Below are 57,671 nucleotides of genomic sequence, written 5' to 3'. Positions count from 1 at the left end.
TAAATTACCTGTTGTTAATAAGTCGCTAGAAGAACTGAGAGAAAGTGAATTTATTCCATTTGTAAAAGCAGTAAAAGCAAGAGTGGACTTTGTCATGATGGCCCACTTAAAAGTCGACGCAATTGATCCAGAAAATATTTGTACATTTTCAAAAAAAGCATATGAACTAATCCGTGAGGAACTGCGCTTTAAAAAAGTTATCATAACTGATGATATGGAAATGAAGGCCATTTCAGATGAAATTACAATCGGCGAAGCAGCTCTTAAAGCTCTAACAGCTGGAGCAGATGTAGTGGAATATCGTTCTTTTGAAGCTTGTCGCGAAGCCTATACATATGTGAAGCAAGCTCTTGAAGCTGGTGATATTGATAAAGTTGATATCTCTCAAAAATATGAACGTGTCTTAGAGCTTAAGAAAAAATACCTATCAAATTACTCACCTACTTATATTCCAGATGTTGCTGGTAAGGTTGGTACTCGTGAGAATTTATCTATTGTTGAGCAGGTTAATCAAGGTTAGCACATAGGGCCAATATTGCCTCTAACTGCTTGAAATCAATTATTTTTGATATTCTTATGTTATGACTAAAGGTCTCATAACTTCCTTATTGTTTTATATGTTTACGTTGCTCGTTGCATTCGATGCAAATGCGCAGAGCTACGGAAATTATTCAAAGCGCGATCATGCAAATTTACTTGATGTCTCTTGTAAAAAAGGAAATCAATCGAGTTGTTTTGAGCAAGGACTTCTTTACCAAACATTTACTGATAAAAGCTTTAAGCAAGATGGAATTAACTATCCTGCCGAAGGTAAGAAGCTAATTATTAGTGCCTGTCAAAATGGTGAGCAGAACGCTTGTGATTATCGAAAAGGTGCGGAGTTATTTGAAAGTTCACAGCTTCTAATGTGGGCCGGAATTATTCTTATTGGTATTGCTGTTTATATTGTCACGCAGATGATGTTTCAAGATAATGAATCTTTCCAAGCTGCGCAAAAATTAGAAGAAGGTGGTTCTAAGAAAGCTGAGAATGTAAAAAAGCACGGCTTTATTCTTCAATATTCGAGACCATTTTTTAAACGCTATATTTCACCAATTGTTTCTTCTATGAAAAATAAGAAGAAGATTAAAGAGAAGTATAAAAGAAAGCTAGCAAGTGCTGGTTTAACTGAAGATATGACTCCTGAGGATTTCTTCGCATTTAAGTTATTTCTTATTATTGGTTTCCCAATTATGTTCTTAGCTGTCAGAGAATTTACTGAAGCAGACTGGAAACTTTCTCTTATTCCTGTAATGGCAATTGTTGGATTCTTATATCCGGACATTTGGATTAAAGGAAAAATTGAACAACGCCAAAAAGATATTATCAACGGAATGCCTTTTTCAGTTGATATGCTAGCACTATCTGTTGAAGCGGGACTAGACTTTATTGCTGCGATGACTAAGGTTGTAGATAAAGCTAAACCTGGTCCACTTACACAAGAATTTGAAATTCTTCTTAAAGAAATTAAAATTGGAGCCAGTCGTGCGGAAGCTCTAAGAAATATGGCATGGCGAGTGGACTTAATTCAGATTTCGTCATTTTGTGCAACTCTAATTGCTGCAGACTCTGTTGGTGCTTCAATTGGACCAATTCTAAAAGCACTCTCAATTGAGATTAGACAAAAGAAATCAGCGCAGATTGAAAAAGAAGGTGCAACTGCTGCAACAAAGATTCTTTTTCCAATGATGGCCTTTATTGTACCTTCAGTTCTTCTTATGATCTTTGCTCCACTCGTTGTTGAGCTAGTTGGAGGGAATTAATGAAGATTTCTTGTAATGGTATTGAAATATGTAAGCAGGCCATTGTTGCAGATTCTTTTTATAAGAAACTAAAGGGGCTGATGTTTTCTCAGAGCATGGATGGCTTTGATGGCATGATTTTTTATGGAACAAATGCAATTCATACCTGTTTTATGAATTATAAAATCGATGTTGTCTTCTTTAATAGTAAGAATGAAATTAAGAAAATATACCGTGGACTTAAACCATGGAGACATACGCAAATTGTTTTTAGTGCAAGTCGTGTACTAGAGTTGGCAGATGGACAATTGCCTCAAGAGATTAAGGAAGGGGATACTCTAGAGTTATGTATAAATTAGTTGTTGTTGCAGGTAAACTGCGTGGACAGGAATATATTTTAGAGGAAGGGGAAAATACCCTAGGGCGCTCAGAGGATTGTAGCGTTCACTTTCCTGTAAATGGTGTTTCAAAGAAGCACTTATCCGTTACTGTTACTCAAGATGTAGCTTTTGTTAAAGATCTTGGAAGTTCAAATGGTACATTTGTTAATGGTAAAGCAGTCAAAAGGGCCACTGTTAAAAATGGAGACAAGATAGCTCTTCCTGATTCAATTCTTCAAGTCGTTTTTGTAAAAGAGAAAAAGAAGATTATTAAAAAAAGAATTGAAACTGTTGAAGAAGATGATGAACCAACATATATCACTGGTGGTGAAATGCCAGAGAATATCTTTGGAAAGATCATCTGGCTTTTTAAATATCGATTAATGCCACTAATTCATGGAATTAATGAAGAATATGAATGGCGTGTTCTTACTGGTATCTTACTTTCTATCTTCGTTGTTGTGACGGTAACTCTAACTATTTTTCCAGTAATGAAAACGTCTCAGAGTCTACTTCTTTTAGAAGTTGCTAAGCGTGGTGCACATTATGCGGATGAAATTAAAAGACAAAATAGAGGTGCATTAGCTAGAAAAGATCTTGATCGTGTTGATACAAAGTTTATGGAACAAGGAAATAACGGTGTTGTTTCTTATGATCTATTTGATATTGACGGACGAATTGTTAGACCGCTAACAAAGCTAAATATGTACATTGATGATCCTTTCTCTGTTCAAGTAAGAGAGTGGGCCGAAAAGACAATGAAGAACTCTAGTGACCTTCCTATGGTAAGTCGATTGTCAAACGGTGAAATTGGAATCGGTCAAAAGATTAAGGCAACAAATGTTAAGACAGGTAACCTTGATGTTGTTGGTGTAATCGCCATTCGTTTTAAACCAGCATCAATTGCGGATGAGGCATCTAAAAGTAGGGTTGCTTACCTAGAGGCACTAATTACGTCATTTATTGCTTCAATCATCTTCTTTGCCATTGTTTATTATATGACGATTAGACATCTAGATGAAATGAAGTTTCAGATTGAAGAGGCCTTAAGAGGAAATCGAAAAAGTGTTGATAGTGAATATTTATGGTCTGAGATTGATCCATTACGTTCATCTATAAATTCCATGATTCAAAGAATTAGAGAGCTGCAGAAAACTGACGATGATATGAGTTTTGATGAAATGGAAAGTGATGAGTCCTATGTTTCAAGCTTATATGAATTTATGCAAGGGGCACAGGGAGCTGTCCTTGTTCTAGATTCACAAAAGAATCTTTCTCATATTAATACGCTAGCAGAAGATATCACGGCGATTAGAGGTAGCTCTTCTGAAGGGATGAGCCTCTTAGATGTGGCACGTGAAAAGGGATTCGCAGCGACAATAATTGAGTTATGTGATGCCTCTGCGGATAATGGAGGAACGTCTCAGAAAGGTGAATATGAGCTTTCTGGGCATTTCTATAATATTTTTGTTACGAGTTTAATAGGGCGAGATAATTTTGCAAAGGCGTTCTATGTTACACTAATTAAAGAGGACTAAGTATAAATGGTTGCCGCAATTAGAATGACAAAGAATTTATCTTCCCCAGAATCATCTGGGCAGTACCATCGTATTATTTGTATGACTGGTAAGAATAAAGGTATTTGTTATTACTTAAACGGTAATCGAGTAGTTCTTGGTCGTCTAAGTTCTAATGATATTCAAATTCTTGATACTCAAGCTTCAAGAGAACACATTGAATTAACTCGTGTTAATAATGAATATACTCTTACCGATCTTAAGTCTCAAAATGGTGTCATGGTAAATGACTTGAAAGTGACTCAACATAAACTTAAGTCTGGTGATAAGATTATTGTTGGCTCTACAGTTTTTAAGTACTCATTCATCGAAGTAAAAGAGGAGAAGGCCCTCGTGGAATATGAGGACCCTGAAGAAGACGAAGATGATGAAGATGAGGAAGAAGAGGAAGAGGTAAAGAAGAAAGCCAAAGCTAAGAAAAAGAAAGGTCCTGCAACACCTGAGGAAAAGAGAAAGAAACTTATCTATATTGCAGTAGCAGTTATGGGCCTGTTCTTTTTTATGGATGGTGGTGATACAAAAACAAAGAAGGCAACAGTAAAAAAAGAAGGAAGTTCAATTATTGATTCCTCAAATAGTAATACTGGCCGTAAATATGTTGAAGATCTTGAAACTCGTGAGAAAGTTGAAGCTTATATTCACCGTGGTAGACGAGAAGCACGTGAAGGAAACTACTTTAGAGCAATGCAGGAATTTAATCTAGCTCTAACACTTGATCCAAATGATGGTAACGCTGCTTATCACTTAAATATTGCAAAACAGAGACTTGATGAAAAAATTAAAGATATGTTCAATCAAGCAACAAAGAATAAAGATTCTTTAAAATATAATAGAGCTTTAGGTACATATTGCTCAATTTATAAACTTTTAATTGAATACAAGACAGATGAGCGCTTTATCGAAGCTAAAAAGAACGTTGAAGATATGGCCGAAAAATTAGGGATGAAAAAGAGTGATAATTACTGTTTCTAAAAATGGAACAATTCTTAATCGTATTGAGATTAATGATCAGGTGATCATGGGGCAGAGCTCTAGCTTTCTTATTGGTCGATCTGATGAAGCTCATGTTCACTTAGATGATCCACAAATTTCAAGGCGATTAGCAAGCCTTAATTTTAATGGTGTCAGTTGGACTTTAAATAAGTTATCAACATATGACACTGTTCTTGTTAATAACGCTCCAATGTTTTTAGAGGAAATACCAGTATCGAGTGGCTATTACCTCGTTTGTAATGAATTTAAAGTTCTTTTTGAAAGTCTAGAAGTTGAAAGTCCAGTTGGTGATGATCCTGTTGAAGAAATCGTTAACGTTGAGCCAGAGTTACCTGAAGATGATTTTGAAGCCGCTGAACAAGATGATATTGAAGAAGAAACATCTATCATAGATGGTGGATCTGAATTTGAAGAAGAAACTCAAGCTTTTGATGCACCTACTGAAGAGGAATCATCTGATAACGAGAATGAGTTTAATGCTGAAGAACCTCTTGATTCTCAAGAAGGTGGTTTTGAAGAATTTGGACAGCAGGAAGAAGGATTCTCAGAAGGCTTCGATGAAAACTATGAAGAAAATTATGATGATGGTTATGATGACAACTATGGTGATGAATCTTACGACATTGATACACTAGACGATGATATTGGGGATAAAACTCAAGTATTCTCTGGCTTTGCAAATTTTGTTCTAGAGTTATTTGGTGAAGATGTTCCTTATGATCATTTTAATTTAGACCTGCCTGAAACATATATTGGTCGTGATCCAAGTAAATGTCAGATTGTCTTATCTGATCCTGAAGTCTCCTCAGTACATGCGGTAATTAAAAAGAATAAGATCACTTGTGTATTAGAAGATTTACAATCGGCCAATGGCACGATTTTAAATGGTAAGCGAATAAACCAAAAAGAGATCACAAATGGTGATGAATTTATTATTGGCTCAACTACTTTTACAGTTAAGATCGCTAGTGACTTTATAAAGAGTCAGCAAGATATGCTGATGCCTGTAGAAGATAACCAGGTAATTGAAGTCGAGGAAATTGTTGAAGTTTCTGATGATGACGAAGATTTTGATGGCCTTGAATTATCTGATGCTCCTTCAGCTAGTGAAGAAAAATCTATTATTAAGAGAATTCTTAATGACCCTGAAAAGCGTAAGAAAGTCCTAATCTATACTGTTGTATTATTGGGTCTTTATATGTTTTTATTTCCAGATAGTGGCGAGAAACCAAAACCAACGGCTAAAGATAAGCAGGCCAAGGAACAAAAAAAGAAACAGGTTGTTACCTCGGTTGATAAAAAGCTAACAAAAGAGCAACAAGAAAAAGCAGAAGCTTTATATCAGTTAGCAACACGATATGCTAATGAGGGTAATGTTGCGGAAGCAATTACTGAGTTTGAAAGGTTATTTATGATCACAAAAGATTATAAACAAGCCCAAACTTTCTATCAGTTGGCTAAGGATAAATATGCTGAGCTCGAAAAAGCAGAGCTTGAAAGACGTGCAGAAGAAAAGAGAAAATTAATTCAGGCAAAAGTTAAGACGCTTCTTGATAAAGCTACAGAAGCGGTAAAAGAGCGTAATGTCACTTTGTCTCGTGGACTATTTCAACAGATTAAAGAACTTGATCCTAATAATTATGATGTTGCTAACCTTGAGTTAGAACTGGATTCCTATATTAAGGAAAAAAATCGAAAAGAACTTGAAGAAGCGCAGAAGAAAGCTGAACGCCAGCGTATGGTAGATGCTCTTAAACCAGGTGAAACTTTATTTCTTCAAGAAGAATGGTATAAGGCAATTGGAGCTTTAGAGTTATTCATTAGTGAAAAATCAATGGATGAAGATCTAATGAAGAAAGCAATTGATATGCTTAAAAAGTCACGTCAGAATCTTAAGAATATAACTGGCCCACTTTTGGGTAAGGCCCGTTCACTTAAAGAAGCAGAAGATCTTAAGGCATCTTATGAAGTTTTTAAGGAAGTCTTACGCTATAATCCTAATGAATTAGATGCGCAAAGTGAACTCGATGATATCAATGATACGTTAACGAGAAGAGCCCGTAAGGTATATCGTCAAGGTTTAATCTCTGAATCGTTAGGTTCATTTGAGGATGCCCGAGAAAAGTTTCAAGAGGTGCAACAAATCTCACCTATGGATAATGAATATTATATTAAAGCGAGTGAAAGGCTAAAAAATCTATGAGAGAAATTCAAAGCTTCTTTGCTAGAACACATCAAGGGCCATATCTTAATCTAAATGAGGATAATACCTTTATTAATCTTAAACAGAAAATTTTTGGTATATTTGATGGATTTGGAGGTTCTGGAATTTCTGATAGAAATCTAGAAAGTGCTAAGCAGTCAATTGATCTTTATTTCTCAAAGTTGTCTGGAGATCCAAATGCTACAATGCCTTACTTTTATTCACCTCAGTATGTACTAGAAACTAATGCTCTAGTGAATGCGATGTTTATTGCCCATAAAAACTTACTAAATATCAACAAGAGTAAACCTCTTAATGATAAAGGTGGGGTTTCTGCTGCTTTAACGATGCTTTCTGAAAATATTTTATCAATCGTTTCATGTGGTAATTGCCTGGTTCTTATGTACCGAGATGGGGATTTATCTCTAATTAATACACCTGATTGTGTTAAACAGATTTCAATTTCTGATAACTCGCACCAAAAAAGTACATTTCCTCTCGTTGCTTTGGGCCTTTATGAAGACTTATCCCCTAAAATTTGGGAGTTAAACGTAGAACCAAATGATCGTATTATTGTCTTAAGTGATGGTGTCTACGGAAGTTTAAGCCTTCATGATATTAAAAGAATTATTCAAGAATCAACTCAAGATGAAGTTATTCAGATTGATAATCTTTTTGACGGTGCAAATCGTCGAGGTAATCTAGATAATCAGTCAGCTATTATCTATTCAATCGTATAGAAACATACCGTAATCATTAAAACTGTCTCTTGCTTAGCTGGATTTTTTGCGTAACAATATATTGAGGTTTTATATGAGTAAAAAGGTATTAGTTGCTGACGACAGTCAGACAATCCAAAAAGTAATTAGTATTACATTCGCAAATCAAGATTTTGAAATTGTTTCAGCTCTTGATGAGTCTGAATTATTTTCTAAAAATGACGATTTTGATCTAATCTTATTAGACTTTGGTCTTTCAGATGATGGATATAAATTAGGTGAAGAAACGCGTAAGAAGTTCCCTACAACTCCAGTTCTGGCGATGCTAGGAACATTTGATATCGTTGATGAAAATAAGCTACGTAGTAGCGGATATTCTGACAAAGTTGTTAAGCCATTTGAAACAGAGAAATTTATTTCACTTTGTAATGAATTGATTGAAAGTGAAGTTTCAACAACAGATACGACACAAGATTTTTCAGATGATAATCAAGATGAGCTTGAAGATGATAATTTCTCTGGTTGGGATGTTGATAGCTCAATTGCCCAAACTGAAGAAGATAAGACTCAAGAATTTGATTTGAGTCAACACGATTCATTCACTGATGACGATGATTCAGATAATAATCTTGAGTCAGAATTGGATGGTTGGGGATTTGATCCTACTAATTTAAAGGGAAGTGATGTAACAAAAGAATTTGATACTCTACCTCCTGTTATAGAAAATTTACCTCCAAAAGAAGAGCAACCTAGCTCGACAATACTCGATGTTAGTAACTACTTTGGAAATCTTGATGAAGAGCTGGGTGATGACTTTGAGCTTCCTAGTCAAGAAGAAGAAATAGAAGAAAATTTTGAGGACTCAGAAAGTGAAGAAGTAGAGCCTGTGTTTACTGAATCAGAGCAAAGTGGTTTTGAATCTGACTTTTCAGATGACTTTGAAGAGATTTCTGATGAGAACTTATGGGACGCTGATGAGGAGTCTAGTGAAATGTTCTCTTCTCCAGAAGAAGATGAGCATGAGATAAATCTTTCTTCAGTAACTCAAATGAATGATGACTTTTCATTTGGTACATCAACGACAGCATCGATTAATACTGCAACTTCTACAGCTCCAGCTACTACGGCCCCGGCTGTAAATATTGAAGAGCTTAAGGCCGAACTAAAGAATGAAGTTGCACCAATTATTGAAAAATTTGCACGCGAGTACTGTGAGCAAAATATTGAAAAGATTATTTGGGAAATCGTTCCTGATCTGGCCGAGAACTTAATTAAGAAAGAGCTTAAAAATATCAGTAAGCAAGTTCTAACATCAATTTCAGAATAATTATTTAATAACGAGAGAGCCTGTATAGGCTTTCTCTATTTTATCCTGAGTCTCAATAAGGGCCTCTCCAAAGTTTCCAATTCCTCTGAAAATACCTTTTATAATAGAATCTTCGTCGATGATTTCGACTTCTTTATTTAGGTGATAACATCTGTCATTCCACTGTTTTATAATTTCTTCTTCTGTAAGACGATTGCCTAGTAAGTAGTTGTAAATATCTAGCGGAATACTTTCAAAATCATTCTCACTTAATTTCGTACCTTCTTTAAGCACACCATATGTCTCATGTGGAACACCTCCATAGTTAATACCTATTCCGACGATATAGTTATCATCATCTTTATTAACTAAGATCCCCATAATTTTTTGACTATTCTCATTAAAGATATCGTTGGGCCACTTAAGGAGGAGTTTGTGCTCTTTAAAATAATTACTAAGTATAACTGCTACTTCTAAAGCCAGTAGAGTTGGTTTTTGGCCTGCCTCTAATTTACAAGAGAAACAAAGACTATCTTGTAAATCTTCCCACTTATTATGTCTTCGGCCCCTTGCCTCAGTTTGTACAGTTGCACTAATAAGTAATTGGTCATAATTACGTGCCTCTTCAATGGCAATTGTTTGAGTCGATGGAATTTCTTTAAAATGTAGGTGTTTCATAGATTTTCTCATTATGTTATTATCGAACAATACTAATAAATTCAGAGGTATTCAATATGTCACTTATCGAACGTTCTACTCCAAGAGAAGTTAAATTTTCTATTAATATCAACCCGTATGCAGCAGGATCAGTTCTTGCAGAATTTGGTAATACAAAGGTTCATATCACTGCTTCGATAGAATCAAGCGTTCCTGGTTGGATGAAAGGTAGTGGAAAAGGTTGGGTGACAGCAGAATATTCAATGCTTCCAAGCTCTACTCACACAAGATCAAGAAGAGAGCGTTCAAAAATTGGTGGCCGTACTCAAGAAATTCAGCGCTTAATTGGCCGAAGCTTAAGAGCAATTATCGATCTTAAAAAATTAGGTGAGCGTATGATTACTCTTGATTGTGACGTTATGGTTGCAGACGGTGGAACAAGAACGACTTCAATCTCTGGGAGTTTTATTGCACTTGAACTTGCTATTCAAAGTTTAATCGCAAGTGGTGAGCTTTCTGAGAACCCAATTATAGAGCCTCTTGCAGCAATTAGTTGTGGAATTAACGGCGAAGGTAAAATCATTGCTGACTTAAATTATGAAGAGGATTCGAGCTGCGATACAGATATGAATATTGTTATGACTGAGTCTGGAAAATTTATTGAAGTACAAGGAACTGCTGAAGGGCAAGCATTCTCAAGAGAGCAAATGGATGCGCTAATGGATTGTGCTGCTGAATCTCTTAAGGTTGTTTTCTCAAAACAAAAAGAAGCACTAGGAAAGTAATGAAAAAATTTATTCTAGCTACTGGAAATGCTCATAAAGCCGAAGAATTTGCAGTTTTATTCAAAGAGACGAATATTTCAATTAATGCAGCTTCTGCAAAATTAGATGTTGTAGAAGATGGAAATACTTTTCAAGAGAATGCTCTTAAGAAAGCTCAAGCTTATTTTGAAGAGTTTAAAACTCCTGTCGTCGCAGATGATTCAGGAATTACTGTTGAAGCACTTCCTCAAGAGTTAGGAATATACTCTGCGCGTTTTGGTGGTGAAGGTTTAACAGATCGCCAAAGGGCCGAGCTATTATTAGATAAGTTAAATGGTGAGCAGAATCGAAATGCTTACTTTACTTGTGTCTTATGCTTTTATTTATCACCAGAGGAAATATATTTTTTTGAGGGTAGAATGGAAGGTGAGATTTCAGATAGTTACATTGGTGAAGGAGGCTTTGGTTACGATCCTGTATTTTGCCCAAAAGCCTTTCCAGATCAGACTGTAGCGCAATTAGAAGAGTGGAAAAACGAGAACTCCCATAGGGCCAAGGCCGTTGGTTCCGCTATAAAGTTTTTTCAAGAACTTTAAAAAGGTTTAATTTCTGGGTTGCCAAAAAGGTTCAGATCACTTATAAATAGCCTACCCAAAATTTCAATGTCGGAGTATAGCGCAGTTTGGTAGCGCACTTGCTTTGGGAGCAAGGGGTCGCAGGTTCAAATCCTGCTACTCCGACCATTTTTAAAATCCCTTTCTATTTTCTTTTATCTTTCGGTGACTCAAGCACTACGTATGTTGATATTGAATTTACCTGTGGAAGTGTTCCAAGAACTTCTGTGTGAAATGTTTTATATGAAACAAGATCAGTCGTTTCAATTCTTAGAATGTATTCAAAGCTTCCCGTAACGTTGTGACACTCGATTACTTCGGGTGATTCAGCAATCGCCATTTCAAAATCTTTTTGTGACTTCTTTGTGTGAACAGATAATCCAACTGTAATATAAGCAGTAAATCTTGTTCCTAATTTTGCTCGATTGATTCGCGCGCGGTAGCCAGTGATGACCTTAGATTTCTCTAACTCTTGTACTCTTCTAAGACATGCAGAAGGTGAAAGTCCTACGATGGAGGCTAAATCAGAATTACTGATTCTTCCGTCATTTTCTAATTCTTGCAATATTCTTTCGTCAATAGTGTCTATTTTCTTCATATGTTGCAAATTATCTCTCAAATGTATGATTCTTTGCAATAAATTTATTCTTAAAATCGAGTAAACTGTGCCACATGAGCACGACAAATCTATACGCACTTTTAGCTTTTGCCTTTGTTTCCGCCATAACGCCGGGACCAAATAATATTCTTCTAATGGCCTCTGGCGCCAATCATGGTTTTAAGAGAACCGTCCCTCATATGCTTGGGGTTTACTTTGGTTTTATCTTCATGATTGCGGTAATTGGTTTTGGAGTTTCGGATATTTTTAAAACTTATCCAGGCATTCAAAAAATTATGCAGATGGCATGTGGTACTTATTTAGCATTACTTGCATTTAAAATTGCATTTAGTACTTTTGCAAAGGAAGAAGCACAGATTAAAAAACCAATGTCGTTCATTGAAGCGGCGATGTTTCAGTGGATTAATCCAAAGGCTTGGACAATGGCACTTTCAGCTGTTGCCATTTATACAAATGGTAATACATTAGGTGTTGTTGCAGTTATTCTTGCTTATAGTCTTGTTGATATTCCGGCAATTTCTGTTTGGGTCTTTGCAGGTTTAAAGCTTAAGTCTTTTCTTGAGAAAGGGTATCGCCTTGCCATTTTTAATATTATTTTGGCCGTGCTACTTTTTGGTTCTTTATTTCCAGTTTTAGTTTTGAAGTAATATAGAAAAGTAGAGGAAGTTCTTCCTCTACTTTTTATTTTGTTATTTTATTTGGGTTATCATCTGCTTTCGTAAAATTCTCACCAAGTTTTTTAGGCTGAACTTTTTGAATTGGAAGCTCTGCGTGTGCAATCTCTGTATTAAAATCGACCGGTAGTTCGATCATTGTCTTTCCTGTTAGGATGACCTTAGAAACTTTCTTAACGAAGAAATCAAATATTTCTGAATCAATTTTTTTCCCAACAGTTCGTTTCATAATTTCTAGAGCATCTTCTATTGGAAGTGCCTGTGAATAAGATCGTTTCGTCGTGATGGCATCAAAGAAATCGGCGATAGAAACGACTTTTGAGAAGATATGATGATCTTCTCCCTTGATTCCTTTTGGGTAACCAGAGCCATCAATATTCTCATGATGTTCAATAATTACTTTTTCAATAGACTCTTTTTTAAGTCCAGGAAACTCAGGGTTTGCCTCTCTAAATAGTTCAACACCAAGCTCAGGATGCTTTTTTATTTGTGCAAATTCTTCATCAGTAAGATTGCCTGTTTTATTTAATATTTCTGTCGAAATTTTTGTTTTGCCTAGATCATGTAAAAGGCCACCAAGTCCAATTGCAACAAGATCAGCTTCACTTGCCTTAGGTTTTAATTGTTTATAAATTAAAACACTGTACATACTTACATTAATAGAATGGTCGTAAGTGTAAAAATCATGGAATGATAAATCACCAATTAGTTTTTTTAGGCTATTAATATCATAGTCTTTGATAACATCGACCATTGCCTTCATTGAATCATGACAACCATCGAGTGCTTCACCAAGAATTTCTGTATTGAATTCTTTCCCTGGATTGAAAATATCATCAAGGTGCTTCACCGCTGAATCTTTGATAACGGAAACCTTATCAATCGATTCTATGTTCTCATCTTCTGCTAGAGACTGAAGGTAGAGCCCACGCTCAGATTCAAGAACATGTATCCTTTGATACTTTTTAAAACCTTCTACATCATCATCGGTGAGAACTTCTCCAGGTCGCACTATTTTAACATAGTGATCCTTGCCTTTGATCGTAGAAGAGTTGATGTAGATATTGTATAGAAGCGGCTTTTCTCGAACAACGAGGTGAAAGTCGATCGTAAAATAAACTGTTTTTGAGTTGCTATCCATTGCACTTTTATCGGCATAATCTCCGTTCAGATAAAGTCCTAGTACGAAATACGTACAAGTAAAAATATTGTGTTAGTTCTTGTTAGGATTTGCTTTGTCTAAGTTATTGAAATTGCATTTCTTATTTAGCGGAACTGAAATTTTAAAAGTGTACGATTAGGTGCTTGAAATGGTACATTAAGGCCTACACAACACACATTATAGAGATAAATTGACGGAGTGAATCAAAGTGCAACTGAAAAGACTAATTATCCAGGGCTTTAAATCCTTTAAAGATCGTACAATTATTAACTTTGACGATGGTATTACAGGGATCGTTGGGCCAAACGGATGTGGTAAATCGAATATTGTTGACGCCTTATTTTGGATTATGGGTGAGCAATCAGCTAAACACCTAAGAGGGAATTCAATGAAGGACCTTATTTTTGCTGGTTCTTCAAAATATAATCCTGCTGCATGGGCCGAGGCAACACTTGTCCTTGAGAATACTCATGGAAAGCATATCCACATCGGTGGGAAAGTTGCAAATCCTTCAGAGATTCAATTAACAAGAAAGCTTTATAGAAACGGTGATACTGAATATCGTATCAACGGTGAGCCGGCTCGCTTGAAAGATATCCAAGAAGTATTTATGGATACAGGTGCTGGTGCAAAGTCATACTCAATTATTGCCCAAGGGGAAATCAATAGACTTGTACAAGCAAAACCTGTTGAGCGTCGTACAATGATTGAAGAGGTTGCCGGTATTACGAAATTTAAAGTTCGTAAGAAAGAATCAATGAGAAAAATTGAGGCAACTGAGCAAAACCTTAACCGTCTAAACGATCTAACAATTGAAATTGAAAAGAACTTAAAGTCTCTTCAAAAACAAGCTGAAAAAGCTGAAAGAGCGCGTACGCTTAAGGATAAAATTAAACGTACTGAAATCTCTGTTGTTGCACATAAAGTATTCGAAGATCTTCGTGAGCTTCGCGATGGAGGTAATGAGCTTCTTGAGAAGAAAGCAAATCTTGAAGCTTGGAGCATGAAAAAAGATTCTCTTGAGATCTCTCTTGAAGAAGAGCGTTTTGAAAGAGAAGAAAAGACTGCAAGAATTGATGAGTCTCAAAAAGAAAGAAATGAAGTTTCAAATAAATTAGCTGCTGCTGAAGAAAGACTGAATGCACTTTGTAAGTCTTTAACTGATAAAGAAGAGCAACTAGAGCAAAGACAAAAAGAGATTGATGAACTAGCTCAAGAGATCGAAGAAAGACTTCTTAAAAAAGAAGAAATTGAAACTGAAATCAACGATGTTATCACTTCTTCAAAAGAAGATTACGATTATGAAGCAGCAAGCGAGAAGCTTGAAACTTTAAAGTCTGAGCTAGAAGATAGACAAGCGCAAATTAGTGAGCTTGAAGAAGAGCTATCAATTAAGAAAGAAGAGCTTGTTAAAATGGATCAACAAGCTTTCCAAAATAATTCAAAACTTGAAGAATATGCTGCAACTCTTCAAGACCTTGCGACTGAAATTGAAGCAATTGAAAAACAATACTCAGGTGTTTCAAGTGAACTTGCAAAGGAAAGAGATGATGTTATGGCCGCTAAGAATTTAGTGGAAGAGTTAACTGAATCAGAAGTTACACTTAAGGAAACGGTAAACGAGCTGACGCAAAAAGATCGTGATCTTGAAACAGAACTTAAGAATTTAACAAAAGAACAAATTACTAAGCAATCAAGACTATCTTCATTAAAAGAAATTCGCTCTTCACTTGAAGGAGCTAAAGAGGGTGTTTCTAAATTTTTAAGTGAAGTAGATTCTGATAAATATACTGTACTTGGTAATATTATTAAATGTGACGATAAGTACACTAAGGCCGTAACAGCACTTCTTGGAGAGTTCTTAGAGTCTCTAGTTACTTCTGAGAGTGATCTTTCACTTCTTAAAAATTGGGTAACTGAAAATGATGAGAATGCACTTGAGATCTTACTTGCAGATAAGTCTGCAGATGTAATTTCTGCTGAGGCACGTGAAAGAATTCAAGTAAAGCTTGGGGTAGAATTAACGACTCTAAGTGATATCATTGAACTTCCAGAAGAATATAAAGCTAAACTAACTCCATATTTATCAAGTCTATTTATTGTTGAAAGCCTTGATCTTGATAAAGTTGTTTCACTAGAGAGTTCAATCTCTTTTGGTGGAATCTCTGATATCAGTGGAAATATTCAAGTACGTAATCGCCAAAATGCAACAGTTCTTCATGTAAAAGGATCTGGTGAACAAGGGCAAAGTGCAATTGAAAGAAATAACACAATTGAAGCACTTGAAAACGAATTAGTAAGTCTTAATGAAAAAGTAGCAAACCTTGAAGAAGCCGTTACAGTTTCAAATGAATTACTAAGAAATAAAGTAGATGAGCTAGAGAATGCTCGTCTTACACTAAGTGAAGCTCGTGCCGATTTCGCTGCTAAAAACTCAGCTCTTGAGTCTAAGCTAGCATCTATGGAATCTGGTAACACGAGACTTGAAATTCTAAAGAATCGTAAAGATGAAACTTCAAAGCTAAGACTAGCTATTCTAGAAAAAGAAGAATCTTTTAATAAAGATAAGTCTGAGGTTGAAGAGGCAATTGCTGATATTAGTGAAAGAGTTCAAGACCTTCGCGATAGTTATAATGAAATGAATGAAGTTTATGAAGCAGACCGTGAGGTTTATGTTTCTAAGCAAGTTGAAGCAAAAACTTTTGAGCAACGTGTGAATTCGCTACGTTCTCAATCAGAAGATATTGAAAAGCAAATCGAAAAACAAAACCTTCGTAAAGAATCAAACTCTGAGCTTATCACTAAACTAGAGGGTGAGCTTGAAAATATGCAGGTTGAAATCGAAGAACTTGAAATTTCAAATAACGAAAAAGCCGATATCCTTGCAAGCAAAGATGAAGTTCTTAGTATTATGAAAGATGAGTTCTCTGAACTTCTACTTGCAATGCAAGAAAGAGAAGATCAGGTTAAAGAACTTTCTAAAAATATCAATAAGGCCGATAAAGAGGTTGCTGAAAAAGAAGTACGCCTTGAAAGATGTCTTAATGAAGAAGAAGAGAATGTTCGTAATATCTTCGAAAAATACCGTGTTGATCTACGCGAATCTCTTGGACGCTACCTTGAGTATACTGAAACTGATTTTGAAAAACTTAATGATGTTTCAACAATGTACTTTATGGAAACAGAAAATGGTCCAAAAGAAATTGAAAAAGAATCATATGAATTTGTTCGTAAGTATGGCCAAGATCTTAAAGATCAAGGATTTAAACTTAAGAACTACAAGTCTGAATTTGGTCGCCTAGGTGAAATCAACTGGCAAGCAATTGAAGACTACGATAGACAAAAACTTCGTTATGACTTCTTAAAAGTTCAAGAAGTTGAACTTAGAAAGTCTCTTGAAGACCTTCAAAATGCAATTGATCATATCGATGAAAAATCGAAAGAAAGATTTAAAATCGCTTTTGAAGAAGTTGATACGAGATTTAGAAAAGTATTCCCAATTATCTTTGGTGGAGGGGAAGCACGTCTAGAAATCGTTGGTGATATTGATGATGCTGAATGTGGTGTTGATATTATTGCTAAGCCACCAGGAAAGAAAATGCAGAATATTAACCTAATGTCTGGTGGTGAAAAGGCCATGACTGCGGTTTCTCTAATCTTCTCGATCTTCCTAGTTAAGCCATCTCCTTTCTGTCTACTGGATGAGGTTGATGCTCCACTTGATGATGCAAACGTTGGTCGTTTTAATGAACTTCTTCGTGAAATGAGTGCTGAATCACAGTTCATTCTTATTACACACAATAAGAAAACAATGGAGCTAAATGATACACTTTATGGTGTAACAATGCAGGAGCCTGGTGTTTCAAAGGCAGTTTCGGTACAATTACAGTAATGAAAAAACTACTACCTATTTTAATGATTTCAAATATGGCCTTGGGATTTGTCCCAAGGTCTTTTTCTACTCAATATAAGCAAATTGTAAAAAATCAGCTTACTGGTACTCCAAAAGAGTCAACAGGAAGATTTGATTATGAATACCCTGGTAAGCTTAGGCTTGAACAAAAGGGTTCAGATGCTCTTGTCTATGTGACAAATGAGAAAACGACTTGGATTAGACGAGATGCTTTCATGCCTGGTGATCCAGCAGAAATTATTATTCACAAGGGTAGTGATAAGGGTCTTTCAAACTTCTTTGATTTACTAAAGAATGGCCTTAAATCAAATAAGAATTATAAAGTTAAAGACGGTGATAATTATAGTGTACTTGTTTTTTCTGAGACTTCAGTTAAGTCGACAGGCGTTGTCGAAACAAAGCTGACTTTTAAGAAAGGGAAAAAAGAGTTCTCTAATATTACTTCAATTGACATTAATTATGCTGATGGAAAAGTTGTTAAGCTTGAGCTTAGCAACGTTAAGAACGAAAGCTTTCAAGCAAAGCACTTCATCCTTAACGTTCCAAAGAATGCTAATGTGTCATATCAATAAAGCCACCACGAAAGAAATTTTCTTTTAGCGTTAATGGTTCATTACTCAGAAGACGAGAGTAGATCAAGTAGTTTCGTGCGACTAACTTTACGTACTTTCTCGTTTCTTTATACGGAATTTCTTCAATAAACTCTAAGTCCGGAAGGATGATTCGACTTCTCCATCTTTTAATAGGAGTACCTCCAGCATTATAGCTCGCAACAAAGTCGATAAAGTTATTATCCCTTCTCTTCATAAGCTCATTTAACAAGAGACTTGAAAAAGTAATATTAATATTAGGATTATATAAGTCTTCATATCCTTCATATGGAATTTTGTAGCGACGAGAAAGCCTCTTTCCTTGCTCTGGAATTAATTGAAGTAGTCCAAAAGCATCGGCAGGTGAGCGCGCATACTGATTAAAAGCAGACTCTTGACGAGCGATGCTCATCAGTAGTGGTGTCGTTACTGTTTTAGATCTATTATTTTCAAGAAACTCTTTTTTAAACGCTAGAGGAAAGGCAAATTGTGGATCTTCTTTTAAGATTTTTTCTTGCGTCTTAGAATCTTCTCTGAAGAATTTAAAGATCATAATATTGTAGTATTTTGCAGCGTAAAGGTCACTAAAACTAACCTTATCATTACTATCAATAATTTTTTTCGCAAGGTCAGTATTACCAAGATAAACGGCCCAAGCAAGCTCATCAATCGAGATATCAAACTTTTCTCTGTAATCAATATGCTTAAGTTTTGTGTGATTCATGTGAGCAATTTGGCCATAGTATCCAAATTGATCTTCTTTTTGAATTCTAAGTAAAAGTTTTTGTGCTTCATCGAAGCGGTTAAGCTTCTTTAGGCCAACAAATTTCCAATAAAGAAATCGGTAGTTTGGCTCATCATTTTTTTCTTCAAAACGATCAAACCATTGAATCATTTCTTCATAGTTGCCCGCCTTGTAGTTTGTCCAGGCAACATTCCACACAATACTTTCAAGGTGTTCATGCTTTCCTTCAACAGCAGCATAAGCCTTCTTATAGAATTTTATGGAGCGATCATACTTTCTAAGATCCTCAAAAATACCACCAATCGTGTAGTAAGTTGTAACGACATACTCCGTCGGGACTTCCTTAAAGAGAAGGAGGTTCCTTAGAACTCTTACCGCCCTTTGTAATTTGTCTTCTGTCCAATAGATTCGAGCAAGCCTAATAGTGTATTCAGCATGTTTTTCTTTTAGCTCTTGGCTTTCTCTGTTTTTTTGAAGGTAAAGAACTAGGCTTCTAATATTGTCTCTAAAACTATCGTTTTTTCTTTCCCTTTTATATGAGTTTGCAAGTCTAAACCAAGCTTCAACTTTTTCTTCTTTTACAGTATCTTTGTCGCGAATTATTTTTTTGTAATATTCACGGGCCTTAACAAACTGTCGATCTTGTTCAAAGCTTTTGGCTACATCTAAATAATTTTCTCGCTCCGGCTCTTTTATGAAGCGAGGAGAGACATCAATTAATTTTTGATAGATTCGTTCTTGTTGTTGACTACCATCTTCGAATTTCTTCATGGCATCAAGTAAGAGCCTTTCAACTTCACCTTTAGTATTGAGGTAATCCACCTTATTTAAGACAGCACTAGCATAGACATCTGTGTAGTAAGTTTTTGAAATAATTGCATCAATTAGTTCTTCTCTTGCCCAATACGGATACGCTTCAGTATTTTTATACTCTTCACTTAATTCTTGAATACTCTTAGTACAATTCTTGTGATAATTGGCCCTTAACCATGGGGACAATGGAAATTGTGTATGCAAGAATTTTTGGTACTCGTTACAACTAACAGAATTATTCTTACTAATTTTAGAAAGTAAGTTTGTTAGAGCACCATCTTGTGGTTTCGTTTTAGGAGGTCTTGATAAATTCGTACAAGACAAGGCCAAAATAAATATAGTTAGTAAGGTAAATCTCATTAACTACTAGGATAGGCCTTTAAGTAACTTCCTTCAAGTATGTGAAAACAGGCATTTCTGTTCCTAAAAAAATTACATAAGGCATTGAAAAAACGTCGGTTTAACACTATAAGTAGCTACTTTAGCTATACATGGAGAATTATATGTCTGAGATTTCATCTCAAGTTAACCAAAAATTTAATGACCGAACGGTTTATTTTACTTCACTAGGGTGTTCAAAGAACCTCGTTGATGCACAGGTTATGCTCGGGCATATGGGACTAAATGGTTTTAAAGTTGTAACAGAGCCTCAAGATTCTGAGGTAATTGTTGTAAATACATGCTCATTCATTGAAGCAGCTAAGCAAGAATCTATTGAGATGATTCTTGATCTTGCAGACTATAAAGATGAGGAAGTTGGTAATTGTAAGGCACTGGTTGTTTCTGGTTGTATGGCCCAGAGATATTCAGATGAACTTGAAAAGAGCTTGCCTGAAGTTGATATGTTCATTGGAACTGGTGAATACAATAAAATCGTTCCACTTTTAACTGCTCTTGAAAATAATAAATTAGAGAAGAAGTCATTTGTTGAAGTTCCTAGATTTATTCATACTGAATTTGATCCAAGACTTAATACTTCTCCGTTCTATACGGCATGGTTAAAGATCTCTGAAGGTTGTAATAGAAATTGTACTTTCTGTATTATTCCAACTCTTCGTGGACGTCTAAGATCTCGTACTGTTGAATCTCTTGTTGAGGAAGCAAAGCAATTGTCTTCAACTGGTGTTAGAGAGCTAAATCTTATTTCTCAAGATCTTTCTGATTATGGAGTCGATCTGAGTGATGAAAATAATCTATTCGAACTTCTATCAGGTCTTGAGACTGTTGATGGAGTAGATTGGGTACGTTTATTCTACTTCTATCCAGATGAACTTACTGATGAAGTTATTGAAAAAATGGCAACTTCTTCGAAAGTATGTAAATACCTTGATATGCCGGTTCAACATTTCTCAGATTATGTACTTAAGCGTATGAATAGAAAGATTACTGGTGAGAAAATCATGGAGCGTATCACTAAGCTTCGTGAAAGAATCCCTGGAATTGTTCTTAGAACTTCAATCATCGTTGGATTCCCTGGTGAATCTGAAGAGGACTTTGAAAAATTACTTGAAGGTATCAAGCAAGCACGTTTCAACCACCTTGGTATCTTTAGATACTCAGATGAAGAAGGAACACCTGCTTACCGTTTAAAAGATAAAAATTCGCAAGAAGTAATTGATGATCGTTTTGATCGTCTTTATGAAGTTCAAAAAGAAATCGCTAGAGAATTAAATCAAGAATTCCTAGGTGAAACTGTTGAAGTTCTTGTTGAAGGAACTCACGAAGATACTGATCTTCTAATTGTTGGTCGCCATTTTGGTCAGGCACCTGATATCGATGGTAAGGTTATTATCAATGACTTAAATGAGAGAGATTTAAAAATCGGTGACCTCGTTAAAGTTGAGATCACCGATGTATTAGATTTTGATTTAGTTGGACGTGTAATTTAGATTACTAAGGTTCTTCTTCCCAGTCATTGTAAGGGAACGGTATTAGCTGACGTCCAGTAATTGCCGTTCCTGCACCAAAAGATGCATGTAGCGGACGTGTAAGCTGAACTGCATTTGAGTAAACTCTTTTAACTATATAAGTTTGTCCACCAATAATAACGTTCATACCTGAGTAGAAATCACTTGATGATACTGTGTAAAAGTATAGTGACCCAACTGTCCCACTCCCTGTTGTAATAGCAGTATATGAGTTTCCTAAAGTCGGTGCTGTCGCATCTGTACAGGCAGAATAATTTGTTGAGTTTGTGTAATCATCCCAATCACTAAATTCGTTAAGAGGTTCATCAAAAACATCTAGGTTTGTCCCTTCATCCATGCTCGCAATAGTAACCTTATCAAGATTGTTCATCTCATAGTTATTATCCCAATCTCTAATGTGTAAGTTTATTCTCGCTTGAGTAACTGAGAATTCATCAAGACAAGAGAATGTATAGTAAGGCTGTGCCCCCATAAATGGATCAACTATCTGGTTTGGATCATCTGAAAGGCTTACACTTTCCGCGTGAAGCTTTATACCCTCTGAGTAATATTCAGTATTATTAATTGAATTATAACAAGAGTTTTCATGTGCAAATGAAGCAATTGAACGGTTTGATCTCGCACCTCTTTTTTGTGGAGTTTTTAAGATACTCTCATAATTTGCACCACTAAATGCCTCTATAACAAGCGACTGAAAACCATCCTCAAGCTCATCTGTTGTGAAGACGTCTTCAATTGCACCCTTTCTACATAAGTATGCATTTCCCTCACATTGATGTTCTAAAACCTCGACAGTATTTCTATAGTAAGCTGGATCTCCAGTGTCTGCGTTTGCTTCTGTATATGTATAAACAAGCTCGGCATATTCAAAAGAACCATTGTCACAATTTAGATCATGGTATTTACCTGAACATAGATCATCAAGTTGACCACCGAATAGAACACCGTTGACATAAATTCCATCTGCATAATAACTATTTGCTGGAGTTGCACCTCCTAACCCATCTGTCGCAGTATTATCGGCTGGAGCTACTCCCACAGCATCTGTTGAAGTACCAGTTACAACTTGTACGATATAGCGAGCAGCTGCACTGTATGCAATGTCTGAATTTGAACTACGTGTCATCATTGGTCTTTTCTTGTAAAAGAAAAATGGCTTATAGCGAATACTATGACAAATACCTGGGCCAACATTTGCTTGTAGCTTAAGCTCTCTAAAGTAAAGGTTATTTTCACCAATATCAACATAACAATCAATATCGATTACATCCTCAATATCAGATGCTAAGGCCCTTGGGTTGCTGATGATATCTCTTTTCTTTACTCGACACTTATTAAAGAAGTTATCTTCACCATCTTTGTGAGTGAAGAACTTCGGAGTATTTTCTACTTCAACATTTACTTCAAAGTAATCTTCGATCAATAGATCAAATGATGCTGAGAAGCTTCCAAGAATATTTTGAGCAGTTACAGTATACGTCTTAGATGAGGCTGCAATTTCAGGAATACCGATAATATCACCTGTCTCTTCATCTAATGTTAAACCTGGAGGAAGTTCTGGGCTTACACTATATGCAATGTCTTCTCCTTTTGGAAGAGTTGACTTGATTACTGAATCAACGCCACGATGTAATTCAAATGTCGTTAGAGTTTGAAAATCACTGATTGTCGCTCCGTTTGCACTATACGGTCTAACCGATGAGAATGATTCTCCTGGAAGTGTCATCGTAATTGGCACTCCATTTGTACTTTGTAATAAAGCAGTATTGTCACTACTATTAATTTGTGAAGCAACAAGGTTCGCTCGTCCTGTATTTGTCAGTATATCCATTCCACTAACAAGAGAAGATACATCAGTAAATGTAGCTCTCATTACAGGGGTCCAAATTTCATTTAGGATGTATGCCGTAGCATTACCACAATCTTCAAGTGCATTATTAGATGCAATAAAATCTTCACTAGAATTAGTGTCGTTAACATTCTTCGTTTGGTTAACAAAGATGATATTTGCTAGTCCAGCATCTGTTGGATTTCCTGTTACAACTGCGCGTGCAAACCTGTCTGTCGGTGCAGATGGAAATCTCATACATAGAGCTGGTCTTGTTTCTAAGTAAGTTGGTGTAAATGCAGCAGTTGAGTTAAGACTCATAATATGTGTAAGAGACACTGGAGTTGTTTGAATTACTGCTTCTTCATCTAGGAAGTTTTTATAATTATCAACTGAGATATCCTTTACAAATTCACCACTGATAACTTGAACAATTAGGTATTTTTCGTTCCCATCAATATCAAGAATTCTTTTAATGATACCTTTTGCACCATTGCTTAGTGGTGGAAGTGTTGCTGCAGAAATTTCTTGTCCTTCAGTAAAATTTGAAGTCGTCTGAACAAGATTTTTTACTTTGAACGCAACAAGTTGTGAGTACGATAAATCCTCTGGAGGATTAATAATACCAAGATCAAGCTTGAACGTTCTTGTTGAAATGTCATTTTTAACGGTAATTGTATATTCAATAGGAGATTGATAGTTATGATCTCCTACACCAGATGTATCAATAATGTATCCAAATAGTGGACTGTCTACATTTTTTACGAGCCTTAATGTAGAAGGTAAGTCTGGTGTAATTGAAATATCAGTACTGTTGTTATAACTGATATGTTCTGCGACAGCTTCTGATGTATCATTAATCAACTTTAAGTTGATATTTGAATTTGGTTGGAAAAAGTATTTAACTTTTTGAATTGTTCCTTCTCTATTTGAAAATGGAAAAGCATTATCAATTAAGTCGCCAGTATATAGAGTACCTGAAGTAAGTGTACCGTAAATATTGTTACTACTATCCTTGTATGTGATTGTTCCTGTTGCACCATTTTCAGTTGTAAATGTCTCACTTGTTAAACCATTTGTAAGGAATCCGCTATTATCATCTAGCTGAAATCCCACAAAAACAGGTCCTACAAAAGGAAATGCAACAGTGTTTGTATTTGTTCCATCATAATTATAGTAGCATGTTCCTGCGCTTAGATACACGTCACCAATTGTTGGGGTTGCTGGAGGAGTTGTTCCGATTCCCGCACCTGTACAATTGAAAGACTGCTGTGTTTCAAAAGTAAGCCTATCAGGAATTGGTGCTTGAATTGAAACTCTCGGTTGAGATGTTGTTGTTAATGTTTGAGCCGATTCTGTAGAAGGGCTATAAAAATTAAAATTAATTGGTGCTAGTGTAAAACTTCTAACAGGAGAAACTGAACTATTTGTTAGCTTGATCAGACCACTTTGATTACTTGTCGTAAAGTGCGCTGCATATGTAGTAGTGATATCTGAACCAAAATTAAAACCAGGGTTTGTGATTGGATCTAGGAAGTTATTCTTAGATGCATTTGATAAAGTAAAAAAACCATCATTGTCGATAATATTGTAATCTCCAAATTCACCATCTGGAATTATAAATGTAACAATATTCTTACCGGCCGTTGAATTAGCTAAGCTAGAGTCACCAGTGATAAAAATGTAGTTGCTTGCATTGTTGTAGAAAACGGAAGTCGGGTCAGTAATCTTACTTCCATCAATCTCATTACCGCCCTCGTCGATAAAGTCACTTGGAGGATCAACAACCTCTCCAACTGCACTTGATGCATCATCACTGCTTGCGCCATCTTCCTTGAACTTCGTTAAGCTATCAGGCACACATGAAGTTGCGATGAGCAGAAGGATTAATATTAAATGTAGAGACGGTTTACCTTTTAACGTTTTCATAACTTCATTATCGAATGATTCTTAAACAATCTTTACCAAAATTCATTTAGTCAGTGTTTATCGGAAGTTAGAGGTATTAATTGCCTAGAACCTAGACACAAAATTGACAAATTTTGTTGGCTAAAATTTGCTAACTTCCTAAAAATTCGAAGCGCCATTATAATGGTGTTTATATTGATAAATACTCGAATTTTCAGGGGAGACTTGTGAAGAGATTCATTCTAATTTGTTTAATTTCAACTTCTGCTTTTGCACAGATAACATTCTTGCAAGATTTAAGGCCATTTGTAGAAAAGAATATATCGACATCGTTGGCCGATAAAATTTGGGGGGAAAGAGATGAAGTCGAACTTCCTGAGATTCCTATTGTTAAAAAGGATGCTAAAGATCTAAGTGTTTACTCTAAAAAAGAATACAAATCACCTTTCACTAAAGAGCAGATGTCTCAATATAACTTATCATTTATTAATGAGTTAATTAAGGCCACGCGCGAACTTGATGCAAATAGAGATGAGTTATCAAAATGGTATGCAACTCTAGAGCAGGGGGGAACTCGAGAAGGAGTTTATCGCTCACTTGTGCTATCGCAATACTACCAACGCTTAGAAAATTATAACCAACAAACTTCAAGAGTTGCTAAGGAAATTACAGTTACAATATTTAAAAAATATTTGAATAAGGATTTAGATATTAAAAAACTTGATCCTTTAAATATTTACTCAGTGAAAAGAATCTTGGTTGAAAATGCAATTGAGGTACAAGATGCATTATTGGCCCGTTCGCAAGATGAGTTTGCACGCTGGTATGCTGTTTATTCTGCTGAGTTAGCAAATGAATTTCCAATGTGGAATAGTAAGTTACGCTCGGCAAAGGAAAGTGGTGTTCACTACCGTTGGGCCATGAAGATGACTCCTGATATTGTAAAATCAGAATTTATCTTAAAGACTCACTTATTATTTAATCGACTTCAAAAGAAACAATAGTTAATCAAAGAATGCGTCTTCTTCCATTCCTGTTAAGGACATTAGAAGGCGCTCTACTCCTAGTGCTATGCCAGCACTTCTTGGTAAACCGTTTTCTAATTGCTTTAAAAATCTCTTAGGCCAAGGAAGATTGTATTTATAAAGATCCTGTTTTAATGCTGCATCTTTCTCAAAACGTAAAGTTTGCTCATTTAAGTCAGTAAGCTCATTGAAGCAATTGCAAATCTCTATTCCACGACAGTAAACTTCAAATCTTTCACATACTCTTGAGTCATCCTCTTTAATGGTAGAGAGTGCTCTAAGTGGAGCAGGAAATTCATAGAGCATAAGAAATTCATACTTTTCCATTTCAGGCTCAATATAATTATACATAAGGAGAAAAAAGAGGTCGTCCCATGCGTAATCATCTTTATTTCCTGATAAGCTAATTTTTGAAAATTTCTTATCAATTAAATGATAAAGTTCATCGCGATCCATAAGTTCTAAAATATCAATGTTAAGAACTTCTAAAAATATTTCTTGAACAGTTGCTTTCTTTATCTTGTCATTTAACTCGATAACTCTAACACCTTTAGACTTTAGGTAGTCGTGGCAAAATCGATATAGGTCTATTGTATCTTCCATGATTTTTTTATAATTCTCATTGGCACGATACCATTCGAGCATAATGAATTGTTTTCTGTGAGTTGAGCTATTTGGCTCATCACGAAAGCAGTAGCTCATTGTAAAAACTTTTTCTAGGCCCTCTTGAAGTAGCTCCTTCATATGAAATTCTGGAGAAGTATGTAGAAAGAGGTCATGAGTTTTATTTTGATGCACAGAGTGAATTGCAAAGGGGTGAATATGAACTTCCATTCCTGGATTTTCAACAATTGGCGGCGTTAGCACATCCATAAAACCATCTTTATTGAAAAAGTTTCGAATTGCTTGTTGTAGATGAAATAGTTTGATCTTATTTGTCATTTTCATGCCAATTTACGCCTTAAATATTGATTTTTATGCTTACATATCATATCTCTTAAACACACAAAATGGAGAATATATTATGTTGCAACTCGTTGCTCTTTTACAGTCTTGGGCAGATCAGGCCCAGCTAAATATGACGATAACTATTGAAATGGCGTATGCATTTATCGCGCTATGTTCAGCACTAGGTATCAGTGGATTTACTGGTATTTTCTATCTTCTTAAGCCAAAGGCACAATCAAAGCTTCCAGATCGAGAGGTCAAAGAAGAGATTACTTCTGAAACTAAAGAAGTTGAAGCGGTCGAAGAAGTTGCTGTTGCTGAAGAGGTAGCGAAGGCGCAACCAGTACCAACTCCTGTTCCTGAGAAGTCTTGGAAAGAAAGACTAACAAAGGGTTTAAGTAGTTCACGTAATGGTGTTTGGGGAAAAATTGGAAGTCTATTTGGTGCTGGTGGTCTCGATGAAGACGCACTTGAGGAGGTTGAAGAACTTCTTTATGGTGCAGATCTTGGGCCAAAGGCAACAAGTGAGCTGATCGAATCTCTTGAAGAGAAAGCAAAGAGCGCTGACTTCGATGAAGCTCAATTTAAAATATATATTAAAGAATTCTTAAAGAATAAAATGGCCGACGTTCAATCAAGAAACGAAGGTGATCTTTTTGAATTTAAAGGAAATGCAACGGGAATGCCTAAGGTTATTATGATCGTAGGTGTAAACGGTGCAGGTAAAACTACAACAATTGGAAAATTAGCAACAAAACTTACTCAGCAGGGTGCAAAAGTTGTTGTTGGTGCATGCGATACATTCAGAGCAGCAGCTGTTGATCAGCTTCAAGTTTGGTGTGAGAGAGCAGGTGCAACAATGATTCGTGCAAAAGAAGGGGCAAATCCAAGTGGTGTTGGATACGATGCACTGCAAACAGCGATTAATGAAAAAGCTGATTACTGTATTCTTGATACTGCGGGACGTCTTCATACTGCAGGTAACCTGATGGAAGAGTTAACAAAGAGTAAGAATGTTCTAAAGAAGCTAATGGCAGATGCGCCACACCATACTCTCTTAGTAATTGATGCGATCACTGGTCAAAACGCAATTCGCCAAGCAGAGGAATTTCATAAGGCACTTGATTTAACTGGTCTGGTATTTACGAAATGTGATGGTTCATCAAAAGCCGGAAGTGCAATTTCCATTGTTGATAGTCTACAAATTCCAATTACCTATATTGGTGTTGGAGAAAATGTCGAAGACCTGAGTGTGTTTAATTTAGATGAGTATCTTGACGCACTAGTAGGTAATTGATTGATTGACTGAAATCCTTTGTAGGACTACAATTAAATAACTATGGATATAAGTACGGAAGTAAAAGAATATCAAATTTTAGGTCATAACTTTAGACTCAAAGAGTCTAATGAAGATGAGGTTGTTTCAGCAACTGAAATTGTTGAGTATGTTGAATCAATCGCAAGCAATATTCGCCAAAAGGCGCCTTCAATTTCTAACTCACAACTAGCAGCTCTAGTTGCACTTGAGTTGGCAAAAGAAAAGCTATCCTTAGAAAGGGAATACAGAAGTGAGATTAACGAAGTTAAGTCTCTTTCTGATAATGCACTAAAGTTGATTGAAGAAGCACTTCCAAAAACTCATTAAGATGAGTCTTGAAAAGAAACAGCTTCGAAAAAAGGTATTAGAAATATTAGCTAATTTAAGCTTAGATGATCAAAGACAGCTGTCTGAGAAAATCTGTTCCAATATCGATTCTCTTTTAAAATCCGAAAACTTAAATCCTAAGCACCTAGGGGTTTTCTTTCCAATTCCTGGTGAAGTTAATTGTTTAAATTTGAAGGCGAAAGCAATACTTAGTTTCCCTTCGTTTGGTGAAGAATCAACACAGATGTGTTTTCGAAATACACCAATAAATGAACTTGAAATAGTTCAAGCTTTTGGAAAAGAATTTAGAGTTCCTAGAGATAGTGATTCAATAATTTTTCCTGAAGTTATTTTAGTTCCAGGGGTTGCCTTTGATAATGAAGGCCATCGTTTGGGAAGAGGTAAAGGTTATTACGACATTTACCTTAATAGATTGATTAATATTGATAAGAAGAAAGTTATAAAAATAGGAGTTTGCTTTAATCAACAGTTAAGTGATGAAGTTGTCTTTGAGGAACATGATCAAGCAATGGATTTTATCGTAACTGATCGGGAAGTGATTAAAGTTAATAAATAGGAGAGAGAAATGAGTATGGATTTAATCTTAGCTTCACTTCTTTTCCTTGTCGTTGGACTAGCAGTTGGTTTTGTTATCCGTAATCTTCAAGCTAAAAAAGAAGTGCTTGAAAGAGAAGCGAAGGGTGACGAAATAATTGAAAAGGCCAAGGCACAGGCAAAAGACATTAGCTATAAAGCAAGAAAAGAGGCAAAAGAGGCAGCTCAAGAAGAAAAGAAGGAAGCTGACAAGTATGCCGAGCGTGTGAAGCGCGAACTTAACGATCAGGAAAAAGATCTAAATAAGAGACAAGCAAAGCTTGAATCGAAAATGGATGAACTTGATGAGAAGACTAAGAAAGTCGAGAAGCGTGAAGAAGACGTAAAAGAAAAAGAGCTTGATGCTCTTAAAGAAAAAGAAAAATTTGTTGTTCGCCAAGAAGAGTATGCAACTAAATTATCTGAAGTTGCTGCTATGACAAAAGAGCAAGCAAAAGATGAACTACTTGATACGATGAAAGAAGAAGCTCAAGTAGATTTTTCTAAAATGATCACTCGTATGGAAGAAGAAGCTAAAGAAGAAGCTGAAACTCGTGCGAAGAGAATTGTTGGAATTGCAATTCAAAGATACGCAGGTGAGCACGTTGGTGAAAAGACGATCTCAACTGTAGACCTACCATCTGATGATGTTAAAGGTCGACTAATTGGTCGTGAAGGTCGTAACATCCGTGCATTTGAGCAAATCTGTGGTGTTGACTTAATTATCGATGATACTCCTGAAATTGTTGTTATCTCTTCATTCAACGTTGTTAGACGTGAGATTGCTAAAGATACAATTGAGAAGCTAATTGCTGACGGTCGTATTCACCCTGCAAAGATTGAAGAATTCCACGATAAATCAAAAGCTGAATTTGAGAAGAAGCTTCTTTCTCTAGGTGAAAAAGCACAAATGGAGATTGGTGTTCATGGTATCCACCCTGAAATCCTTAAGCTTGTTGGTGCTCTAAACTTTAGAACTTCATATACTCAAAACCAATACCAGCATGCAATTGAAGCAGCGTTTATCTGTGGTTCAATGGCAGCTGAGATGGGGCTGAATATTAAACAAGCTCGCCGTGCAGGTCTACTACACGATATCGGTAAAGTACTTGATGCATCTGCTGAAGGTTCACATGCTGTTATCGGTGCTGACTTCGCTAGAAAGTATGGAGAGTCTGCGGACGTTGTTCACGCAATCCGTGCTCACCACGATGACGAAAAACCAGAATCAATTCTTGCTCACATTGTAGCAGCAGCAGATGCGATTTCTGGAGCAAGACCAGGTGCTCGTAAAGCACTTACTGAGTCTTATGTATCTCGTCTTACTGATATTGAAGAAATTGTTAATTCTTTTGAAGGTGTTAGCAAGTCTTACGCAATCTCAGGTGGACGTGAAGTTCGTGTCTTTGTTGAAAATGACAAGGTTACGGATGAGGAAACTGTTATGCTATCTCGTAATATTGCTAAGCAAATCGAGGAGCAAATGTCTTACCCTGGAACAATTAAAATTACAGTTGTTCGTGAGACAAAAGCAGTTGGAGTTGCTAAGTAAAATAACTTCCATTTATAATATAAGTAAGGCACCGATATGGTGCCTTTCTTTTTTGGAACTTCTGGAGATGAGATGAAAATTGGGATTCGTTATTATTTATATTTTCTTCCGGCATTGATAATTTTCTTTATTGCATCCGCTATTTTTAGTTTTTCAACTGAAGAATATATATGTTTCTTTACGGCCATTTCATTTGCAGGTCTTTACTGCCATCCAAACCGTGACGAATACTTTGAAGGACGTACAAGTCGCTTCAACTTTGCCAATGCGGTTATGAACTTTTATACGATCTTAGAAGACCGTATTCCTGATAACACATGGGGGAATGTCGTCCTTAGACATCTACCAGGTTTCTTATTTTTCTTGCTAGTTGGTCTTGTAGGGATTTCAACTCAAGCGCGAATTGTTTACGTCGTTGGTGTGCTTCTTTTTGAAATTACTTTTTATTTCTTTATTAAGAATAACTCGACACAAATTGATCTAGATGAGCACGAAACTCATGAATGTTCTGAGCACGAAGAAAACGGCCACGAATAGTTTCAAAATTTTCATAGTCATCAAATAGATAGCGGCAAAATGCCTTAAATCTTTTAAGAATAGTTGAATCGACAAAACCATACTTTCGATATTCTTTTTCTAACTCATAAAAGTAGAGGTCTAGATTTTGAGCGCGTACCTTTAATAGAAATTCGTCACTGATGAAATCTAAATTGCCTTGATACTCTTTATAGATTGAAGCAAGCCATGGTGTCTTAAGTGCGCTTCGACCACACATGACAGCATATGGATTACATTGATCGAAGATTCGATTGATATCTTCAATAGTCCAAATATCTCCATTGGCAATGATGGGAAGATTGGAAACTTTGACGGCCTTTTCGATATAGCTCCAGTCTGCTACGCCTTTATAAAGCTGGTCTCTTGTACGAGCATGAATTGTGATTCCATCAACGCCACAATCTTCAAAAAGTTTTAAGAGATCAAGATAGAGACTATCATCGCGATATCCAATTCTAATTTTAACTGTAAAAGTATTTTTAAAACCTTCTCTAATTTGCTTAATAATTTTTTCAAGGGCCTTGAGGTCAGACAAAAGATAGGCACCACCTTTATTTGAATTCACCTTTTTTGAAGGACAGCCAAGATTCAAATCGATATGGTGATAGTTCATTTCGCTGATAAGTGAGATGGCCTGCTCAGTTTGTGCAATTTCAGAAGTGAGAAATTGGTAAGCCGTTTGATTAGTATGGGCCTCTTTTTGTAGATAAGGCTCACCAAAGTGTTTGATTAATGTTTTTGCGTGAACATTACCAACAGATGGTATTCGATAAAAATCAGTATAGTAATAATCCCAGTCGCCAAATATTCTTTGAATGACCTCACGATATGGGCCATCCGTCACACCTTCCATCGGAGCGAATATGATTGAATTTTGTTTAAAGGGTAATGTACTCACCCTTGGTTTATAAACAATAAAGGCGCAAAAAGCTACGTTGCTTTTTTAACATTTCAAAATTTTTAGGGTAAAAGTTTATTTATGGAAATCGCAATTGTAATCCCATATTCACTTGAAAGTGATGGGCTTGTTCTTTGGGGACAAGTTAGAAAAGAAGATGGCCCACTCGATGGCATGATTGAATTCCCAGGGGGAAAGGTCGAGTCTAGCGAGAGTGTTGAAGAAGCCGCTCGTCGTGAGTTTATGGAAGAAGTTGGTTTTGGATTAAATAAAATTAATCTCTTCACTCAGCTCAAACATGAATATTCAGACCGAAGTGTTTTCTTATATGTCTATGTTACTGAATATACAAAAGAAATGAGTCTGATCAGTCAAAAGATACCTTTTGAAAACGCTCAAAATGTTGTAGAAAACCTTAATATTCCAGCAGCAAATAAAATCATTATCATGCGCTTAGTTGAGCATTTTATACGAGAGAGTAATTTGAATGAGTAATACATTTGAAATGGCAAAGTACTTCTTCTTGGCCCTGGGCTTTGGAGTTTTTACTTTCGCACCAGTAGCAAATTCTAAAATGACAGGTGGAGGCTTTCAAAAGCTTTTATCAACGACTTGTCTTGTGAGTTTATTCTTTGCGGCCATTGCTCATATTGTAACTGGAAATAGTGCTACAGACTTAGAAGCAATCCTTCTTTATATCAGTACAATATGCATCCTTTTTCATCATCAGTTGCATAATCACTATGATGAGAAGAATACTGCTCTTTGGATTTTATATGCGATCCCAACTTTAATTGGCTTTTACGCTCTCTATCTTTTTCAAGATAAGAACTTAGTGAATTACCTATATATTGGCTCTTCTGTTTACTATCTTGGTGCTATTACTTATGCCATGATCTTAGGTCACTGGTATCTTGTTACACCAAAGCTTTCGGAAGTTCCTCTTAAAAAGGCTACTCTCGCTATGTGGGTACTACTTGCTGTTAAGCTTGTTTGGTCTGGATTTGAGCATACTAAACTTGGGCCTTACTTAGTTACTGGAACTGAACTTGGTGGCGGTTATGCTTTCAATTGGCTAATGGTTATCATGCGTGATGTTTGGGGATACTTGGTTATTTTTGGAATGAGCGTCTTTGGGTGGAAGCTTGTTAGTATGCGAAGTATTCAAAGTGCGACAGGGATTTTCTATGCCATGACAATCTTTGTCTTTATTGGTGAAATGATTGCGATTTATTTATTTTATACATATGGGTTACTACTATGATGGAAATTACTTTAACTTGTGAAGAATGTGGTTCAGCTGTTTCTTTTCACCCTAATAAAGAGGTGACAGAAGTTGAGTGTCAAATTTGTCATACCAAAGCTCCTGTGAAGATGAATGAAGAGCACGAACAGGGTATTCTTAAGGATTGCCCATGTTGCGAAAGAAAGGATTTTTACAAACAAAAAGACTTTAATCGAAAAATTGGGGTAATGCTCTTTGTAATTGCTGCCTTAGCGACTTTATATGTGGCAACAACTCAATATGCCCCATATTCTGTGGCACCTTTTATTATTTTATATGTATTTGATTTTGCACTATTTAAGAGACTTCCTCCTGTTGTTATTTGTTATAAGTGTCATACAATCTTCAGGAAGGTCAGTAATATCAATGAGATATATGATTTTAACCATGAAATGAATGATCGTATTGTTTACTCGGATCATGACTTCAAGGGCGAACAACTCGATCATCACTAGGGTTTGTGGCTCAAATCCTTGAAATTTGTTGGTTTATGATGTATTGAATCATATCAGAATTACTGATAAAATATTTATATCTAAACGAAGGGGTAGCTCAATATAGATTCCTACCCGTAACAAGGAAACTCCTTATAGAACCTCCGCTTTATTGTTGTTACTTCTTAAAAAAAATCTCAACGAAATTTACTAAACAAGGACAAGGCAATGACTGATGTAAGCAGCCTTGAGATTGTCCTATTAATAATCTGCTTTATTGGCTCAGGTTTCTTTTCTGGTTCAGAAGCGGTCCTACTTTCGATTCCTCACGATCGTGCTAGCCAGCTTATTCAAGAAGGTGGTGCAAAGGGAAGAGCAATTGCATTTATGATTGATCGCCCAAGTGAGATTCTAACGACAATTCTCGTTGGAAATAACGTCGTCAATATTTTTGCCTCATCATTAACGACTGTTCTTGCCACTCGTTTATTTGCGGATGATGCCATTGGTATTGCAGTCGGGGCGACAACTTTTGTCATTCTAATTTTTGGTGAAATTATTCCAAAGACATTTGCACGAACGCACGCTGAAAGCTTATCTCTTTTTGTTATCCGTGTTCTACAAATTTTCTATTACCTACTTTATCCTGTTATTAAAATTATGGTTTGGCTTATCCACACTGTTCTTGGTGAGAATGCTCAGCTAACAGGAAGAATTGTAACGAAGGATGACCTTGAGTTTATGATTCAAAAAGCAGAGAAAGAAAATACGATTGATCATAAGCAAATTGATCTTTTTAACTCAATCCTTGAATTTCCAAAGATTAAAGTAAAAGACATTATGATTCCTCGTAAGGAAATCAAGAGTATTCAAGTTAATAGCTCATATAAAGATGTAATTAGTGAAATTGAAGAATCAATTCACTCACGTTATCCAGTTGTTGATGGTGAGATTGATAATATAGAAGGTTTCCTTCACGTCAAAGAGCTTGCTTTTTTAAAGAGGTCTGAGCGTGACAACTTTACTCTAGTTAACCACTTAAGAGACCCATTCTTTGTTTATGAGCACATGAAAATTCAAGCGGTTTTCGACCATATGAACCGTAAGAAAGTTCACATGGCCCTGGTAAAAGATGAGAACGGTTTAATTGTTGGTATCATTACACTAGAGGATATTATCGAGGAGATTCTTGGCGAGATTCAAGATGAACACGATGATGATATTGATGAAATTACAAAGGACTATCAAGAGAGTGATCTTATTGAAGGTGTTGATATCGATGGTGCAACTAATCTAAGAGATCTTGATCACGATTACGATATTAAGATACCACTTAATGATAATTATTCGACTCTTGCTGGCTTTTTACTTGATATGCTTGGAAATAACTTTCCTGAAGCAGGTCAGATTATTATCTGGGAAGGCTATAGCTTTGAATTAACTGAAGTCTTTGACTATGAAATCAAGCAAGTTAAGATTAAAGATGTTGATGGGGAGAAGCACTTCTTCTCTAAGAAAGAGGCCAAAGAGGCCACTGAGAATACTGACGATCTGTTAGAAATTCCTGTTAAATAATCCAAATTAAAATAAATTTAGCTAAAGCTTACATAGAGGGAATCTATTAGATTCCCTCTTTCTGATAGACTATACTAAATATGAACTAGTCATGGAGTAGTTATGTCTAATAAATATCAAATTGCAGTAATCGGTGGTGGCGCGGCCGGAATGATGGCCACACTACGCGGTGTTTTAAATAATGATTCAGTTGTTCTTTTTCCTGGAACACCTAAGGATAAGAAACGTTCTCGTGAGAAATGGGTATATAAAGTTGAAAATATGCCTGGTACTCATAAATATAAAAAAGGTATTGAAGAGCCTAACAAAGAAACTCTTGAGTGGATTGAACAATCTGAATTTAAAGATAATCTGACTTTCGTTAAGGGAAAGGGTGTTACTGAAGTAACAAAGTTAAGTGACGGAAGTTTTGAGTTAATCGATAGTGCAGGTGAAAAGTATCAAGCAGAGTATGTTGTGCTTTGTACTGGAATTATGGATGTTCAGCCTCATTTTAACGATAGCATCAAACCAATTCTACCTTTTGCAAACGCTCAAACTGTTGACTATTGCCTGCGTTGTGATGGCCACCATGTTTATGACAAGCATACTTCAATTATTGGTCACACTTCTGGTGCAGCCTGGGTTGCAGTGATGCTTAAAGAACGCTACAACACGCCTTCAATGTCGATCTTAACAAATGGTGAGACTCCACAATTTGATGAAGAGACTCAAAAATTAATCAAAGCCTATAAGATTGAAGTGTTCACTGAAGCCATTGTTGATATTCTTGGTGATCGCAAGAGCGGAATAATCGAGGGTTATAAGTTTGCTAGCGGAAGAACGCTAGAGTCTGCCTTTTCTTTTGTTTCGCTTGGAACAATCGTTTATAATGAACTTGCCAAAGCTATTGGTGCTGAAATTGACGGTAGAGGCTATGTTCTAGCTAATGATAAAGGTGAAACAAATATTGAAAACTTTTATGTTGCAGGTGATTTAAGGGCCAACCGTAAGAAGCAAATCTACACAGCTTGGGATATGGCCGTTGACTCACTTGATGATATCAACGCCAAAATCAGAAGAAAGAAAAGGGCAGCGTTATTAACTTCACAAGGTTTAGCTTAATTATATTAATTGTCCTGACTACAGTAGTAGTCAGGGCACAAAATAAGACAACTCAATACCGAAGTCTTTATCAATCAAAACAAGGCTTAACAGAAGCCGAACTAAAGAATCTTTCAAATCTAACTGTTGTTTTCCTTCCTGGAATTCTCTCGCAATCAGCAATAGAGGGTTCAGGTCAGATCGTGAATCTTTCGTATTTCACAGGTGATTACTTTCGCGACTATATGGATCTATTAAAAGAACATAAAGTAAAATTCAAAAGAATAGTCGTTGAGTCAGAAGATCCAGTTAGTAAGAATTCAAAATTTATAAAAAATGAGATTGATAAGATAAATGGCCCAATACTCGTCGTCAGTCATTCTAAAGGTGGACTCGAGTTCTTGGATGTACTTATTAATAATCCGCAGGTTTCTAAAAGAGTTATTGGTTGGGTTTCAATGCAATCGCCTTATCATGGTTCGGTCTTAGCGGATTATTTTATTCAGAGCTCGTTTAAGAAAACTGTTATGGGGTGGCTATTTGCGCTGCTTGGTGGTGATGTTAGCGGAATGGAATCAGTTGGAACAAAAATTCGTTCTGATTATATGCAGGCCAATGCTGCTAAAATTGAAGCGGCACTTGAAAATATTAACCTTCTTCAATTTATTACATTCATCAACGAGCAAGAAGGAAGAGAGACATCACTAGAGATTAGTCGTAACTTTATTTTTGAAAGAGTTGGGCGCAACGATGGAATGGTTGATTTAAGATCTTCATTACTAAAACCTTATCGCCATGTAATCATTAACGACGTGGATCACTTAACAACAGTGCTAGATCAAAAAAATATGGACTTTCTAAAAGGTGAAAATGAATCTTGGAGATTTGATCGCAAGCAACACTTTCGTGCAATTCTTCAACTTATTTTAGAATCGAAATTTTAATATCACCTGTGACTTTTGCACGACAAGCTAGACGGATATTACCTTCTGCAACTTCAGTGTGCTCGGGAGCGATGGCCTCAATTGTATTTTCTTCGATAATTCCTGGCTTTTGTAGATTGCAACTACCTTCGATAATTTGAATACGACATGAGCCGCATGACCCACTTAGACATCCATGGGGTAGAGTGAGACCTTGATCCTGTATTGCGTCAAAAATTGTCTGACCTTCTTCGATTGTAAATTCAGTTACTTGCTCATCATTTCCAATTAGTGACACTCTGTGCATACAGTTTTCATCCTTGAAAGTTTATTGTTCTTTTCAGCTCTAATAGCACTATTTTAGCATCATTAATTCCTGCGTAAATTCAGGTAATTATTGCAAACTTTCTAAGGAGAAAAAACAATGCCTAGTTTTGAGAGATTATACAAAGACGGACACGAAGAAGTTATCTTTTTTAGTGATCCAAGTTGTAACCTTAAGGCAATCGTAGCGATTCACAACACTGTACTTGGACCAGCTTTAGGTGGAACAAGAATGTGGCCATATGAATCAGAAGAAGAAGCACTTAACGATGTTCTAAGACTTTCGAGAGGTATGACATATAAGAATGCTGTTGCTGGATTAAACCTTGGTGGTGGTAAAGCTGTTATCATCGGTGATCCAGAAAAAGATAAGTCAGAAGCTCTATTCCGTTCTTACGGACGTTTTATGGAGTCATTAAACGGTCGTTATATTACTGCAGAAGACGTAAATATTAGTGTTGATGATATTGAGCACGTATTTACTGAAACTAATAACGTAGCTGGTGTTGCTGAAATCCACGGTGGTTCAGGTAACCCATCTCCATGGACAGCACGTGGTGTTTTCAGAGGTATTGAAGCAGCATGTATGAAAGTTTATGGAAACCGTTCACCAAAAGGTAAAGTAGTAGCACTTCAAGGTGCAGGTTCTGTTGGACGCTACCTTGGTGAGTACCTATACAATGAAGGTGCAGAAGTTTACGTATGTGATATCAATGAAAAGAACCTTGAGCTTTTCAAGGAAAAAGTTCCAAATGCAAAAGTTGTTGGGATCGATGAAATCTATGACGTTAAAATGGATATCTATGCTCCATGTGCACTTGGTGCAACAATCAACGATGACACAATCGATCGTCTACAGTGTAAAATCGTAGCTGGTGCTGCAAATAACCAACTTGCAGAAAACCGTCACGGTAAAATTCTTAAGGAAAGAGGTGTTCTATACGCTCCAGATTATCTAATCAATGCTGGTGGTGTTATGAACGTTTCAATCGAATTTGAAGGTTGGTCAGAAGATAAAGCAATCAGAATGGTTGATTCAATCTATGATACAACTCTAGAAGTTTTCAATATTTCTGAAGAACAAGATATTCCAGTTTACCAAGCGACAGATATCCTTGCTGAGTCTAGAATTGAGTCAATCAAGAATATCCAAGGGAAATTCCTAGGTCACGTTGGACATAGATTCCCAGGTAGAAAAAAGCGTTAATCTCAATCAAGATTTTACGATATAACGGCCCGTTTTTACGGGCCTTTTTTATGTCTAGAGGCACTTTGTGCCACGAGTTAAAATCAGTCGCTTCTTAAGGTAAAATTAGCCTGTGAAGAAGTTGATTTTATTTTGCCTATTAATTCACTCAAGTATTTTTGCAATACAGTTTGAGGATGCAGTTTTTCCAGAACTCATTACGTCTTCCCGTGCACTTGCCATGGGAAATGCCTTTATTGGTAAAGTCGATGATGCTTCAGCGGCATTCTATAACCCTGCCGGACTAGGTACTTATCGAGGCCGTCATTTCCATCTTTCTAACTTCCAATTTGAGACGAATAAAGGTTGGATGGAAACGCTTTTTGGTGGAGATGTAACTGGTAATGCTGGTGATTTATTTGAGGCCCTATCACTTGAAGGTGCTAGAAAATTACTTAATCAAAACAAGGGAACAGTTGCTCACAGCCGTTTTCAAATGATGCCAAATTTTGCGACTAGATATTTCACGATTGGTTATATGTATTCAGTTCAGCAAAGAACATTTATCGGTGATCAGGTTGGTGACCAATTTGAATACGCCCAAAGAACAGATACTGGTCCATATGCAGCCTTTAACTTTTCTCTCTTTGGAGGAATTTTTAAATTTGGTGCTTCTGCTACTTATTTATTTCGTAAAGAAGCTGTTGGACAATCGGACCCAAATACTCCACTAGCATTGGCGGATGATGATTATAATCGCGGAAGAATGCTATATCTAACAACTGGAATGAGAATAACTCTTCCAACGGCCTTTATCCCAACACTTGCTGTTGTTAGCCACAATACAACAGGTGATAGTTTTAAAAAAATGAATGGTGCTGGAGCCCCTGATAAAGTTAAACAAAGTTATGACCTTGGACTTTCTATTACGCCACAACTTGGTAGAACTGTACGCGTTCACTTAGAAGTAGATTATAAAGATTTTTTAAATGCTCATGATACAGTGGACTTCAAAAGAAAGCTTGGGCTTGGTCTTGAGTTTGATCTACGTCGTATCTTCTTCTTGAGAATGGGCTACGGCGATGGCTTCGGTTCTGGTGGAATTGGTATTCGCACTAAGAAAATGGAGTTCGATCTCTCAACTTATGCTGTTGATACAACAGATTCTGACTTCAGAGGTAAGGTCGATCGTCGATATGTTCTAGGAATTTCTAGTGGCTTCTAGCCAAATACCTCTAAATAGCTGAAATCCGTCAAATATTATTTTAAAATTTAATGCACAGCATGTGCACCTTTTGCACTAAAATTGGTAATCTAGCTCCACTTAAAAAGGGGCGTTAAATGCTTGATAAAACTGCAAAAGGATCAAATGTGGGTTCTACCAACTTAGATAAGAAAAAAGAGATTATTAAAAAATACAATCTTTCGAAAGAAGATCTTATTTGGATGCTTCGTAACGTTTTCGTTTCAAGAAAACTAGACGATGCAGAGATCACAATGAAGAAGCAGTCGACTGCGTTCTTTCAAATTTCTGGTGCAGGACACGAAGGTGTTTTATCTGCTCTTGCAAAAGTTCTAAAGCCTGCGCATGACTGGTTTATCCCATACTACCGTGATAGAGCACTTTGTACTGGTCTTGGTGTAACTCCATATGAAATGCTTTGCCAAGCTAACGGAAATATCGGAGACACGGCAACTCACGGGCGTCAGATGCCTGCTCACTGGGGTAACGTAAAACTAAATATCGTTCAAAAGTCTTCATGTACTGGAACTCAGTTCCTTCAAGCATGTGGTGTTGCTGAAGCAGGACTTGCACTTAAGGACCTAAAAGAAAAACACAAATTTGATACTTCAAAATTCTTAGTTGAAGATGCTGAAGTTGTTTATACTTCATGTGGTGATGGAACAATTGCTCAAGGTGAGTTCTGGGAAGGACTTACAACTGCTTGTGCTAATAAGCTTCCAGTTCTTTTCCACGTTGAAGATAATGGTTATGCCATTTCAACAATTACTTCAATGCAAACACCAGGTGGATCAATTTCAAAAGCACTTGATGAATTCCCAGGTTTAAAAATCATTGAATGTGATGGTAATTGTCCAATTGAATCATACAAAGCAGCTGAAAAAGCAGCTAAACATATTAGAGAAGGGAAGGGGCCAGTTCTTCTTCATTCTCATGTAACTCGTCCATACTCTCACTCTCTTTCTGATGATCAATCAATGTATCGTACGAAAGACGAGTTAGCGCAGGAAAAACAAGTTGATGTATTTAACTCATATCCAAAAACTCTTATCGCACTTGGTGTGATGACTGAGAAAGAAGTTAATGATCTTCTTGAAGAAGTTTCTCTAGAAGTTAGACGTGCAATGAAAGAAGCAGTTGATACTGAATGGCCAGCGCCAGAAACTTCACTTGATCACTTATACTCACACGATATTGATCCAACTTCTTCAGACTTTGAAACTCAAGGTACTTTTGAAGGAAAAGATGATGTTCCAATGGCGTCAGCTATCAATGCTGTTCTACGTTCTGAGTTCTCTAAGAACCCATTACTAAGAATGTTTGGTGAAGACGTTGCAGACTTCTCTGATCTTGAAAGACTTAATAACCCAGACCTTAAAGGTAAGGGTGGTGTTTTTAAAGTTTCTTCAGGTGTTCAAAGAGCATCTTTAGAAGGACAAGTGTTTAACTCACCACTAGCTGAGGCAAATATCATCGGTCGTGCAATCGGTATGGCGATGAGAGGACTTAAGCCAGTTGTTGAGATTCAATTCTTTGACTATATCTGGACTGCATATATGCAACTTAAGAATGAGATGGCGACGACTCGCTACCGTTCAGGTGGAGACTTCAAGTGTCCAATGGTTGTACGTGTTCCAATCGGTGGATACCTAAGAGGTGGATCGATTTATCACTCACAATGTGGAGAGTCACTATTTACTCACGTTCCAGGTATTAGAGTTGTCTTCCCTTCAAATGCGGCGGACGCAGCTGGGCTTTTAAGAACTGCAATTAGATCAGATGATCCTGTTATGTTCCTAGAGCACAAGCACCTTTACTACCAAGGTTATAACCGTACTGCAGATCCAGGTGAAGAGTATATGATTCCATTTGGAAAAGCTCGTATCGCAAAACAAGGTGCTGATGCAACTGTAGTCGCTTGGGGAGCTCTAGTTCAAAAATCAATTGATGCTGCTAAGAAAATCGAAGCGGAAACAGGTAAGACTGTTGAAGTTATCGACCTTAGAACTCTTGCTCCATTTGATATGGATGCAATTAAGAAGTCACTTGAGAAAACAAATCGTCTTCTTATTTGTCACGAAGAAACTAAGACTTCTGGTTTTGCTGGTGAGATCGCTGCATGTGTTAACGAAGAATGTTTTGAGGCCCTTGATGCTCCAATCCTTCGTGTTGCTGCAAAAGACTCTCACGTTGCATACTGCCCAACTTCAGAGGATTTCATTCTTCCACAAGTTGCAGACGTATACGAACAACTTAACAAACTTTTAAATTACTAATACCGAGGCCAGCTCTTATGATTAATTATTTAAATGATAAGAGCTGGCTTTCTCACTTAGAAAACGAATTCCAAAAAGATTATATGGTAGAGCTCGCTGAATTCTTAGATTCAGAAGAGGGTGACGTTTATCCTTCCCAGGATGAATTCTTTGCAGCTCTCAATCTTACTCCACTCGATAAGGTAAAAGTTGTGATTCTTGGGCAAGACCCATATCACGGTGAAGGACAGGCCCACGGGCTAAGTTTTTCTGTAAAGAAGGGAGTTAAAATTCCACCTTCTCTTAGAAATATCTATAAAGAATTAAATGAAGATCTAGGAATTGAAATTCCCCAGCATGGCTTTCTAGAAGACTGGGCAAAAGAAGGAGTTCTACTTCTTAACAATTGTCTTAGTGTCCGTAAGGCACAAGCAGGCTCTCACCAAAAGAAAGGTTGGGAGAAGTTTACAGCAAAGATTATCGAAGTCGTAAATGATCACTGTGAAAATGTTGTCTTTATTCTGTGGGGCTCTCCTGCTCAAAAGAAGGGAAAGAATATTGATGAATCAAAACACTTAGTAATTAAGACAGTTCATCCATCACCATTATCTTCATATCGTGGTTTCTTTGGCTCTAAGCCTTTTTCACAGGCCAATGCCTATCTCGCTCAAAAGAATCGCGAGACTATCTCTTGGGAAGTTCGCAATTAGGCCAATTGTTACTAGTGCTAAGGCATGCTTCTTTGTTCTTTGAGAGTAAATAATTACTCCAATTAAAATGAGAAAATTTACATGAATAAAGCCTAGTGCTTGCGCTAAATCGTAACTTATCTCTATTAATCCCGTATATGCTGAAATGAACCATTGTGCGTAATTAAAATAATCAATAAAGAATAAATTAAGAAAGAGAATAGGATAAATGAGTGTGAAAATACTTGTTAGTAACGGTGAGAGAACGATTGTTGCTGGATAGATTATACCCGTAAATTTATGAGCTATAAAAAGTTGGGCCACAAAGAAGAGTAGATACATTTTATAAAGACGAAACTCTTTAATTGAAAAGATGAGAGCAAGAAATAGTGTACTTAAGTAAAATGATAGTGGAGAGAATCGATAAGTTCCAAAAAAAAAATCCGTTACAAGAAAGAAGATAAAAATTTGTAACTTAGAATAGTTTGTTTCTCTCATCTTATTTAAAATAAAGAAGCTTCGAATTAGTGCCACTCGTCTGAATGAATAATAACCTGGAAGAAAGAAGTAGAATCCTAAGCATAGGACAAGTTCAATAAAATTGGATACCTTTGGATACTTTCTTCTTAGTAGATAGAAAATGAGAAAGAGGGAGCTTAAGTGGAGTCCTGAGGGAGTCATGAGATGAAGCAAATTTAGGTGAGATAGCTTTCTTCTGAATTCTTTATCTAGTCCCCATTTTTGTCCTGTTAAAACTGAACGGTAGAAGTAAAACTCAGACTTTTTGTGAAAAGCTGCCTTCGTTTTAATTGGAAGCTTTATTTTTGGGGGACGATTATATTGCTTGTTGTCATCTTTTGAGAAAAGTGGATTAATGAGTAGAAATGCAAAGAGAAAGATAATATTGAAACGCATTGCAGCTATATAAGTCAAAATTGAGCAATTATCAGGATTTTTGGGGGTTTCGGGAGTTTTTTTTCTCATTTGAAAATGGTAGAAAAAACATCTAAACGGAGTAAGAAAGAAATGAATTTATTAGTAAATAAAGCACTACAAGATTCGATAGAGATCTATTTCAAAGAGGATGATCTAAGTCGTAACCTGAACTATATTCAATCACTTCCAAATGATGAAGTTCAATGTAAGTTAAAGATTAAGGATGATATGGTTCTTTGTGGCCTGCCTTATTTTATTGAAGCCTTTAACTACCTAGGTGCTAATTTAAATTATGAAAACTTTAAAAAGTTTGAAGGTCAAAAATTCACAAAGGATGAAATGGCCGAAATTGAATTTAAACTTCCTTTCTCAATTGCTCTAACAGGAGAGCGAATTGCTCTTAACTTAATTCAAAGAGCATCTTCAATTGCAACATACACAAATAAATTTACAACTCTTGCACATGATAGTGGCGTAAGAATTCTCGATACAAGAAAGACTCTTCCTGGATACCGTGCACTTGAGAAGTACGCAGTAGTAACTGGTGGAGGATATAACCACCGCTTCGGTCAAAGTGATATGTGGATGGTTAAAGATAATCACAAGTCATTCTTTGGTGGTGTAAAAGAGGCGATTGATTTCTTCAAATCTAAGAACTCATTTTATACGCCAATCGAAGTTGAGATTCATGATCTTAATGAACTACAGATTGCACTAGGTGAAGGTGTAAGACATATCATGCTTGATAACTTCTCTCCTGAAGAGATTAAAGAAGCTGTAAAAGATAAGCCAGAAGGTGTTACTTTTGAAGTTTCTGGTGGTGTTCGTTTAAATACATTAGAAAGCTATCTGATAAAAGGTGTCGACGCTATCAGTATAGGCGCTCTTACTTACGATGCTCCTGCTGTGGATTTATCGCTAAAGTACGCGAGAGGTTAGAGAAGTGAATAGTTACGACTTCGATGTTCTTATTTTAGGTTGTGGAATTGCAGGTCTTGCTACTGCTGCAAAGCTTGCAGAGAGTAATTTAAAAGTAGGAATTGTGACTCGTGCAAAGGATCCTCAGGTATCGAATACATACTGGGCACAAGGCGGAATCATTTATCCAAATGCAAGTGATGATGCTCTAGGAAAAGATATTCAAGTAGCATCTTCTAATACTTCTAATCCGCAAGCGATTGAAACATTAAGAAATTTTGGAAAGTTAGCGATTGATGAACTCTTATTAGAGAAAGCAAATGCTAATTTTGAAAGAGATGAGAATAACTCATTAAAATATACAAAAGAAGCCGCCCACTCAATTGAGAGAATTCTTTATCGTGGTGATTACACTGGTAAGGAAATTCAAATTAGTCTTTTAAATTTACTAAAAGATCAAAAACGCTATCCAACAGTACACTTCTTAGAAGCACATACTGCAATTGATTTAATTACAGCTTCCCATCATGGTATTTCAATTTCTCAGCGTTATGAGGAAAGAAAAATTCTTGGTGCTTATCTATTAAATCAAGAAAAGGGTAATGTTGTTAAGGCCATGGCAAAGAAGACTGTTTTGGCCACAGGTGGAGTCGGTGCACTTTATCTTCATCATTCAAACTCTGGAGCAAGTCGTGGTGATGGGATTGCAATGGCAAAGAGAGCTGGTGCAGATATTATTGATATGGAATTTATTCAATTTCATCCAACAACATTCTATGATTCATCTTCACATGGACGCTTCTTAGTTTCAGAAGCTGTGCGCGGAGAAGGTGGAGTTCTTGTTAACTGTAATGGTGAAAGATTTATGGGCAAATACCATCCAGAGATGGAACTTGCTCCACGTGATGTTGTTGCTCGTTCAATAATGGAAGAAACTATTGAGACGAGACACGAGTGTGTTTATCTCGATATTTCACATAAAGATGGAGAGTGGATTAAAGAGCGCTTTCCAACGATCTACAAGCACTGTCTAGAACACGGTGTGGACATGACAAAGGAGCCTATTCCTGTTGTTCCTGCTGCTCACTATACTTGTGGTGGTGTTAAGATTGATATGAAGGGACAAACCTCAATTAAGAATCTCTACGCTGTAGGTGAAGTGTCTTGTTCAGGACTTCATGGCGCAAACCGACTTGCTTCAACTTCACTTCTTGAAGGTTTAACTTGGGGTTATCTTGCGGCTATTGATATTTCAGAAAATATTGGAGAGGAAACTCTTTATTCGCATCTGCAAATTAAGAATTGGCAAGAAGAGTACGCTTCAATTGATAAGGCCCTTGTTCAGCAAGACTGGATGACTCTAAAGCTTACAATGTGGAACTATGTTGGTCTTTCAAGAACAACAAATCGTCTTAAACGAGCACTAGCAATGTTTAATGAAATCAATGATGAAGTTTCTCGCTTCTATCGAAGCTGTAAACTTGATGACAGCTTAATTGGTTTAAGAAATGCTATTGAAGTTTCAACGATGATAGTTAAGTCGTCCATGAGAAATAAAGAATCGATTGGTTGTTTCTATCGTAAAATGTAAAAAAGAAGGCCAACACCCTTGAGAGAGCTGGCCCGAGAGCAAGTATCAGTTGCGAGATTTCCTGCTTATCTACATCCAGTAGAAGAAGACTAGGTATGATATATCGTCTCTAATAAAGATTTGTATCTGGCCGTATTATCCTTGAGACTGGTGACGTAAACACGATTGCCAGGTGTTTCAAATTTAAGCTGCAGATTTAATAAAGTTTAGTAAGCTAGTTCCCCATTGGTTAGGTGAAGCAATCAATGCTGCTTCAAAACTTAGAACTTCTTCAACTTCTTCCTTAATTTCTTCGATATCTTGAGTTTCCTCGTAAATATCAATTTTATTCTGGTCACCATCTTTGATAACCTTATATACTTCAAGATCCAGTTCACAATCTTCAATGATTGAATTCTTTAAAGTGGAATACTTCCATGTATTCCCAATGATCTTGCATCCATCAAAATTGCAAGCTTCAATATGTGAAAATTCGAAGCTGCAATTTTCAAACGAACAATTGATAAATTTACACTCTTTCATCTTCGAGCCAAAGAAAATGCAAGACTTGAAGTTTACAGCGATGAAAGTGGTTTGAGAGAAGAGAGAACCAGATATGGTTAAGTTACTTAAATCACTTGATCTTACTAGCTCTTTTTCAATTACTTCATACTGTCCATTTGTGAAGTCAGATAATGTCTCAGTCATAATGAAGTTTGTTAAAGTGGCCATGTGATCCCCCCAAGCCTTGCTTAATTTGTGGATTAGTTCATCCACACTGCAATAATAACCATTCTTGACTAGTTGCGTCAAGCAATAAAATTGCATCAAGAAATAAAAATTAAAACCGATAATGATATTAGGGACTTTTGAGGCATAAAATTTCAGGCCGCAATTGCACCTGATCGAAATATCAGCTAGTTGCAGGTGTTTCAATATGCAAGGAGAAGTATATGTCTGAATTTAACAAAGAGAAATTAGACGATTATTTAGGAATTATTAGGAAGTACATGCAGGTTAGAGGGCCGATGACACAAAAAGATCTCGCTGAATCAACTGGTCTTGGTGTTTCTACTGTTTCTCGCTTTCTTTCGATGAAGACAACTGAGATTAATCCTCAGGTAGTCGCTAAAATTACGGCCGAATTGGATATTCCTCTTCATGAAATGATCGATTTTGTCGAAGAGCACTTTACGGATCACTTTATAAGATTAGTTAAATTCTATAAAGGTGATGAAAAGAAAGAGCAGCCTACACAACAACAAGCGCAACCTCAACAGAAACCAGCCGGTGGTGGATTTGAAGAGGCCCTCGTTGACACAATTAAAAGTGGAACAACTGGCAATGCTCAAATCAATGCTAATCCAACAATGAAGATTGGTGGTAAAACGAGAACGATGCCATTTGTTACAGATACGAGTAATGAAGAATTGTTAAAAGAGCGTATGGCCCAATTAACACCAAGGCAAAAAGCTTACGTTGCTGATTTTTTAAGTCTTGATATCGACGCTAGAGATTTAATTGTCGATCTTGGAAATGACTTATTTAGATATTTTAGACAAAGGGGAATGATTGCTTAATGCATTTTAAAAAGACACTCCTTGCATTCATATTTTCATCTGCGGTAGTAGCACTTCCGCAAACGGTGGAATTTGTCTTTTTATCAGCGGCTCCTAAACAAACACTTTTAGAACAAATTCTATTCAAAAATATCTCACGTAAAATTGCCCAAAATGACGATCACTGTATAGAGATGGGTGACGGATGCTTTGATCCGCAAACAGGTTACATGGTTGGTAAGTCAGGCAAAGACTATGTTGATCAAGAGTATGGCACACCTGATAAAGATGTTGCTGTTGAGAATACGATAGATTCCGATATGATTAGATGTACAGGTGCATATTTCGATATTTTCTGTGGAAAGGCCAAGAAAGTTGAAAAGAAGAAAGTACCTAAGTATGAGGTTTGGATCGATACAAGTGCGTCACTTCGTAATTCAGATTGGTCTAAATCTGGAGACACTTGTTACCGCAGAAGTTTTGTAAGCCGTTTAACTTATGGCTGTCCTGTCACAATCAAGGCTTTTGACTCATCAATTAGAGAAATTAAAAATGACCTCTATCTTTGCCAAACGAAAGGTGGCAATAACACACAAAAAATTATTCGTTGGGTAAAGAACTCAGATGCAAAGCATCTTTTTGTTCTGACTGATATTGATGAAGCCAAAGGAGAGTTAATGGACTTCCTTAGTAATATTGGTGCGACGATCCATGGTGTCGGAAGTAAGGGTTTTTATCCAGAAGATCTATTGAAATTGGCCGATACTTTAAAAGCATCTTGTCAAAAATAGTAGAAATCGCTACAAATAATCATGTTTAAAAAACTTCTTAAATGGTCGAAAGATACTTATACAGAGCTTCCTTGGCGAAGAAATAGAACTGTGTACAAGACACTTGTCTCTGAAATAATGTTGCAACAAACAACTGTAGGTACAGTTCAAAATCACTTTGATAGATTCCTTTCAATTTATCCAGATATTGAAACACTTGCTTCTTCAACTGAGGAAGAAATTTGCGTCGCTTGGAAAGGTCTTGGCTACTATCGACGTGCTCGAAACCTTAGAAAGGCCGCAATTGATATCGTTGAAAACTTCAATGGTAAAATTCCAACAAAGTACGAAGACCTGATCTCTATTACTGGAATTGGAGAGTACACGGCCAATGCTATTTTAAGTATTGGACAAAATAAGAGCGCACTTTCAATTGATGCAAATATTGAAAGAGTTGTTAGCCGTATCTATGGATTAAAAGGTGCCAAAGGGCCAAAGCTTCAAAAGTTAATTAAGAAAAAATTTGAAGATGGAGAATTTCCTGAAATTGCAAAGTGCAAGGGACGTGAAATCAACGAGGCCCTAATGGATCTTGGTCGAATCTATTGTCAGGCAAGAAGTGCAAATTGTGTTGGTTGTCCTGTTCATAAAGATTGTGTTGCTGGTAATTCAAAAGATGCACTTGAATATCCTGAGATTCCTGTGAAGAAGATTGCTAAAACTTATGAGCTTGATTTACTAAGAATAATTGTCAAAGAAAATGACTCTATTCTTGGATATCGTAAGGCCGATGATGAGTGGCTTTCTGGTCAAATTGAATGTCCGACTTTTATTCTAAATAGTGAAGATAAGAAACTTAAGCAATATCCAGAGCTTGATTCAAAGTTATCCTATAAGAAGTTAAAGAAGTATAAAACGGCCATTACAAAGTATAAGATTACTAATTATATTCTTGAAATTTCTCATGCCGAATTTAAGAAGAGTTATTCCGGATCATTTAGAAAGTATAAGCTAAATGAGAAGTTAAATATTTCGACGGCAACAACGAAGGCCCTTGCTAAGCTGTAATGAAAGTAAATTGTTTCACGGCCATTAAAGAAATTCTTCTTGCGGATGGAATAAAGATTCCATATGAACGAGTTTATGAGTTCTTTGATTCTGTTGAAGACAAGTCTTTTGTAAAACATCGCCTAAGTGAACTAGCTGTTGGTGACTTAATTCTTTGGCGAAAGAATACCATTCCATTTAGTGGTGATACTGGTCACATTGCAATTATTAGAGAAATTCTAACTGATGGTTGGATCAGAGTTTATGATTATTCAAAACAGCCTCATTCAAATGAAGTGTGTACTCGACCTGGACTTGGAGAAGGGGAGATGAAGTTAATTTTAGATGGAGATGAAATTCTTGGATTTATTTGGTCAAAAGAAATTAAGAAGACCAAGATGACAAAAGTCCTGGGGATTTCTCCCCAAGACCTTAAAAAATTATTCTAATTCTTTAATGAAAAAAGTGTAAATATCGGCAAATTCTTTGAAAGATTCAAACCTACCTGAAGCACCGGCATGTCCCGCATCCATATTTGTCCAAAGAAGCTTAACTCGCGAATCTGTTGCGTTATCACGTAGTTTATAAGTCCACTTCATTGGTTCCCAATAAGTAACGCGAGGGTCATTTAGGCCAGCAATTGCAAGTACTGCTGGGTAGTCTCTATTTTGTACATTTGAATACGGACAATATGACTTGATATAATCAAAGTATTCCTTATCATTTGGATTTCCCCACTCTTCATACTCAAGCTGAGTTAGGGGAAGACTATCATCAAGCATTGTGTTTAGAACGTCGACAAATGGAACATCTGCGCAAGCTGCACCAATGAGGTTTTCTGTGTCGAGGTTAATTGTTGCACCAACAAGCATTCCGCCAGCACTTCCCCCCATAATTCCGATTTTACCTTTTGCAGTATATCCCTCGTTAATCAGATACTTTACACAAGAGTAAAAATCTTTAAATGTGTTTTGCTTCTTTAGAAATTTTCCATTCTCATACCATGCACGTCCCATTGTAGAACTCCCACGAATATGCCCAATAGCGTAAACGAAGCCACGATCAAGGAGTGAGATATTATTGCGGTTAAACCATGGATGAATTGAAATTGAATATGATCCATATCCGTAAAGAAGACACTTGTTAGGATCACCAATCTTAGTTGTCTTTGCTCTAATGATTGTCATTGGAACGAGGACTCCATCGTGAGAAGGGATAAATTTTCTCTCGACAACATAATTTTCATGATCAAAGCCAGGAACTTCAACTTGATGAATATGCGTTGATTCACCTGTTTCTACATTGTAGTCAAAAGTGGTACTCGGAGTCGTTGGTGAGCTGTAGTTGTAACGATATACATTTGTATCAAAATTTGCGTTATTACCACCGCCTGCATGATAAGCATCTTCTGGAAAAGTAATTTCTCTTCTTTCATCTCCATTGATAACAAGAAAGTGATTTAGTCCTTTTTCGCGAAAGCTTACAACTTTGAAATCTTTAAATACATTAATATTTGTAAGATATCTCTCAGGACTTCCTTCAACTTCAACGGAAGCAGTCGCGTAATCAGGGTTTGTAATTGGAGTTCTTAGAACTGAGAAGTTTTCGCTAAACTTATTTGTTAGAACTAAGAAATCGTTCCCATCTGCTTCAACTGTATATTCAATCTTGTCTTCTTTAGGGAAGATTTCAATAGGGTTTAGATCACTCGCATCAGCTTTCAAATATGAGATTGAATTATTTGAAGATCCACCCGCATTGATTAGTAAGAACCTGTGATCCATTGTTTCTTCAACAGTAAGGAAGTATTCACCAGACTCTTCAGTATAAATAACTTTATCAAATGAATTATTTATATCAGTAACGTGAACTTTAAATGGACGCATATTCTCATCCATTTCAATATATGCGTAGTGCTTTGAATCGTTAAACCACACAGGGCCGCTATTAATTTTCTTAGGACCTTCTTTAATGATTTCATTTGTTGATAAGTCTTTAATATATAGATCGTATAGCTCATCACCATTGTCATCAATCGTGTAGATTAAGTAGCGATGGCATGGAGAAATTTCAAATGCACCAACATCAAGGAAGTCACGTCCCTTAGCTAATTCATTTTCATCGAGACAGACTTGTCTTTCATCTGTGCCAATGTGGCGACGAAAGTGAATTGGGTAATCTTTCCCTTCTTCATATCTTTCAAAATACTCATACTCATCATGTGGGTATGGGCATGTTTCATATGTTTGAAGTTCACGAGATTTTAATTCTTCAAAAATTGTATTCTTAAGTTCTTCAGAGTCACTAAGATAGTTTTTGAAGAGTTCATTTTCTTCATTGAGAAATTTCATAACGTCACTATCTTCTTCGCGATTTCTCATCCAGAAGTAGTCGTCAGTTAAAACCTGATCGTGAATTTTTGTTTCGTGTGGGATTTTTTTGGGTTGAGGATAATTCATTCTGCCTCCGTGTTTGAAATGTAAGGAAGGGAGTGAATTGCGTTAGCAATACACTCCCATAAAGAGTTAAGGTATAAGCCGGGTCCTGTATTGGACTATCATTCGTCTAGGCCAGTAGTTACCCACTGGCTCGAGCGCTTAACCCGTCAACAAGGGCTGGCTACCCCATGAGTCGACCTATTCAAGCTTGCACCGCCTAGAGTTTACCTGTTTTCACTACAGCAGGTGAGACGAATCTCTCACTGATTGGCCGGCCGAAGCTACCCCAATCGAGTTCAAACCCCTGTACTTCCTTTCTGTTGCACTTGTCCTAGTCTCACGACCGACGGGCGTTACCCGCTAAGCTGCCATATGGTGCCCGGACTTTCCTCCCGTCTATTACACCGAAGCATAATAAACCAGCGATAGTCTCCTTAACTCTTTGCGAATTTATGCCCTATGTCACATCAAATGTCAAAGTCTTGTTACACCTCTGGTCATGGACTAAGGGAGTATGGTAAAACTTTTTTTAATTATATTCGTATAAGTTATATAGCCAATCGCCTTGGAGAATTGATGAAATATATTTTATTGGCTCTTGTGTCATTTTCAGCAAGTGCAAATCTAAAAAATTATGTACGTGAATATTTAAAAGATTCAACAGAAGTAAAAGAAGCTAGCTATAACTTTGAACTCTCAAAACTTACTCTAGAACTTGAGTCTGGTGATAAGAGGCCATGGACTTTAGGTGTTCTTGCTCAACATGATGATGTTGGACTGATATCAAACCCGAATAATCCAAATCTTGTTAACACATACAAAGCATTCAACTCTGGAGTTGAACTATCGAAAGAAAATGTTTGGGGGGGAAAGTTTTCTATTACTGGATCTTATATTGATTTTAGTGGTGGGACTGAATATGAAGGTTATAACCAAGAAGTTTCATATACTCAGGATCTAGGAAAGAACTTCTTTGGACGTAATGACGATGCTGATATCAAAATTGCCGAAAAAAATGTTTATTCTTCTAAGTATGCATTCGATGCCGAAGTTTCTCAAAATGTTCTTGGCTTAATTGAAACATATTATGACTATAAGAAAACAAAGACTTTAATTCAGCTTAAAGATGAAGCGATGAAACGTGCTGAAAAGAGACTTAAGTTTGTTCAAAAGCAAGTTAGAGATGGACTTAAGGAAAGAGTAGATCTTTATTCTGCACAAGCTTCTGTGAACTCTGTTGGAGAGGAACATGCAGAGCTTGAGTCACAACTTGAAACTTACAAGAAGTCATTAGAAAGTAAACTAGAGAGGGCCCATTCATTTAGAGATATAGATTTATATAAAATCGAAAAAATCAAAATGGAGCCAATTACTGATGGAGAGATTGATTCTAACCTGACAATTCAAGCATTGAATAAGAAGCTAGAGGCTTTGGAAAGTGCAATTGAAAAGTACGATAACTCAGTATTTCCAACAATCGAGCTTAGTGGTGCATATAAGACAAATAGTTATACTGTAGCAGGTAGTGGGAATGTATTTAGTGATGGTACATTTGGTTCTGATAATGACGCTACCGAAGTTGGTCTACAGATTGTGATCCCACTTGGTATGACTGTTGAAAAGAATAATTTAAAAGAAGCGAAAATTAATAAGCTAAATACAGAGTATCAACATAGACTAGCTAAAATTCGAACAAAGAATCAGCTAGAAGCTCTTAAAAATACGATTCGTCTTATTGATAAGACAATTGATTTAGTTCTAAAGAGACACAAGTTAGCGACTCTATCAGTTAAGGAGTATAATAAGCTCTATTCAAGAGGGCGTGCTGACTTTGATAATGTCATCTCAGCTGAAGAAAGACTTATTAGTACAGAGAATAAATTTGTTGAGTATATCAGCCGTCGCCAAAAGTTATATTTTAGCTTACTTGATATCTATGGAAAGCTTGGTAATTACTTTCAATAAAAAATTATAATGTTCGCAGGGTGCTAGGGAGAATCAATCTTCCACACCCTCGGCATAGAATTAAATCTTTTCCACTATTAAACTCACTACATTCACCTGCAGAATAAGTTAAACGACAACTTCCACAGCTATTTCCCTGAAGAAATGTCGCAGCACTGTGATGATTTTTAACTTTTGCTTTAAGGTATAGGTCTTTTGCACGAATACCTACCTCGTCTAGGAGGCCATCGATTTGTTTATTGAGATCATTTACTTTAGAGTCATTTCTTAATTTTATTTGTGTAACTTCTTCGTTAATTTCTGAAATGGTCTCGTTAACACCTTTAATAAACTCTTGTGTATTAGAAATTTCAGTTTCAATTTCCTCAATTTTCTCAAGTAGCTCTAAAATAGTATCTTGCTTTTGATTTGAATCTTCTTCTAGGGAAGATATAGTTTTTTGGATGGCCTCTTCTTGTTGAGAGCTAGTAACAGAACTTAAATTCTGTTTTGCCTGATCTAGCTTCTTGTCTGTATCAAAGAGTTCTTTCTCAAGAGAACTTAAACTTGCTTTTGTTTCAGTAAGTTGCACACTAAGTTGATCATTTAACTCTGTTTTGTTGTCTAGTTGTTTATTTAAAAAATCAATTCTTTTCAACTCTTCGTCTGTCGCGGACTCTAGGCCCTCAATGACTTTTTCTAAATCCATGACATCTTTTAGATATTTTAAGTTTTCCATTTGTAATTAATAACATATTTACCTAGCAGTCGCGATTGGAATATTTGTTTATTTGAGGCGATAATAGGGAAACAGGAGTTGTAATGCGCGGAAGTATATTCGGAAAAATGTTTTCTATGACCACGTTTGGTGAGTCACATGGCCCGGCCCTTGGAGTCGTTTTAGATGGTGTTCCAAGTGGACTTGATTTTAATTTAGAAGATCTACAAAAAATGTTAGATAAGAGGGCACCAGGACGCTCAAAGGGTGTGACTGCAAGAAAAGAGCCTGATCAAGCGGAAGTTCTTTCTGGAGTGTTTGAGGGAAAAACTTTAGGGACTCCAATCGCCGTTATTATTCGCAATACAAATCAAAGAAGTAAAGATTACGAAAAATTAAAGGATAACTACCGCCCAGGTCATGCTGATCGCACTTACGATTTAAAGTATGGTATTCGCGATCACCGCGGTGGAGGACGTAGTAGTGGACGCGAAACTGTTGCCCGTGTTGTTGCAGGGTATTTTGCGAGCCTAGTTTTACCTCAAGTTAAGGTTAATACTTTTATTTCAAAATTAGGTCCATTTGAATGTGAAAATATAATTAAGAGTTTTCCACAGAATCTTGGAACATATAACTTTGGTGATCCATCGAAAGATGCTGAAATTGAAAAGTACTTAATAGATTTAAAGGCGAGAGGAGACTCAATTGGTGGTCGAATTTCAGTAAATATTGAAAATTGTCCAGTAGGTCTAGGTGAGCCAGCTTTTGATAAATTAAAAGCTGATCTTGCAAAAGCTGTTCTTTCAATTGGAGCTTGTGTCGCATTCTCTTTTGGTGCAGGTTCTAAGATGGCAGATATGAGTGGACAAGAAGTAAGCTCTAATAGTGCTAACTTTGGTGGAATCGAGGGCGGAATCAGTAATGGTGAAATGATCAATCTTGATTTAACTTTCAAGCCAACATCGACTGTTGGAGCAAATGCTAAAGAGGGACGTCATGATCCTTGTATTCTACCAAGAGCTGTTGTTGTCGTAGAGTCAATGGTTAGGGTAGTATTGGCCGATCATTTTTTAAGACAGAAGGCGTACGAGGTATAATTTGTCAGAAATAAAGTTATTTGATGAAATTAATGATGTTAATAAAATCCTAAATGAGATTGACTCTGATCGAATTCTCGTTGTGCTCGATTCTAATATTAATAGTCTTTATCTTGATCTCATCGATGTTCGAGAGGGGATTGAAATCTATATTGCACCTGCTGGTGAAGATTGCAAGAATATCTCTGAAGTAGAAAGGGCATGTGAGTTCTTTATTGAAAAGGGTGTACATCGTGGAGCTCATCTTGTTGCTATTGGCGGTGGCGCATGTTCTGATTTTGCGGGCCTAGTTGCTTCATTATTGCTTCGTGGAATTAAGTGGAGTGTTATTCCAACGACACTTCTATCAATGATTGATGCAAGTATCGGTGGAAAAGTTGCAGTTAATTCAAAATACGGAAAAAACCTAATAGGTGCATTCCATCTTCCAGAGAAAGTTTATATCTGTGCAAAATTTTTGGAAACACTTGCGGAAGACGACTTTATTTCGGGTCTGGGAGAATTGGCAAAATACTACTTTCTTGATGAGCAAGTTTTTAATTTGATTAATAATGAAGCAAGCTTTGATGAAATCACACTTCGTTGTGCAAAGTATAAGCAAGAAATTGTTGAGCAAGATTTCAAAGAAGGTGGAATAAGAAAAGTATTAAACTTAGGTCACACTCTAGGTCATGCAATTGAAAAGGTTTATGAACTTCCGCATGGTGTAGCCGTTTATTGGGGCCTTAAGTTAATTTTTAATGTTTTTCACAGAGATGAAGAAAGCCAATTCTTAAATCAATTCTCAAGTATTTTTGGGCTGGATGCCTTGATGTGTCCTTGGGAGGATTCACTTCCAGTTGATGAAATGATGGAATTCATCGCAAAAGATAAAAAGATAATAAGTCGTAATACAATTGAAGTGATTCTACCAAATGGTATTGGCTCTCCGTCAATTCAAACGGTATCTTTAGATGATATTAGACAACACCTATTGGCCTATGCAAATGGTGCAGGCTCATCTAAGAGTTATATAAAGAAAATAAAAGTACCTTCATCAAAATCTTTTGCCAATAGAGCTCTTGTGCTTGCAGCAATATATCCACAAGACATTCAACTCATTAACATGCCTGAATCAACAGACGTTGTTAATATGCTAAGCTGCCTAGAAAGTATTGGCCTTACAATTGAAAAAGCAGAAGATGGAATTATTATTCGTGGATCATTTCCAGAGTGTGAGATCGAGACGGAAGATGTGGTCGAACTTTACTCCGGTGATGGTGGAACGACAAATCGTTTTATTA

General features: G+C 36.5%; 51 protein-coding genes, 1 tRNA gene and 1 other RNA gene (2 of these 53 running past the window's edge). 40 read left to right on the top strand and 13 right to left on the bottom strand.

Annotated elements, in window-relative coordinates; translation table 11 throughout:
* From nagZ to ACMAYL_RS08205, 8 genes are all read left to right on the top strand, one after another.
* A protein-coding gene (gene nagZ, locus ACMAYL_RS08240) for a beta-N-acetylhexosaminidase (RefSeq protein ID WP_412470985.1) crosses the window boundary here: on the top strand, positions 1-520 show its end. The gene continues 542 nt to the left of window position 1, outside the view; only the last 520 of its 1,062 coding nucleotides appear in the window; its start codon lies off the left edge, out of view; the stop codon is at positions 518-520.
* A 97-nt stretch (positions 521-617) separates the two neighbouring features.
* Positions 618-1,802, top strand: coding sequence for a type II secretion system F family protein (locus ACMAYL_RS08235; protein ID WP_158246955.1), 1,185 nt, complete (start codon positions 618-620; stop codon positions 1,800-1,802).
* Positions 1,802-2,140 (top strand): DUF192 domain-containing protein, encoded by a 339-nt coding sequence (locus tag ACMAYL_RS08230; RefSeq protein WP_103219292.1) that lies wholly within the window; start codon positions 1,802-1,804, stop codon positions 2,138-2,140. Before ACMAYL_RS08235 ends, ACMAYL_RS08230 begins: the two co-directional genes overlap by 1 nt.
* On the top strand, positions 2,128-3,699 hold the full coding sequence (locus ACMAYL_RS08225; RefSeq protein ID WP_103219293.1) for an FHA domain-containing protein: 1,572 nt from the start codon (positions 2,128-2,130) through the stop codon (positions 3,697-3,699). The genes ACMAYL_RS08230 and ACMAYL_RS08225 overlap by 13 nt, the downstream gene beginning before the upstream one ends.
* A 6-nt stretch (positions 3,700-3,705) precedes the next feature.
* Entirely contained in the window at positions 3,706-4,710 is a 1,005-nt protein-coding gene (locus tag ACMAYL_RS08220; protein WP_103219294.1) for an FHA domain-containing protein, read from the top strand.
* Complete coding sequence (locus tag ACMAYL_RS08215; RefSeq protein ID WP_412470033.1) at positions 4,691-6,934, top strand: FHA domain-containing protein; 2,244 nt, start codon at positions 4,691-4,693, stop codon at positions 6,932-6,934. The genes ACMAYL_RS08220 and ACMAYL_RS08215 overlap by 20 nt, the downstream gene beginning before the upstream one ends.
* A complete protein-coding gene (locus ACMAYL_RS08210; RefSeq protein ID WP_103219296.1) occupies positions 6,931-7,674 on the top strand; it encodes a PP2C family protein-serine/threonine phosphatase in 744 nt (247 codons plus the stop codon). The genes ACMAYL_RS08215 and ACMAYL_RS08210 overlap by 4 nt, the downstream gene beginning before the upstream one ends.
* A 73-nt stretch (positions 7,675-7,747) precedes the next feature.
* The gene (locus ACMAYL_RS08205) at positions 7,748-8,980 is read left to right on the top strand and encodes a response regulator (protein WP_412470032.1); all 1,233 of its coding nucleotides are present in this window, start codon (positions 7,748-7,750) and stop codon (positions 8,978-8,980) included.
* Here ACMAYL_RS08205 and ACMAYL_RS08200 read toward each other — a convergent pair whose 3' ends face one another.
* Positions 8,981-9,649 carry a biotin--[acetyl-CoA-carboxylase] ligase gene (locus ACMAYL_RS08200; protein ID WP_412463080.1) on the bottom strand — a complete coding sequence of 223 codons (669 nt, stop codon included), beginning with the start codon at positions 9,647-9,649 and terminating at the stop codon, positions 8,981-8,983. It lies immediately after the preceding gene.
* A 44-nt stretch (positions 9,650-9,693) separates the two neighbouring features.
* Between ACMAYL_RS08200 and rph the strand changes: the two genes are divergently transcribed.
* From rph to ACMAYL_RS08185, 3 genes are all read left to right on the top strand, one after another.
* Positions 9,694-10,401: a ribonuclease PH gene (gene rph, locus ACMAYL_RS08195; protein ID WP_103219299.1), complete on the top strand. Its 708-nt coding sequence runs from the start codon at positions 9,694-9,696 to the stop codon at positions 10,399-10,401.
* Positions 10,401-10,976, top strand: a complete 576-nt coding sequence (rdgB, locus tag ACMAYL_RS08190; protein ID WP_103219300.1) for an RdgB/HAM1 family non-canonical purine NTP pyrophosphatase — start codon at positions 10,401-10,403, stop codon at positions 10,974-10,976. The genes rph and rdgB overlap by 1 nt, the downstream gene beginning before the upstream one ends.
* Positions 10,977-11,046: 70 nt before the next feature.
* Positions 11,047-11,123, top strand: a tRNA-Pro gene (locus tag ACMAYL_RS08185).
* A gap of 16 nt (positions 11,124-11,139) precedes the next feature.
* Here ACMAYL_RS08185 and ACMAYL_RS08180 read toward each other — a convergent pair.
* Entirely contained in the window at positions 11,140-11,592 is a 453-nt protein-coding gene (locus tag ACMAYL_RS08180; protein WP_392990498.1) for an Lrp/AsnC family transcriptional regulator, read from the bottom strand.
* 74 nt (positions 11,593-11,666) lie between these two features.
* Between ACMAYL_RS08180 and ACMAYL_RS08175 the strand changes: the two genes are divergently transcribed.
* Positions 11,667-12,260: a LysE family translocator gene (locus ACMAYL_RS08175; protein WP_103218719.1), complete on the top strand. Its 594-nt coding sequence runs from the start codon at positions 11,667-11,669 to the stop codon at positions 12,258-12,260.
* A gap of 34 nt (positions 12,261-12,294) precedes the next feature.
* Here ACMAYL_RS08175 and ACMAYL_RS08170 read toward each other — a convergent pair whose 3' ends face one another.
* Positions 12,295-13,428 carry an HD-GYP domain-containing protein gene (locus tag ACMAYL_RS08170; protein ID WP_392990502.1) on the bottom strand — a complete coding sequence of 378 codons (1,134 nt, stop codon included), beginning with the start codon at positions 13,426-13,428 and terminating at the stop codon, positions 12,295-12,297.
* A gap of 229 nt (positions 13,429-13,657) precedes the next feature.
* Here ACMAYL_RS08170 and smc point away from each other — a divergent pair, with 229 nt between their 5' ends.
* Together smc and ACMAYL_RS08160 are read left to right on the top strand one after the other, a co-directional pair.
* Positions 13,658-17,341: a chromosome segregation protein SMC gene (gene smc / locus ACMAYL_RS08165; RefSeq protein WP_412470984.1), complete on the top strand. Its 3,684-nt coding sequence runs from the start codon at positions 13,658-13,660 to the stop codon at positions 17,339-17,341.
* Positions 17,341-17,934: a LolA family protein gene (locus tag ACMAYL_RS08160; protein ID WP_412470983.1), complete on the top strand. Its 594-nt coding sequence runs from the start codon at positions 17,341-17,343 to the stop codon at positions 17,932-17,934. The genes smc and ACMAYL_RS08160 overlap by 1 nt, the downstream gene beginning before the upstream one ends.
* On the opposite strand, the gene ACMAYL_RS08155 is transcribed toward ACMAYL_RS08160, so the two are convergent.
* Positions 17,915-19,870, bottom strand: coding sequence for a lytic transglycosylase domain-containing protein (locus tag ACMAYL_RS08155; protein WP_103218723.1), 1,956 nt, complete (start codon positions 19,868-19,870; stop codon positions 17,915-17,917). The genes ACMAYL_RS08160 and ACMAYL_RS08155 overlap by 20 nt on opposite strands.
* 143 nt (positions 19,871-20,013) lie before the next feature.
* Between ACMAYL_RS08155 and rimO the strand changes: the two genes are divergently transcribed.
* A complete protein-coding gene (gene rimO, locus ACMAYL_RS08150; protein ID WP_158246919.1) occupies positions 20,014-21,399 on the top strand; it encodes a 30S ribosomal protein S12 methylthiotransferase RimO in 1,386 nt (461 codons plus the stop codon).
* Positions 21,400-21,403: 4 nt separating this feature from the next.
* Here rimO and ACMAYL_RS08145 read toward each other — a convergent pair whose 3' ends face one another.
* A complete protein-coding gene (locus ACMAYL_RS08145) occupies positions 21,404-25,195 on the bottom strand; it encodes a hypothetical protein (RefSeq protein WP_412470028.1) in 3,792 nt (1,263 codons plus the stop codon).
* A gap of 206 nt (positions 25,196-25,401) precedes the next feature.
* Here ACMAYL_RS08145 and ACMAYL_RS08140 point away from each other — a divergent pair, with 206 nt between their 5' ends.
* The gene (locus tag ACMAYL_RS08140) at positions 25,402-26,178 is read left to right on the top strand and encodes a hypothetical protein (protein ID WP_412470982.1); all 777 of its coding nucleotides are present in this window, start codon (positions 25,402-25,404) and stop codon (positions 26,176-26,178) included.
* On the opposite strand, the gene epmA is transcribed toward ACMAYL_RS08140, so the two are convergent.
* On the bottom strand, positions 26,179-27,147 hold the full coding sequence (epmA, locus tag ACMAYL_RS08135; RefSeq protein ID WP_392990509.1) for an EF-P lysine aminoacylase EpmA: 969 nt from the start codon (positions 27,145-27,147) through the stop codon (positions 26,179-26,181).
* 76 nt (positions 27,148-27,223) lie between these two features.
* On the opposite strand from epmA, the gene ftsY reads away from it, so the two are divergent.
* The 5 genes from ftsY (at position 27,224) to ACMAYL_RS08110 (ending at position 31,475) form a co-directional block, all read left to right on the top strand.
* Complete coding sequence (gene ftsY, locus ACMAYL_RS08130) at positions 27,224-28,444, top strand: signal recognition particle-docking protein FtsY (RefSeq protein WP_412470981.1); 1,221 nt, start codon at positions 27,224-27,226, stop codon at positions 28,442-28,444.
* Positions 28,445-28,486: 42 nt separating this feature from the next.
* A complete protein-coding gene (zapA, locus tag ACMAYL_RS08125) occupies positions 28,487-28,792 on the top strand; it encodes a cell division protein ZapA (protein WP_103218729.1) in 306 nt (101 codons plus the stop codon).
* Positions 28,764-29,369, top strand: a complete 606-nt coding sequence (locus tag ACMAYL_RS08120) for a 5-formyltetrahydrofolate cyclo-ligase (protein ID WP_146037892.1) — start codon at positions 28,764-28,766, stop codon at positions 29,367-29,369. Before zapA ends, ACMAYL_RS08120 begins: the two co-directional genes overlap by 29 nt.
* Before the next feature lie 15 nt (positions 29,370-29,384).
* Positions 29,385-30,938, top strand: a complete 1,554-nt coding sequence (gene rny, locus ACMAYL_RS08115; RefSeq protein ID WP_368667189.1) for a ribonuclease Y — start codon at positions 29,385-29,387, stop codon at positions 30,936-30,938.
* A gap of 72 nt (positions 30,939-31,010) precedes the next feature.
* Positions 31,011-31,475 (top strand): hypothetical protein, encoded by a 465-nt coding sequence (locus tag ACMAYL_RS08110; protein WP_412470980.1) that lies wholly within the window; start codon positions 31,011-31,013, stop codon positions 31,473-31,475.
* Here ACMAYL_RS08110 and ACMAYL_RS08105 read toward each other — a convergent pair.
* Entirely contained in the window at positions 31,393-32,394 is a 1,002-nt protein-coding gene (locus tag ACMAYL_RS08105) for a tRNA dihydrouridine synthase (protein WP_412470979.1), read from the bottom strand. The genes ACMAYL_RS08110 and ACMAYL_RS08105 overlap by 83 nt on opposite strands.
* A gap of 81 nt (positions 32,395-32,475) precedes the next feature.
* Between ACMAYL_RS08105 and ACMAYL_RS08100 the strand changes: the two genes are divergently transcribed.
* The 6 genes from ACMAYL_RS08100 (at position 32,476) to ACMAYL_RS08075 (ending at position 37,715) form a co-directional block, all read left to right on the top strand.
* Positions 32,476-32,889, top strand: a complete 414-nt coding sequence (locus tag ACMAYL_RS08100; RefSeq protein WP_103218734.1) for an NUDIX domain-containing protein — start codon at positions 32,476-32,478, stop codon at positions 32,887-32,889.
* Complete coding sequence (locus tag ACMAYL_RS08095; RefSeq protein WP_103218735.1) at positions 32,882-33,658, top strand: hypothetical protein; 777 nt, start codon at positions 32,882-32,884, stop codon at positions 33,656-33,658. Before ACMAYL_RS08100 ends, ACMAYL_RS08095 begins: the two co-directional genes overlap by 8 nt.
* Positions 33,655-34,134 (top strand): hypothetical protein, encoded by a 480-nt coding sequence (locus ACMAYL_RS08090; RefSeq protein WP_103218736.1) that lies wholly within the window; start codon positions 33,655-33,657, stop codon positions 34,132-34,134. Before ACMAYL_RS08095 ends, ACMAYL_RS08090 begins: the two co-directional genes overlap by 4 nt.
* 207 nt (positions 34,135-34,341) lie before the next feature.
* On the top strand, positions 34,342-35,688 hold the full coding sequence (locus ACMAYL_RS08085; protein ID WP_103218737.1) for a hemolysin family protein: 1,347 nt from the start codon (positions 34,342-34,344) through the stop codon (positions 35,686-35,688).
* A 102-nt stretch (positions 35,689-35,790) separates the two neighbouring features.
* Entirely contained in the window at positions 35,791-36,792 is a 1,002-nt protein-coding gene (locus ACMAYL_RS08080; protein WP_412470021.1) for an NAD(P)/FAD-dependent oxidoreductase, read from the top strand.
* Positions 36,793-36,974: 182 nt separating this feature from the next.
* Positions 36,975-37,715 (top strand): hypothetical protein, encoded by a 741-nt coding sequence (locus tag ACMAYL_RS08075; protein WP_103218739.1) that lies wholly within the window; start codon positions 36,975-36,977, stop codon positions 37,713-37,715.
* Here ACMAYL_RS08075 and ACMAYL_RS08070 read toward each other — a convergent pair.
* A complete protein-coding gene (locus ACMAYL_RS08070; RefSeq protein WP_103218740.1) occupies positions 37,693-38,001 on the bottom strand; it encodes a 2Fe-2S iron-sulfur cluster-binding protein in 309 nt (102 codons plus the stop codon). The two genes, ACMAYL_RS08075 and ACMAYL_RS08070, sit on opposite strands and share 23 nt — an antisense overlap.
* 117 nt (positions 38,002-38,118) lie before the next feature.
* Here ACMAYL_RS08070 and ACMAYL_RS08065 point away from each other — a divergent pair, with 117 nt between their 5' ends.
* The 4 genes from ACMAYL_RS08065 (at position 38,119) to ung (ending at position 43,412) form a co-directional block, all read left to right on the top strand.
* The gene (locus ACMAYL_RS08065; RefSeq protein WP_021265862.1) at positions 38,119-39,225 is read left to right on the top strand and encodes a Glu/Leu/Phe/Val dehydrogenase dimerization domain-containing protein; all 1,107 of its coding nucleotides are present in this window, start codon (positions 38,119-38,121) and stop codon (positions 39,223-39,225) included.
* A 112-nt stretch (positions 39,226-39,337) separates the two neighbouring features.
* Positions 39,338-40,429 carry a hypothetical protein gene (locus tag ACMAYL_RS08060; protein WP_103218741.1) on the top strand — a complete coding sequence of 364 codons (1,092 nt, stop codon included), beginning with the start codon at positions 39,338-39,340 and terminating at the stop codon, positions 40,427-40,429.
* A 116-nt stretch (positions 40,430-40,545) separates the two neighbouring features.
* Positions 40,546-42,723 carry a thiamine pyrophosphate-dependent enzyme gene (locus ACMAYL_RS08055; protein WP_103218742.1) on the top strand — a complete coding sequence of 726 codons (2,178 nt, stop codon included), beginning with the start codon at positions 40,546-40,548 and terminating at the stop codon, positions 42,721-42,723.
* Between the two features lie 17 nt (positions 42,724-42,740).
* A complete protein-coding gene (gene ung, locus ACMAYL_RS08050) occupies positions 42,741-43,412 on the top strand; it encodes a uracil-DNA glycosylase (protein WP_412463071.1) in 672 nt (223 codons plus the stop codon).
* On the opposite strand, the gene ACMAYL_RS08045 is transcribed toward ung, so the two are convergent.
* Complete coding sequence (locus ACMAYL_RS08045; RefSeq protein ID WP_412470978.1) at positions 43,347-44,306, bottom strand: ComEC/Rec2 family competence protein; 960 nt, start codon at positions 44,304-44,306, stop codon at positions 43,347-43,349. The genes ung and ACMAYL_RS08045 overlap by 66 nt on opposite strands.
* Before the next feature lie 111 nt (positions 44,307-44,417).
* On the opposite strand from ACMAYL_RS08045, the gene nadC reads away from it, so the two are divergent.
* Both nadC and nadB read left to right on the top strand, forming a co-directional pair.
* A complete protein-coding gene (gene nadC, locus ACMAYL_RS08040; RefSeq protein ID WP_412470977.1) occupies positions 44,418-45,266 on the top strand; it encodes a carboxylating nicotinate-nucleotide diphosphorylase in 849 nt (282 codons plus the stop codon).
* Positions 45,267-45,270: 4 nt separating this feature from the next.
* On the top strand, positions 45,271-46,836 hold the full coding sequence (gene nadB, locus ACMAYL_RS08035; protein ID WP_103218746.1) for an L-aspartate oxidase: 1,566 nt from the start codon (positions 45,271-45,273) through the stop codon (positions 46,834-46,836).
* A gap of 183 nt (positions 46,837-47,019) precedes the next feature.
* On the opposite strand, the gene ACMAYL_RS08030 is transcribed toward nadB, so the two are convergent.
* Positions 47,020-47,547: a pentapeptide repeat-containing protein gene (locus ACMAYL_RS08030; protein ID WP_412470976.1), complete on the bottom strand. Its 528-nt coding sequence runs from the start codon at positions 47,545-47,547 to the stop codon at positions 47,020-47,022.
* Positions 47,548-47,768: 221 nt separating this feature from the next.
* On the opposite strand from ACMAYL_RS08030, the gene ACMAYL_RS08025 reads away from it, so the two are divergent.
* The 4 genes from ACMAYL_RS08025 to ACMAYL_RS08010 are packed head-to-tail and all read left to right on the top strand — an operon-like array spanning position 47,769 to position 50,640.
* On the top strand, positions 47,769-48,395 hold the full coding sequence (locus tag ACMAYL_RS08025; RefSeq protein ID WP_103218748.1) for a helix-turn-helix domain-containing protein: 627 nt from the start codon (positions 47,769-47,771) through the stop codon (positions 48,393-48,395).
* Positions 48,395-49,165, top strand: a complete 771-nt coding sequence (locus ACMAYL_RS08020; protein WP_412463069.1) for a hypothetical protein — start codon at positions 48,395-48,397, stop codon at positions 49,163-49,165. Before ACMAYL_RS08025 ends, ACMAYL_RS08020 begins: the two co-directional genes overlap by 1 nt.
* Positions 49,166-49,186: 21 nt before the next feature.
* Positions 49,187-50,212 (top strand): hypothetical protein, encoded by a 1,026-nt coding sequence (locus tag ACMAYL_RS08015; protein WP_412470975.1) that lies wholly within the window; start codon positions 49,187-49,189, stop codon positions 50,210-50,212.
* On the top strand, positions 50,212-50,640 hold the full coding sequence (locus tag ACMAYL_RS08010) for a hypothetical protein (RefSeq protein WP_412470974.1): 429 nt from the start codon (positions 50,212-50,214) through the stop codon (positions 50,638-50,640). The genes ACMAYL_RS08015 and ACMAYL_RS08010 overlap by 1 nt, the downstream gene beginning before the upstream one ends.
* Here the strand turns inward: ACMAYL_RS08010 and ACMAYL_RS08005 are convergent.
* Together ACMAYL_RS08005 and rnpB are read right to left on the bottom strand one after the other, a co-directional pair.
* Positions 50,632-52,650 (bottom strand): S9 family peptidase, encoded by a 2,019-nt coding sequence (locus tag ACMAYL_RS08005; protein ID WP_412470973.1) that lies wholly within the window; start codon positions 52,648-52,650, stop codon positions 50,632-50,634. The two genes, ACMAYL_RS08010 and ACMAYL_RS08005, sit on opposite strands and share 9 nt — an antisense overlap.
* A 58-nt stretch (positions 52,651-52,708) precedes the next feature.
* Positions 52,709-53,071, bottom strand: an RNA gene (gene rnpB, locus ACMAYL_RS08000) — RNase P RNA component class A.
* 134 nt (positions 53,072-53,205) lie between these two features.
* Between rnpB and ACMAYL_RS07995 the strand changes: the two genes are divergently transcribed.
* Positions 53,206-54,594: a TolC family protein gene (locus ACMAYL_RS07995; protein ID WP_158246923.1), complete on the top strand. Its 1,389-nt coding sequence runs from the start codon at positions 53,206-53,208 to the stop codon at positions 54,592-54,594.
* Between the two features lie 4 nt (positions 54,595-54,598).
* Here the strand turns inward: ACMAYL_RS07995 and ACMAYL_RS07990 are convergent, their stop codons facing one another.
* Positions 54,599-55,312: a zinc ribbon domain-containing protein gene (locus ACMAYL_RS07990; protein WP_392990536.1), complete on the bottom strand. Its 714-nt coding sequence runs from the start codon at positions 55,310-55,312 to the stop codon at positions 54,599-54,601.
* Positions 55,313-55,395: 83 nt separating this feature from the next.
* On the opposite strand from ACMAYL_RS07990, the gene aroC reads away from it, so the two are divergent.
* A complete protein-coding gene (gene aroC / locus ACMAYL_RS07985; RefSeq protein WP_412470972.1) occupies positions 55,396-56,388 on the top strand; it encodes a chorismate synthase in 993 nt (330 codons plus the stop codon).
* 1 nt (position 56,389) lies between these two features.
* Positions 56,390-57,671: the 5' portion of a hypothetical protein gene (locus ACMAYL_RS07980; protein WP_412470015.1), read on the top strand. It continues 905 nt past the right edge of the window; 1,282 of the gene's 2,187 nt are visible here — the first part of the coding sequence; its start codon is at positions 56,390-56,392; its stop codon lies off the right edge, out of view.

Source organism: Halobacteriovorax sp. RT-2-4 (assembly GCF_047085445.1).
GTDB lineage: Bacteria > Bdellovibrionota > Bacteriovoracia > Bacteriovoracales > Bacteriovoracaceae > Halobacteriovorax_A.
The sequence above is the reverse complement of the archived record's forward strand: the minus strand, read 5'-3'. Positions and strand labels throughout refer to the sequence as shown.

Bases quoted from the DNA above. Each gene is read 5' to 3' on its own strand.
- ACMAYL_RS08235 (WP_158246955.1), top strand. From the start codon at position 618: ATGTTTACGTTGCTCGTTGCATTCGATGCAAATGCGCAGAGCTACGGA.
- ACMAYL_RS08230 (WP_103219292.1), top strand. From the start codon at position 1,802: ATGAAGATTTCTTGTAATGGTATTGAAATATGTAAGCAGGCCATTGTT.
- ACMAYL_RS08225 (WP_103219293.1), top strand. From the start codon at position 2,128: ATGTATAAATTAGTTGTTGTTGCAGGTAAACTGCGTGGACAGGAATAT.
- ACMAYL_RS08220 (WP_103219294.1), top strand. From the start codon at position 3,706: ATGGTTGCCGCAATTAGAATGACAAAGAATTTATCTTCCCCAGAATCA.
- ACMAYL_RS08210 (WP_103219296.1), top strand. From the start codon at position 6,931: ATGAGAGAAATTCAAAGCTTCTTTGCTAGAACACATCAAGGGCCATAT.
- ACMAYL_RS08205 (WP_412470032.1), top strand. From the start codon at position 7,748: ATGAGTAAAAAGGTATTAGTTGCTGACGACAGTCAGACAATCCAAAAA.
- ACMAYL_RS08200 (WP_412463080.1), bottom strand. From the start codon at position 9,649: ATGAGAAAATCTATGAAACACCTACATTTTAAAGAAATTCCATCGACT.
- rph (WP_103219299.1), top strand. From the start codon at position 9,694: ATGTCACTTATCGAACGTTCTACTCCAAGAGAAGTTAAATTTTCTATT.
- rdgB (WP_103219300.1), top strand. From the start codon at position 10,401: ATGAAAAAATTTATTCTAGCTACTGGAAATGCTCATAAAGCCGAAGAA.
- ACMAYL_RS08180 (WP_392990498.1), bottom strand. From the start codon at position 11,592: ATGAAGAAAATAGACACTATTGACGAAAGAATATTGCAAGAATTAGAA.
- ACMAYL_RS08175 (WP_103218719.1), top strand. From the start codon at position 11,667: ATGAGCACGACAAATCTATACGCACTTTTAGCTTTTGCCTTTGTTTCC.
- ACMAYL_RS08170 (WP_392990502.1), bottom strand. From the start codon at position 13,428: ATGGATAGCAACTCAAAAACAGTTTATTTTACGATCGACTTTCACCTC.
- ACMAYL_RS08160 (WP_412470983.1), top strand. From the start codon at position 17,341: ATGAAAAAACTACTACCTATTTTAATGATTTCAAATATGGCCTTGGGA.
- ACMAYL_RS08155 (WP_103218723.1), bottom strand. From the start codon at position 19,870: ATGAGATTTACCTTACTAACTATATTTATTTTGGCCTTGTCTTGTACG.
- rimO (WP_158246919.1), top strand. From the start codon at position 20,014: ATGTCTGAGATTTCATCTCAAGTTAACCAAAAATTTAATGACCGAACG.
- ACMAYL_RS08145 (WP_412470028.1), bottom strand. From the start codon at position 25,195: ATGAAAACGTTAAAAGGTAAACCGTCTCTACATTTAATATTAATCCTT.
- epmA (WP_392990509.1), bottom strand. From the start codon at position 27,147: ATGAAAATGACAAATAAGATCAAACTATTTCATCTACAACAAGCAATT.
- ftsY (WP_412470981.1), top strand. From the start codon at position 27,224: ATGTTGCAACTCGTTGCTCTTTTACAGTCTTGGGCAGATCAGGCCCAG.
- zapA (WP_103218729.1), top strand. From the start codon at position 28,487: ATGGATATAAGTACGGAAGTAAAAGAATATCAAATTTTAGGTCATAAC.
- rny (WP_368667189.1), top strand. From the start codon at position 29,385: ATGGATTTAATCTTAGCTTCACTTCTTTTCCTTGTCGTTGGACTAGCA.
- ACMAYL_RS08110 (WP_412470980.1), top strand. From the start codon at position 31,011: ATGAAAATTGGGATTCGTTATTATTTATATTTTCTTCCGGCATTGATA.
- ACMAYL_RS08100 (WP_103218734.1), top strand. From the start codon at position 32,476: ATGGAAATCGCAATTGTAATCCCATATTCACTTGAAAGTGATGGGCTT.
- ACMAYL_RS08095 (WP_103218735.1), top strand. From the start codon at position 32,882: ATGAGTAATACATTTGAAATGGCAAAGTACTTCTTCTTGGCCCTGGGC.
- ACMAYL_RS08090 (WP_103218736.1), top strand. From the start codon at position 33,655: ATGATGGAAATTACTTTAACTTGTGAAGAATGTGGTTCAGCTGTTTCT.
- ACMAYL_RS08085 (WP_103218737.1), top strand. From the start codon at position 34,342: ATGACTGATGTAAGCAGCCTTGAGATTGTCCTATTAATAATCTGCTTT.
- ACMAYL_RS08080 (WP_412470021.1), top strand. From the start codon at position 35,791: ATGTCTAATAAATATCAAATTGCAGTAATCGGTGGTGGCGCGGCCGGA.
- ACMAYL_RS08070 (WP_103218740.1), bottom strand. From the start codon at position 38,001: ATGCACAGAGTGTCACTAATTGGAAATGATGAGCAAGTAACTGAATTT.
- ACMAYL_RS08065 (WP_021265862.1), top strand. From the start codon at position 38,119: ATGCCTAGTTTTGAGAGATTATACAAAGACGGACACGAAGAAGTTATC.
- ACMAYL_RS08055 (WP_103218742.1), top strand. From the start codon at position 40,546: ATGCTTGATAAAACTGCAAAAGGATCAAATGTGGGTTCTACCAACTTA.
- ung (WP_412463071.1), top strand. From the start codon at position 42,741: ATGATTAATTATTTAAATGATAAGAGCTGGCTTTCTCACTTAGAAAAC.
- ACMAYL_RS08045 (WP_412470978.1), bottom strand. From the start codon at position 44,306: ATGCGTTTCAATATTATCTTTCTCTTTGCATTTCTACTCATTAATCCA.
- nadC (WP_412470977.1), top strand. From the start codon at position 44,418: ATGAATTTATTAGTAAATAAAGCACTACAAGATTCGATAGAGATCTAT.
- ACMAYL_RS08030 (WP_412470976.1), bottom strand. From the start codon at position 47,547: ATGGCCACTTTAACAAACTTCATTATGACTGAGACATTATCTGACTTC.
- ACMAYL_RS08025 (WP_103218748.1), top strand. From the start codon at position 47,769: ATGTCTGAATTTAACAAAGAGAAATTAGACGATTATTTAGGAATTATT.
- ACMAYL_RS08020 (WP_412463069.1), top strand. From the start codon at position 48,395: ATGCATTTTAAAAAGACACTCCTTGCATTCATATTTTCATCTGCGGTA.
- ACMAYL_RS08015 (WP_412470975.1), top strand. From the start codon at position 49,187: ATGTTTAAAAAACTTCTTAAATGGTCGAAAGATACTTATACAGAGCTT.
- ACMAYL_RS08010 (WP_412470974.1), top strand. From the start codon at position 50,212: ATGAAAGTAAATTGTTTCACGGCCATTAAAGAAATTCTTCTTGCGGAT.
- ACMAYL_RS08005 (WP_412470973.1), bottom strand. From the start codon at position 52,650: ATGAATTATCCTCAACCCAAAAAAATCCCACACGAAACAAAAATTCAC.
- ACMAYL_RS07995 (WP_158246923.1), top strand. From the start codon at position 53,206: ATGAAATATATTTTATTGGCTCTTGTGTCATTTTCAGCAAGTGCAAAT.
- ACMAYL_RS07990 (WP_392990536.1), bottom strand. From the start codon at position 55,312: ATGGAAAACTTAAAATATCTAAAAGATGTCATGGATTTAGAAAAAGTC.
- aroC (WP_412470972.1), top strand. From the start codon at position 55,396: ATGCGCGGAAGTATATTCGGAAAAATGTTTTCTATGACCACGTTTGGT.